This window comes from Ruegeria marisrubri (assembly GCF_001507595.1).
Lineage (GTDB): Bacteria > Pseudomonadota > Alphaproteobacteria > Rhodobacterales > Rhodobacteraceae > Ruegeria > Ruegeria marisrubri.
Genome location: NZ_LQBQ01000001.1, coordinates 670602 through 726981 on the forward strand (window position 1 = coordinate 670602; position 56380 = coordinate 726981).

The 56380-nt window shown below is 60.7% G+C and carries 57 protein-coding genes, 1 tRNA gene and 1 pseudogene (2 of these 59 only partly in view); 35 read left to right on the top strand and 24 right to left on the bottom strand.

Annotated features, from left to right (window positions below; translation table 11 throughout):
- The 5 genes from AVO45_RS03210 to AVO45_RS03230 all read right to left on the bottom strand — a co-directional run.
- Positions 1-754, bottom strand: partial view of an ATP-binding protein gene (locus AVO45_RS03210; RefSeq protein WP_068344368.1) — the 5' portion only. Its footprint begins 125 nt before the window's first position; the window shows 754 of its 879 coding nt (coding positions 1-754); its start codon is at positions 752-754; its stop codon lies beyond the left edge, outside the window.
- Entirely contained in the window at positions 751-1239 is a 489-nt protein-coding gene (locus AVO45_RS03215) for a hypothetical protein (RefSeq protein WP_068344370.1), read from the bottom strand. Before AVO45_RS03215 ends, AVO45_RS03210 begins: the two co-directional genes overlap by 4 nt.
- A 28-nt stretch (positions 1240-1267) precedes the next feature.
- A complete protein-coding gene (locus AVO45_RS03220) occupies positions 1268-1630 on the bottom strand; it encodes a hypothetical protein (RefSeq protein WP_240482048.1) in 363 nt (120 codons plus the stop codon).
- A complete protein-coding gene (locus AVO45_RS03225; RefSeq protein ID WP_068344372.1) occupies positions 1630-1836 on the bottom strand; it encodes a helix-turn-helix transcriptional regulator in 207 nt (68 codons plus the stop codon). Before AVO45_RS03225 ends, AVO45_RS03220 begins: the two co-directional genes overlap by 1 nt.
- A 211-nt stretch (positions 1837-2047) precedes the next feature.
- Entirely contained in the window at positions 2048-2731 is a 684-nt protein-coding gene (locus tag AVO45_RS03230) for a hypothetical protein (protein WP_068344373.1), read from the bottom strand.
- Positions 2732-2841: 110 nt separating this feature from the next.
- Between AVO45_RS03230 and AVO45_RS03235 the strand changes: the two genes are divergently transcribed.
- The 8 genes from AVO45_RS03235 (at position 2842) to AVO45_RS03270 (ending at position 11472) form a co-directional block, all read left to right on the top strand.
- Complete coding sequence (locus tag AVO45_RS03235; RefSeq protein ID WP_068344375.1) at positions 2842-3519, top strand: XRE family transcriptional regulator; 678 nt, start codon at positions 2842-2844, stop codon at positions 3517-3519.
- Between the two features lies 1 nt (position 3520).
- A complete protein-coding gene (locus tag AVO45_RS03240) occupies positions 3521-4252 on the top strand; it encodes a hypothetical protein (RefSeq protein WP_068344376.1) in 732 nt (243 codons plus the stop codon).
- Between the two features lie 167 nt (positions 4253-4419).
- On the top strand, positions 4420-8184 hold the full coding sequence (locus tag AVO45_RS03245) for a hypothetical protein (protein WP_068344378.1): 3765 nt from the start codon (positions 4420-4422) through the stop codon (positions 8182-8184).
- Positions 8185-8327: 143 nt separating this feature from the next.
- The gene (locus tag AVO45_RS03250; protein ID WP_068344381.1) at positions 8328-8546 is read left to right on the top strand and encodes a hypothetical protein; all 219 of its coding nucleotides are present in this window, start codon (positions 8328-8330) and stop codon (positions 8544-8546) included.
- The gene (locus AVO45_RS03255) at positions 8543-9019 is read left to right on the top strand and encodes a DUF2924 domain-containing protein (RefSeq protein ID WP_068344383.1); all 477 of its coding nucleotides are present in this window, start codon (positions 8543-8545) and stop codon (positions 9017-9019) included. Before AVO45_RS03250 ends, AVO45_RS03255 begins: the two co-directional genes overlap by 4 nt.
- Entirely contained in the window at positions 9016-10335 is a 1320-nt protein-coding gene (locus AVO45_RS03260; RefSeq protein ID WP_068344385.1) for a recombinase family protein, read from the top strand. The genes AVO45_RS03255 and AVO45_RS03260 overlap by 4 nt, the downstream gene beginning before the upstream one ends.
- Positions 10335-10718 carry a hypothetical protein gene (locus AVO45_RS03265; RefSeq protein ID WP_068344386.1) on the top strand — a complete coding sequence of 128 codons (384 nt, stop codon included), beginning with the start codon at positions 10335-10337 and terminating at the stop codon, positions 10716-10718. The genes AVO45_RS03260 and AVO45_RS03265 overlap by 1 nt, the downstream gene beginning before the upstream one ends.
- Positions 10719-10803: 85 nt before the next feature.
- Positions 10804-11472 (top strand): hypothetical protein, encoded by a 669-nt coding sequence (locus AVO45_RS03270; protein WP_157770086.1) that lies wholly within the window; start codon positions 10804-10806, stop codon positions 11470-11472.
- A 368-nt stretch (positions 11473-11840) separates the two neighbouring features.
- Here AVO45_RS03270 and AVO45_RS03275 read toward each other — a convergent pair.
- Positions 11841-11930, bottom strand: a tRNA-Ser gene (locus AVO45_RS03275).
- Between the two features lie 123 nt (positions 11931-12053).
- Here AVO45_RS03275 and AVO45_RS03280 point away from each other — a divergent pair.
- The 9 genes from AVO45_RS03280 to AVO45_RS03320 all read left to right on the top strand — a co-directional run bounded on the left by AVO45_RS03280 (position 12054) and on the right by AVO45_RS03320 (position 19540).
- Positions 12054-12896 (top strand): DUF2059 domain-containing protein, encoded by an 843-nt coding sequence (locus tag AVO45_RS03280; RefSeq protein ID WP_068344390.1) that lies wholly within the window; start codon positions 12054-12056, stop codon positions 12894-12896.
- A gap of 53 nt (positions 12897-12949) precedes the next feature.
- Positions 12950-13705, top strand: coding sequence for a DUF2059 domain-containing protein (locus tag AVO45_RS03285; RefSeq protein ID WP_157770087.1), 756 nt, complete (start codon positions 12950-12952; stop codon positions 13703-13705).
- 213 nt (positions 13706-13918) lie between these two features.
- Positions 13919-14542 (top strand): 50S ribosomal protein L21, encoded by a 624-nt coding sequence (locus tag AVO45_RS03290; protein ID WP_068344394.1) that lies wholly within the window; start codon positions 13919-13921, stop codon positions 14540-14542.
- 11 nt (positions 14543-14553) lie between these two features.
- A complete protein-coding gene (gene rpmA, locus AVO45_RS03295; protein WP_005983052.1) occupies positions 14554-14823 on the top strand; it encodes a 50S ribosomal protein L27 in 270 nt (89 codons plus the stop codon).
- Positions 14824-14916: 93 nt separating this feature from the next.
- Positions 14917-15525, top strand: coding sequence for a LysE family translocator (locus tag AVO45_RS03300; RefSeq protein ID WP_068344396.1), 609 nt, complete (start codon positions 14917-14919; stop codon positions 15523-15525).
- On the top strand, positions 15522-16058 hold the full coding sequence (locus tag AVO45_RS03305; RefSeq protein WP_068344398.1) for a GNAT family N-acetyltransferase: 537 nt from the start codon (positions 15522-15524) through the stop codon (positions 16056-16058). The genes AVO45_RS03300 and AVO45_RS03305 overlap by 4 nt, the downstream gene beginning before the upstream one ends.
- Positions 16059-16095: 37 nt before the next feature.
- On the top strand, positions 16096-17130 hold the full coding sequence (obgE, locus tag AVO45_RS03310) for a GTPase ObgE (RefSeq protein WP_068344400.1): 1035 nt from the start codon (positions 16096-16098) through the stop codon (positions 17128-17130).
- Positions 17118-18224: a glutamate 5-kinase gene (gene proB, locus AVO45_RS03315; RefSeq protein ID WP_068344402.1), complete on the top strand. Its 1107-nt coding sequence runs from the start codon at positions 17118-17120 to the stop codon at positions 18222-18224. The genes obgE and proB overlap by 13 nt, the downstream gene beginning before the upstream one ends.
- Positions 18225-18277: 53 nt before the next feature.
- Positions 18278-19540 (top strand): glutamate-5-semialdehyde dehydrogenase, encoded by a 1263-nt coding sequence (locus AVO45_RS03320; protein WP_068344403.1) that lies wholly within the window; start codon positions 18278-18280, stop codon positions 19538-19540.
- 6 nt (positions 19541-19546) lie between these two features.
- Here AVO45_RS03320 and AVO45_RS03325 read toward each other — a convergent pair whose 3' ends face one another.
- Positions 19547-20143: a histidine phosphotransferase family protein gene (locus AVO45_RS03325; RefSeq protein ID WP_082688636.1), complete on the bottom strand. Its 597-nt coding sequence runs from the start codon at positions 20141-20143 to the stop codon at positions 19547-19549.
- A 47-nt stretch (positions 20144-20190) separates the two neighbouring features.
- Between AVO45_RS03325 and AVO45_RS03330 the strand changes: the two genes are divergently transcribed.
- The 5 genes from AVO45_RS03330 to tsf all read left to right on the top strand — a co-directional run bounded on the left by AVO45_RS03330 (position 20191) and on the right by tsf (position 23989).
- Positions 20191-20373, top strand: coding sequence for a DUF3553 domain-containing protein (locus AVO45_RS03330; protein ID WP_068344407.1), 183 nt, complete (start codon positions 20191-20193; stop codon positions 20371-20373).
- A 116-nt stretch (positions 20374-20489) separates the two neighbouring features.
- On the top strand, positions 20490-21245 hold the full coding sequence (gene olsB, locus AVO45_RS03335) for an L-ornithine N(alpha)-acyltransferase (RefSeq protein ID WP_068344409.1): 756 nt from the start codon (positions 20490-20492) through the stop codon (positions 21243-21245).
- Positions 21232-22086 (top strand): lyso-ornithine lipid O-acyltransferase, encoded by an 855-nt coding sequence (gene olsA, locus AVO45_RS03340; RefSeq protein ID WP_068344411.1) that lies wholly within the window; start codon positions 21232-21234, stop codon positions 22084-22086. The genes olsB and olsA overlap by 14 nt, the downstream gene beginning before the upstream one ends.
- Positions 22087-22256: 170 nt before the next feature.
- A complete protein-coding gene (rpsB, locus tag AVO45_RS03345) occupies positions 22257-23036 on the top strand; it encodes a 30S ribosomal protein S2 (RefSeq protein WP_068344413.1) in 780 nt (259 codons plus the stop codon).
- A 77-nt stretch (positions 23037-23113) separates the two neighbouring features.
- Entirely contained in the window at positions 23114-23989 is an 876-nt protein-coding gene (gene tsf / locus AVO45_RS03350; protein ID WP_068344415.1) for a translation elongation factor Ts, read from the top strand.
- Between the two features lie 418 nt (positions 23990-24407).
- On the opposite strand, the gene AVO45_RS03355 is transcribed toward tsf, so the two are convergent.
- The 4 genes from AVO45_RS03355 to AVO45_RS03370 form a co-directional block, all read right to left on the bottom strand.
- Positions 24408-25163: a helix-turn-helix transcriptional regulator gene (locus tag AVO45_RS03355; RefSeq protein ID WP_068344416.1), complete on the bottom strand. Its 756-nt coding sequence runs from the start codon at positions 25161-25163 to the stop codon at positions 24408-24410.
- Positions 25160-25609, bottom strand: a complete 450-nt coding sequence (gene aroQ / locus AVO45_RS03360; protein ID WP_068344419.1) for a type II 3-dehydroquinate dehydratase — start codon at positions 25607-25609, stop codon at positions 25160-25162. The genes AVO45_RS03355 and aroQ overlap by 4 nt, the downstream gene beginning before the upstream one ends.
- A gap of 138 nt (positions 25610-25747) precedes the next feature.
- Complete coding sequence (locus tag AVO45_RS03365; protein ID WP_068344421.1) at positions 25748-26218, bottom strand: MaoC family dehydratase; 471 nt, start codon at positions 26216-26218, stop codon at positions 25748-25750.
- 10 nt (positions 26219-26228) lie between these two features.
- Complete coding sequence (locus AVO45_RS03370) at positions 26229-27224, bottom strand: NADPH:quinone oxidoreductase family protein (protein ID WP_068344423.1); 996 nt, start codon at positions 27222-27224, stop codon at positions 26229-26231.
- A 136-nt stretch (positions 27225-27360) separates the two neighbouring features.
- Between AVO45_RS03370 and AVO45_RS03375 the strand changes: the two genes are divergently transcribed.
- From AVO45_RS03375 to AVO45_RS03425, 11 genes are all read left to right on the top strand, one after another.
- Positions 27361-28518, top strand: a complete 1158-nt coding sequence (locus tag AVO45_RS03375; protein WP_068344425.1) for an acyl-CoA dehydrogenase family protein — start codon at positions 27361-27363, stop codon at positions 28516-28518.
- Between the two features lie 4 nt (positions 28519-28522).
- The gene (locus AVO45_RS03380; protein WP_068344700.1) at positions 28523-29638 is read left to right on the top strand and encodes an acyl-CoA dehydrogenase family protein; all 1116 of its coding nucleotides are present in this window, start codon (positions 28523-28525) and stop codon (positions 29636-29638) included.
- A 9-nt stretch (positions 29639-29647) separates the two neighbouring features.
- Positions 29648-30469: an SDR family NAD(P)-dependent oxidoreductase gene (locus AVO45_RS03385; protein ID WP_068344427.1), complete on the top strand. Its 822-nt coding sequence runs from the start codon at positions 29648-29650 to the stop codon at positions 30467-30469.
- Between the two features lie 57 nt (positions 30470-30526).
- On the top strand, positions 30527-31528 hold the full coding sequence (locus AVO45_RS03390; RefSeq protein WP_068344701.1) for an NAD(P)H-dependent flavin oxidoreductase: 1002 nt from the start codon (positions 30527-30529) through the stop codon (positions 31526-31528).
- A 3-nt stretch (positions 31529-31531) separates the two neighbouring features.
- Complete coding sequence (locus AVO45_RS03395; RefSeq protein ID WP_068344429.1) at positions 31532-32182, top strand: histidine phosphatase family protein; 651 nt, start codon at positions 31532-31534, stop codon at positions 32180-32182.
- Positions 32183-32191: 9 nt separating this feature from the next.
- Complete coding sequence (locus AVO45_RS03400; RefSeq protein ID WP_068344431.1) at positions 32192-33220, top strand: phosphotransferase; 1029 nt, start codon at positions 32192-32194, stop codon at positions 33218-33220.
- Between the two features lie 8 nt (positions 33221-33228).
- Positions 33229-34089, top strand: coding sequence for an IclR family transcriptional regulator (locus AVO45_RS03405; protein WP_082688637.1), 861 nt, complete (start codon positions 33229-33231; stop codon positions 34087-34089).
- Positions 34086-34829 carry an enoyl-CoA hydratase/isomerase family protein gene (locus tag AVO45_RS03410; protein ID WP_068344434.1) on the top strand — a complete coding sequence of 248 codons (744 nt, stop codon included), beginning with the start codon at positions 34086-34088 and terminating at the stop codon, positions 34827-34829. Before AVO45_RS03405 ends, AVO45_RS03410 begins: the two co-directional genes overlap by 4 nt.
- Positions 34830-34908: 79 nt before the next feature.
- Entirely contained in the window at positions 34909-36144 is a 1236-nt protein-coding gene (locus AVO45_RS03415) for a serine hydrolase domain-containing protein (protein ID WP_082688638.1), read from the top strand.
- 56 nt (positions 36145-36200) lie between these two features.
- Positions 36201-38102, top strand: coding sequence for an acetoacetate--CoA ligase (locus tag AVO45_RS03420; protein ID WP_240482049.1), 1902 nt, complete (start codon positions 36201-36203; stop codon positions 38100-38102).
- Entirely contained in the window at positions 38099-38965 is an 867-nt protein-coding gene (locus AVO45_RS03425) for an acyl-CoA thioesterase (RefSeq protein WP_068344438.1), read from the top strand. Before AVO45_RS03420 ends, AVO45_RS03425 begins: the two co-directional genes overlap by 4 nt.
- Here the strand turns inward: AVO45_RS03425 and AVO45_RS03430 are convergent.
- From AVO45_RS03430 to AVO45_RS03440, 3 genes are all read right to left on the bottom strand, one after another.
- Positions 38962-39732, bottom strand: coding sequence for an SDR family oxidoreductase (locus AVO45_RS03430; protein ID WP_068344440.1), 771 nt, complete (start codon positions 39730-39732; stop codon positions 38962-38964). The two genes, AVO45_RS03425 and AVO45_RS03430, sit on opposite strands and share 4 nt — an antisense overlap.
- A gap of 240 nt (positions 39733-39972) precedes the next feature.
- Entirely contained in the window at positions 39973-41742 is a 1770-nt protein-coding gene (locus AVO45_RS03435; protein ID WP_240482050.1) for a SulP family inorganic anion transporter, read from the bottom strand.
- Between the two features lie 145 nt (positions 41743-41887).
- A complete protein-coding gene (locus tag AVO45_RS03440) occupies positions 41888-43117 on the bottom strand; it encodes an acyl-CoA dehydrogenase (RefSeq protein ID WP_068344441.1) in 1230 nt (409 codons plus the stop codon).
- Positions 43118-43214: 97 nt separating this feature from the next.
- Here AVO45_RS03440 and AVO45_RS03445 point away from each other — a divergent pair, with 97 nt between their 5' ends.
- Positions 43215-44126 carry a LysR substrate-binding domain-containing protein gene (locus tag AVO45_RS03445; RefSeq protein ID WP_068344443.1) on the top strand — a complete coding sequence of 304 codons (912 nt, stop codon included), beginning with the start codon at positions 43215-43217 and terminating at the stop codon, positions 44124-44126.
- Between the two features lie 59 nt (positions 44127-44185).
- Here the strand turns inward: AVO45_RS03445 and phoU are convergent, their stop codons facing one another.
- The 6 genes from phoU to AVO45_RS03475 form a co-directional block, all read right to left on the bottom strand.
- Positions 44186-44887: a phosphate signaling complex protein PhoU gene (gene phoU, locus AVO45_RS03450; RefSeq protein WP_068344445.1), complete on the bottom strand. Its 702-nt coding sequence runs from the start codon at positions 44885-44887 to the stop codon at positions 44186-44188.
- A 15-nt stretch (positions 44888-44902) separates the two neighbouring features.
- Positions 44903-45670 (bottom strand): phosphate ABC transporter ATP-binding protein PstB, encoded by a 768-nt coding sequence (gene pstB / locus AVO45_RS03455; RefSeq protein ID WP_240482051.1) that lies wholly within the window; start codon positions 45668-45670, stop codon positions 44903-44905.
- 153 nt (positions 45671-45823) lie between these two features.
- On the bottom strand, positions 45824-46855 hold the full coding sequence (locus tag AVO45_RS03460) for a sensor histidine kinase (RefSeq protein WP_068344450.1): 1032 nt from the start codon (positions 46853-46855) through the stop codon (positions 45824-45826).
- 56 nt (positions 46856-46911) lie between these two features.
- A complete protein-coding gene (locus AVO45_RS03465) occupies positions 46912-47433 on the bottom strand; it encodes a gamma carbonic anhydrase family protein (RefSeq protein WP_068344452.1) in 522 nt (173 codons plus the stop codon).
- Positions 47430-48071 carry a guanylate kinase gene (gene gmk / locus AVO45_RS03470; protein WP_068344454.1) on the bottom strand — a complete coding sequence of 214 codons (642 nt, stop codon included), beginning with the start codon at positions 48069-48071 and terminating at the stop codon, positions 47430-47432. The genes AVO45_RS03465 and gmk overlap by 4 nt, the downstream gene beginning before the upstream one ends.
- A gap of 19 nt (positions 48072-48090) precedes the next feature.
- Positions 48091-48981, bottom strand: coding sequence for a YicC/YloC family endoribonuclease (locus AVO45_RS03475; RefSeq protein WP_068344455.1), 891 nt, complete (start codon positions 48979-48981; stop codon positions 48091-48093).
- Between the two features lie 347 nt (positions 48982-49328).
- Here AVO45_RS03475 and AVO45_RS03480 point away from each other — a divergent pair.
- Positions 49329-49889, top strand: a pseudogene (locus AVO45_RS03480) (PAS domain-containing protein); the annotation flags it as partial.
- A 22-nt stretch (positions 49890-49911) separates the two neighbouring features.
- On the opposite strand, the gene AVO45_RS03485 reads toward AVO45_RS03480, so the two are convergent.
- The 4 genes from AVO45_RS03485 to AVO45_RS03500 all read right to left on the bottom strand — a co-directional run.
- Entirely contained in the window at positions 49912-51348 is a 1437-nt protein-coding gene (locus AVO45_RS03485) for an FAD-binding oxidoreductase (RefSeq protein WP_068344457.1), read from the bottom strand.
- A gap of 118 nt (positions 51349-51466) precedes the next feature.
- The gene (locus AVO45_RS03490; protein WP_068344458.1) at positions 51467-51724 is read right to left on the bottom strand and encodes a DUF4242 domain-containing protein; all 258 of its coding nucleotides are present in this window, start codon (positions 51722-51724) and stop codon (positions 51467-51469) included.
- A gap of 27 nt (positions 51725-51751) precedes the next feature.
- The gene (locus AVO45_RS03495; RefSeq protein ID WP_068344459.1) at positions 51752-55309 is read right to left on the bottom strand and encodes an AAA family ATPase; all 3558 of its coding nucleotides are present in this window, start codon (positions 55307-55309) and stop codon (positions 51752-51754) included.
- Between the two features lie 102 nt (positions 55310-55411).
- Positions 55412-56380: the 3' portion of a class II 3-deoxy-7-phosphoheptulonate synthase gene (locus tag AVO45_RS03500; protein WP_068344461.1), read on the bottom strand. It continues 402 nt past the right edge of the window; only the last 969 of its 1371 coding nucleotides appear in the window; its start codon lies beyond the right edge, outside the window; the stop codon is at positions 55412-55414.

The following is a 56380-nucleotide window of genomic DNA, read 5'->3' on the forward strand; positions in this document are numbered from 1 at the left end:
GGGGTTCGAGCATCTCCAGTCGGCCGGAGCGGTCTTTGGCCGGATAGCCCCAAGGGTTCTGCGTCTGGCAGACGAAGACCCGCCGCAGCTCGCCCTGTTGGTCGGGCAGCGAGGTCAGCGTCAGCACCTCGTCGACGATGCCGGGCAGTTCCAGCCCGGTCTTGGAGCCCTCGATCTGCGGCACGAAGACCTTGCGATTGAAGTCGTCGAGCTTCTCGTCGAGGATGCCGACAAAGATCACGTTCTTCGCCCGCGTGTGCTGCAGATGGGTGAGCCAGGCGATCATCTCGCGCCCATGCAGCCCGTAGGCGCCGCGCACGTCCGGCTTCCCGGTCTTGTCGGAATGCGCTTCGGGCTGGCCCTTGCACCACTGAAAGCAGAGTCGGCCGGCCACGGTGATCGAGTCGACGAAGATCGTGTCGTACTTGTCGAGCGCGGAGGGATCGCCGAACTTCTTGCAGACCGCCTCGAAATGCGCCCGGCTGTAGGGCTGGTCGTCCCTGAGCGCCGGGTTGGCCCCGCCGATGAATACCGCGAAATCCCGGCATTCGGTCCAGGTGCGCGGTCGGATCGTGTCGATGGCCAGCCCCTCGACGGCGAGATCGCCCGCTTCAAGGTCGAAGAACAGCGTCGTGCTTGCCTTGAGGGTGCGCAGCAGCGTGGTCTTGCCCGCGCCGCTGGCTCCGAAGATCGCGGCCTTCACGCCGCGCATCTCGGCCAGCCGCTCATCGGCGGTGATGATGGGGAGGGTCATTGATCCGCCCCTTCCGGCTTGATCTCGACCTTCAGTGCGCCGGGCCGCACGGTGCGGGCAGGCTCGAAACCGGCGCGGATCGCCTCGGGCCAGGCGGCGTATTTGCGCTCGGGCACCTTGTAGGTGACATCGACATATTGGGCAGGATCGTCGCCCGCGGCGCGGATGCGCTCGACCATGGCGGCAAGTTGCTCCTGGTTCCAATCGACGCGTTTCGGCAAATCCGCGACCACGGTGAAATCGCCATCGGCAATGCGGACGGTGCCGGTGTCCTTGCCGCAGGCGCGGCGGGCTTCGGCGGCGCGGGAACCGTAACGAACATCCAGCGCGGCGTTGAACCGAGCAGCGACGGCGCGCATCTGGCGCGCGGCCTCGGCGATCTCGCGCTGCAGGACGGCTAGGAGTTCGACCGGCAATTGGGCGATCTCGCCGGTGGACAGGTTGAGCAACTCGTCGATGCTCGGGGTGTTCTCGGGGTATGGCATAGGTGTCTCCTTTTTGGGGGGATGGGTGTCAGGCGGCTTCGAGCAGCCGCATGGAGAGCGGCGCGCCGGGCGGGCCCGGCCTGGGGCGGGCGATGGCGATGTAGGCAAATTCGTCGGGGCCGAGCCGGGTCTGCACGAGGTGCACCAGCCCCTGGTCCGCGGCGCGCATGGCCGCGGCCGCCACCTGTTGCAGGCTGCTTTGCTGCTCGGACGAAAGCCGCGAGACGACCGAGGTCGCGTCCACCGCGAGGAAGCCACGGTGATAGACCAGCGTCTCTCCAGGCTCGGCCTGCGCGATCCAGGCGCACAGCCCGACCTCGTCGAGCCCGGGGCCATTCAGCCCGTGGATCGGCACCACCTCGGCCTCGGTGATGGGCGACAGGCGTCCCATCACGCCGCTCCCGGCGCGGTGTCGGCGGTCTGTTGCAACTGGCCCTGCTCGAAGGCGATGATGTCCTCGAGCCGGTAGACCACCCGGCCGCCGATCTTCATGTAGGCCGGGCCTTCACCGGCCCACCGCCAGCGTTCCAGCGTGCGGTGGGAAATGGTCCAGCGCCGGGCGAGTTCCTTCTGGTTGAGACAATGTGGCTTCCGCATCCTGCTTCCCCTCGTTGATGGCTTCGGGGAAGTGATGCCAAATCCCGCTAGGGGATGTCGTCAGGATCAGCGGGGGATGCGGAGGGGGATCACTTGCGCCTTGCGGCAGTGGGGTTTCCGGTCAGGTGGGGGATGGGTGATCCCCCACCATCCCCCTGCCGATCCCCCTTTGGCGCAATCCGCGGGTCGGATCGTGAGGGAAAGAGGCGACTCAGTCGAGGTTCAGGCGATAGCCGCCCTTGCGGTCCGAGCGGATCAGCTGACGCCAGTTCTTCTTCGACTTGAACACGTCCGCCATGCGCAGGCTCTTCGAGCCGGCCATGCTCAGGATCGCCTTGCCGTTCTGCCAGGGCTCGCCGGCTAGAGCGGCGGCGTGCAGCGCGCGCACCACCTCGGCCTGGATCGGTCCGAGCTTGAAGCGGTAGCCGTTGCAGCGCACGTCTTGGTAGTCGGCGGAGGCGATGAAGGTGTTCTCCTCGCCTGCTCCCGAACGGCCGGAGAATCCGGATTGTATTTCAAAGCGATCTCGTTCATCCCGTCGCAGCAGGAGATCCCCGATCATCACGAGGACCGGTTCCGCGCCGTCTTGCACAACCGCGTAGCCAGCCCGGTCGGTGCGGAACGCGCGCACATGGATCTGGCCGCAGCGAAACAGCTGAAAGACGTCCTGCGCGTGCAGATCCAGCAAGCCGTTGAAGCGGGTTTGCTCCCACGGCACCGGTAACTGCTCCCCTTCCGGCGTCTCCTCGAAATCGCCGAACTCGATCGGTACGTCGAAGACCCGCACCGACAGTGTCAGCCTTTCATTCTCGGCGAGATACACAAGGTCATCCTCGCTGATCGACCAGCGTTCCAGGACCTCGGGCAGCGTGAAATACAGCTTCTCGATATGCACGCGCGCCCTCCGAATCCCGCCCCGATTGTTTACCATTTGTTCCTATTCGCTTGACGCCGCACGATCAATCCTGTTTTATCCTATTTCATCCACAACTCGCTGGGGACAACATGACCTTGCATCACACACTGGCCGATCGGCTCAGGGCCCGCGCGCACCAGCTCGGGCTCAGTCCCGCGCATGTGGCCGAGATGGCCGGGGTCAACCGCTCCTTCGTCTACGACATCCTGCGGGGCCGTTCGACCCGTCCGAACGTCGAGCGCCTCGGCGCCGTCGCGCAGGTGCTGAAGGTGGAGCGGGACTGGCTGATCCACGGCATCGGCGATGTCGAGGGCACGCCCCCCTTCATCGAGAACCCGGACGAGGCCTTCGTCTCCATCGCCCACGCAAGCCCGCGTCCTTCCATGGGCGGCGGCGCGGTGGTGCAGGATCACGAGGACAGCGCCGGCCGCGCCTATCACTTCCGACGCTCCTGGATAAAGGGCAGCCTCGGCGCCAGCCCCTCTCAGCTGCGCATCATGCATGTGGAGGGCGACAGCATGGCGCCGACGCTCCTGAGCGGCGACACGGTGCTGGTCGACATGGCCCGCCGCACGCCCAACCCGCCCGGCATCTTCGTGCTGGACGACGGCATGGGGCTGGTCGCCAAGCGGCTCGAGCATATCCCCAACAGCGACCCGCCCGCGGTGCGCGTGATCTCCGACAATCCCGTCTACAGCCCCTATGAACGAACGGCCGACGAAATCCACATCGTCGGCCGCATTCGTTGGTTCGCGCGGGAGATTTGAGGTGGTGGCGTTTCGGGAGATCGAAGATGCCGACCCGGCACTGACGTTCTCGCCGCTGGTGCGCGGGATCGAGAAGACCTTTGTCTGGATCGGCGAGCATGGCGGCATTCCCCTGACGCCGTCCAAGGCGTTCAAGCGGGTGTTCGTGCACTGGGCGGCGGCCGAGTTCGACTGGCCCGGCCATACCGAGGCGGATCTCTTCGCCGTCAACAAGGTGCTGAACGAATGGGATTTCCCGCCACTCGAAATCCTGCACGACCTGATGATCGCGATGAAGCTCGGCCGGCACTACAAGGGCGCGTTCCGGCTGACCAAGGCCGGTCAGGCGCTGATCGGTCATCCCGGACGCATCTTCGGCACCGTCGTCCCGTTCTTCCTGTTCCGCATCAAGCAAGCAAGCCAGTCGCGCTTCGACGACGCGCCGATCCTCGGCAACTGGGACGGGTTTCTGAACGTGCTGAACGTCGAGACCGAGGACGGCGCCACCGGCGACCACCTTCGCCGCGTGCTTTTCGGCGAGCCCGAGACAGGGCCGGTCCCGCACTATGACGATGTAATGGGCCAGCTCTACATACAGGTGCTGCGCCCGCTATGCTGGGCGGGACTCCTGCAGCAGGGGCGCGGAACGGCCAGCTACCGGTTCGAGGAGGCGAGGTTCATGAAGACGGCGTTGTGGCGGGCGGCGCTGCGGCTGGAGACGGATGGGATGGTGCAAGGGGCGACGCGGCATTGAGGCACATATGGTCCAGTTCGTCTGCCCATCGGGTTACAGCGCGCTGGTGCTGCGGTTTCCACAGGGGCGACCAACATATTTCGGAGAGTTCGCGCTTTCGGCTAAGCCTGCTCAATGCTTTATACAATCTCGGCATTTCGTAGATCGTCGCAAAAGGAAGTGTTTTCATGCCAATCTTTGACATTCCGAGTAACCGCTTGGTCGATCTATCGGATGCTGATCTTCGCGAACTGATCGCTCGGTTATGCGAGGCCGAGCGCGAACGACAAGGCGGTCATCGGAATGAGGTTCGTTGGGGAGGAAGCCAGACAGCTGCCGATGGCGGTCTCGACGTAGTGGTCGAGCCTACCGGTCCGTTCATTTCGGCTGGCCCCCTCGCGCGCCGAGACGTTGGCATTCAGGTGAAAGCCGCCGACCTCACTCCCGGCGCCATCGCCACCGAGATGCGTCCCGCAGGGAAGCTACGCCCCGCGATCTCGGCAATTGCGGCTCGAGGTGGCTCCTATCTCATCGCGAGCGCCGGGGCGAACTGCTCAGAGGCCATGCTCAAACGCCGCGTCGATGCCATGCGTGAAGCTGTCGCCGACGACCCGAATGGGACAAGACTAGAGCTGGCACTCTTGGACCGTAATGCCATCAGTCGATGGGTCAGTACACATCCCTCAGTGGCTGCTTGGTTACGCAGGCGCCTAAACCTTCCTATCCTCGCGGGCTGGCAGCCGTTTGGACGCTGGTCATCGACTCCAGAAGGAGAAGTTGACGATTTGATCTGCGAGGAAGGGCTTGTTTTTCATATTGAGCGTCGCGCTCCCATCCGAAATCTGCCTGAAGCGCTCGACGAGATAAGAAAACTGGTTCGTGATGGCACCAGTGCCGTGCGCATCGCCGGCCTTTCCGGAATTGGCAAGAGTCGGATAGCCCAAGCACTCTTCGAGCCGATAGGGTCCGTTTCGGCCTTGCCAGTTTCTCATGCGGTCTACACAGACTTGGGCCATTCTCCCGATCCTACACCAACTGGAATGCTGGAAGCACTGATTGAACGCGGCGCTCCAGCAGTTCTTGTGGTGGACAATTGCCCGCCCGACACTCACCAAGCACTAGCGCGGAAATTGGCAGAGCGCCCTGGAGCCGTCCGACTGATCTCGGTCGAGTATGATGTCCGAAGTGATCGTCCGGAAGAGACAGACGTCGTTCGCGTCGAAGCCGAAGGCTCCGACATTGTCGAAGCCCTACTTCGCCGTCGGCGCAACGATCTGTCCACGGGAGATGCTCGACGGCTTGCCGAACTTGCTCAAGGTAACGCTAGGCTCGGCTTCGCACTGGCTCAGGCGATCCCCCAAACTGGTAGCCTCACCGCATTCAATGACGCGGCGCTTTTTGATCGCTTGTTCTGGCAACGCGAGGAGCGAAACGAGGAGCTGGCTCGAGCCGCTGAGGTTCTATCGTTGGTCTACTCCTTTGAAGTGGACGGAGATGAGCAGCCGGATGAACTTCTCTTCTTAGGTTCGCTTGCTGAGTTGTCGCGTAGGGCAATGCATCGGCATGCAAGCACCCTGCTCGACAGGGGACTTGCGCAAGCAAGAAACAGATGGCGGGCAGTATTGCCCCACGCGCTTGCCAACCGTCTAGCCCGACAGGCGCTGAGATCAATCCCGTTCCGGAATATCGCCGACGGCTTTGCCGATAAACCGCGCCTTAGACGTTCACTCGCTCGACGGCTCTCTTACCTTCACGATTGCGAAGAGGCTCGACGCATTGTGACCCGATGGATGGAGCCTGGCGGACCGTTGCATGGCCCCGCGCCGGATCTCCAGGTGCTCGAAGCAGTGTGCCATTTGGTTCCTGAAGATGCGCTCCACGTTGTCAATGCAATGGTCACCGCTATTGCGGCGGCGCCAGAAGAATTCCCTCACCTAGACAGCTTGACCCGCATGATCGCGCGGATTGCACATTCTGAGGTCATGTTCCCTCATGCTTGCGAAAGCCTCGTTTCGCTGGCCATTGCTTTTGACGAACAACGAGCCTCCAATGCAGATGATGTGCTGAGCAGTCTTTTTGGCCTGTACCTCTCGGGGACTCTGGCTAAGACGGAAGCCCGCGTACAGGTGGCAAGCCAGTATCTTCTCGCGAACGATGCGAACCAGAATTCGCGGGGGGTCAGCATGCTCAAGTCGGCCTTGCGAACAGGCCACTGGTCTTCTTCAATCCTCTCATTCGATGACGCTCGCCCGGACTCTTTTGGATGGGAACCGCGTGGGGCTCAGGTTGAAGACTGGTTCTCCCGGTGGTTGGACTTGGCAGCGGAAACTGCTCTGGCTGGACCGGTAGAAGTAAGAGACAGTGTTAGAAAAGCACTCTCCGACGAGATTGACGGAATCTGGCGGTGCGTTCCAACTCTTCGCTCGAAAGTCAATGCCATTGCGCGTCAGTTGCACGAAGAGACACCTTGGGTGGAGGGGTGGCATGCGCTCCGGCGAATGCGATACCTGTTAAATAAGCGTGGTTCGGAGCTTTCTGCGGAAGGCTCGGCGCTGCTGCAAGAGCTCGTCGACGATATGGCACCCACGGACCTTTCCGCCCGAGTGCGCGCGGAAACCGTACGTGGTTGGGACCTCGATTCCGAAGACGACGATCATAGGGCCGCTGAGGCTAGGCGCGCCGATCGATTGGAGCTCCTTGGACAAGAATTGGCAGCTTCCCCTGATGTGCTCCAAGCGATCGGGAGAGACCTGTTCGAGCACGAAGGCCGGCCCCTCTACTCTCTCGGCATCGGGTTGGCTCAGGGAAATCGCGAACCAAGACGGACGTGGGAGATCCTACGCGATTTGTATTTGAGCGATCCCGATAAACCGCAACAGGTTGGCTTTCTCTCGGGACTACTGCACCAGCTAGACGAGAGCAGCCCAGCAATTGCGGAATCTATCAGGGCTGAGTGTCGCGCAACGCCTGGCCTCCGACGCATCTATTCAGTCTTTCTTCCCAAAGGCGTTCTTTCCGAGGGCGAATTTGAAAACGTTGTTGAGATCGCTGGCGAAGCAGAAACCGCCGCGTGGCTGCTGCACGATATAGCTTGGCGTGAAGAGCGTGAACTGAATGACGAGCAGCGTGTTCGGCTTCTTCGATCACTGTCGGGAAGAGAGGGCGGGGCATTTCTTGTGCTGGATGCTCTCAAAATGCTGGGGTTTGTCGAAAAGAGTTCACGCGACGCTTGGCCGAAGGATCTCAACGCTACAGGGATGGATGCCGTGATCGCCATCATCACAAATGAAGAGATCAACTCGAACATCGATCATGACATGGCTGAAACACTGTCGTACTGCATGCGTGATGAGAGTTCCGCCCTTGCAGAGCGGTGTATGGATGCGATCATCGCGCGGGCAGCGCGGCGCTACGGAAGCACATATGACGTTGAGCGTACGCTTGCTGAGTTGGCACGCAAAGCGCCTAAGATCTTTCTTTCTAGACTGTTCCCGGATGGAGAGGACGGACCTTCAATCCGACTTCGTAGCGGCTTAGATCGGGACTGTCTGATCCATGTGCCAGTGAACCCACTGATCGAATGGTGCCGCGAAGATCCCACTCGCTGGTCCAAGGTTGCGCCAAACATCTCGCCATTCACACGAGGCTCTCAAGATAACGATGAAGTAAGGGAGATCTCGGCCCAGGCTTTGGGTTTCCTCAACGCCGCGCCTTGCCCAGAGGAAATCGTAGAGGCCTATCTCGGATATCTCGCGCCCACGAGCTGGTCCGGTAGCAGAGCGGATATCATGGAAAGCCGCTTGAAGAGTATCGAAACGCTAACCAACCATCCCGCGCCAGAAGTTCGTCATACCATCGCCCGTTTGGTTCCAGGGATTCGCGCGAGAATTGCTCGTATCCGCCAAGCCGAACAGGAGGAAGAGCGCGAGCGAGACCAACGATTCGAGTGGTGATCTTGAAGCTAGTATCGTCTACGCGTCGTGTCCGATCCGCTTCCTTTTGTTTCGCGTTCTTACGACAACTCCCTGTTTTAGCTTGATATCTGTTATCGCGCCCGGCCACCACGGAGCAAACCGCCTCAGGAGGTTCGCTCCCCATGCCCGACGATCTGTCCTTCGCACCGCCCGCCGAGACACTCACGACCAACCAGCGGCTCGCTGAGCTCGCCGATATCCTCGCCGGCGCCATTTCGCGCGCCAACCCGCTGACCACGAACGAGAATTCTCCGACCGACCCAGACAGTTCTCTGGACATTCTCGCCCTCAGACGCCGTCGTCGGAGGCAGTTGCGAAACCGAGTTGGAGGCGAGGAATGAGGAACTCTCGATCGAATGGAAGCACCACAGGACGGCCCGACGTCCTGGCGGAACTGATGGCCCTGCGGGCGATGAGCGTGGCGCAGTTGCGCGAGAAATGGGAGGCGCTGTTCGGCGCGCCCGCGCCGAATGGCAGCCGTGGCAATCTCGAGCTTCGGCTCGGCTACCGCATCCAGGAACTGGCCCATGGGGGGCTGCGCCGCGAGACGCGCCGCACGCTCGATGTGCTGGCCGAGGAGATCGCTGCCGGCAAGCTGGGCGGCCTGGTCTCGGACCCGCGCAAGCCCGCCCCCGGCACCAAGCTGGTGCGCGAATGGGAGGGTGAGGAGCATGTCGTCACCGTGCTGGCGGACGGGTTCGAGTGGCAGGGGCGGCGCTTCAAGTCGCTCTCGGCCGCCGTGCGCGCCATCACCGGCGTGAACTGGAACGGCTGGCGCTTCTTTGGCCTCGACCGGACGGGAGGGGTGAAATGACCGCGCGACAAACGCCCGTGCGCCGCCTGCGCTGCGCCATCTACACCCGCAAGTCCACCGAGGAAGGGCTCGACATGGAATTCAACAGCCTCGACGCGCAGCGGGAAGCCTGCGAGGCCTACATCGCCAGCCAGCGCGCCGAGGGCTGGGCCTGCCTGCGCGACCGCTACGATGACGGCGGCTTTTCCGGCGGCACACTGGACCGCCCGGCGCTCAAGCAGCTGATCGCCGATATCGAGGACGGGCTGGTGGACGTGGTCGTGGTCTACAAGATCGACCGGCTCAGCCGCGCGCTGATGGATTTCTCGAAACTGGTGGAGATCTTCGACCGCCATGGCGTCACCTTCGTCTCGGTCACGCAATCCTTCAACACCACCACCTCCATGGGCCGGCTGACGCTGAACATCCTGCTCAGCTTCGCCCAGTTCGAGCGGGAGGTGATCGGCGAGCGGATCCGCGACAAGGTCGCGGCCTCGAAGAAGAAGGGCATGTGGATGGGCGGCTTCGTCCCGCTCGGCTATGACGCCATCGACCGCAAGCTGGTGATCAACCCGGCCGAAGCCGAGAACGTCCGCACCATCTTCGAGCTTTTTGCGCGGTCGGAGACCACCGCCTCGGTGGTGCGCGAACTGGACGCGCGCGGCATCCGTTCCAAGCGCGGCCGCCCCATCGACCGCGGCTCACTCTACAAGCTGCTGCACAACCGCATCTATCGCGGGGAGATCACCCACAAGGGCGCGGTCTATCCCGGCGCGCATGAGGCGATCATCAGCCCCGAGCTGTGGGACGCCGCCCATGCCGTACTGGCCGGCAACCGAAACCAGCGCGCCGGGCGCTCCCGAAGCACCGAGCCGGCGCTGCTGCGCGGGCTGATCTTCACCGAGACCGGCGCCGCGATGACCCCGCACCACACGAAGAAGGGCAATAGGCGGTACTGCTACTACGTCTCGATGGACGTGATCCAGAAGCGGCCGACGGCCGAGTTGCGCGGGCCCCAGCGGCTCCCCGCGGCCATGGTCGAGGAAGCGGTGATCGGCGAGATCCGGCGGCTGCTGCGCACGCCGGAGGTTATCGCGCGCACCGCGCGGGCCCTGAAGAAGGAGCGGCCCGACCTCGACGAGGGCACCGTAACCGCAGCACTCACGCAGTTCGACGATCTCTGGAAGGCGCTGATCCCGGCCGAGCAGGCCCGCGTCGTCCAGCTACTCGTGGCGCGCGTGACGGTGGGCGAGGACGGGCTCGACATCGATCTGCGCCACGACGGGCTTGGCGCGCTGGCAAGTCTCATGACGCCCGCACAGGAGGACGCCGCCTGATGCCCGCGAACGACACGATCCGCGTCCACATTCCGCTCACGGTCCGCAAGCGCGGCGGGCGGCCGCGCATCCTGCCGCCAAAGGACGTCGAGACGTCGGACCCGCCGCCGGGGCAGGATCCCCGCGTGCTGCGCGCCATTGGCCGGGCGTGGGCATGGCGGAAGCGGATAGAGCGCGGCGAGGTCACCACCATCGCCGATCTCGCCGCCGAGGAAGGCCTCTCCGACCGCTATGTCAGCCGCCTCCTGCGCCTCGCGTGGCTGGCGCCGGACGTTCTCGAGCGGTTGGTCGTGCGCCGCGAACCCTGCGCGATCAGCCTCTATGACCTGTGCTTCGTGGCGTCCCTACCGTGGGACGAGCAGCCAGCGCGGGTGTTCGACTAACCAAGAATGCAGCTGTTTCGGCTGCATGCCGAGTGGCACTCCTTGAAGGCTTGACGCGCCCGGAACACCCGGCTCTTTTCGAGTTATGGGATTGTTTCGCTTTCCATTTCTCAAACGAAATCCACCACAGCAAAACAATGCTGATGATCCCTCGCGTGTGCGGGGCGCTGGTGAATTGACCCTGCGCTTGTTCGGCATCAGCCTGAGGGTCGCTTCCGTAGCAGGTCGAACGCATGCAGGAAAGATCGGCCTGATGATGTTGATGGCGTGGATTTTTCTAGGGGTGCCTGACATTGACTTGGCACTGATGCCAATTCTCCATCACCGGTCAATCATCACGCATTCCATCCTTCCCGCTTTGGTGTTTCTGATTCTAGGCCGCTCACTTGGCGCGGCGCCTATCGCTGGAGCACTGATCGGCATCAGCGTGCATCTCGCCTGCGACATGCTATCGCCGATGGTAGGGTTTGCTCAGATCTGGCTACCGCAACCGTTCCTGATCCCGCTTGGCCCGCTCAGCTATCTCTGGCTTGGTGCCAACGTTCTCGTTGGCTATGTGCTGGCCCTGCGGCTTGCGATGGCAAGTCTGCATCCTGGCATAGCGGTCCCATTCGCTGTTGCGCTGAGTGGGGTGACAGGCGCTGCCTACGGGGCGCTGAACGAGCAGAGCGCTGCGGCTGTCATGGTCTCCGTATTGTTCCCGCTCATGACGGCAGGCTGGCTCTTCCTGAGGTCCCGCACCAAGGCTGCTTAGCAGTCAACGGACCACTGAAAAGCGAAAGTCCGCGTACCACGCTTACACCGTCATTGCTTCGCGGTACTCAGCCAGCACGCCCATCGGCTACGCCTCCCGCATGTTCGGTCTCTGTCTCGGTCGATAGCGATGGAAACAGGGCGCGCAGTTTTGGCGGCGTTGCGAGTCAGGTTGTTGGAAAGGCGAGAAAAATTCCGACCGAACCGAAATCGGGGCGGTTCGCCCGACCAGAGACGAGAGACCATTCAGAGACGAAAATCACTGTGCTCCGCCGTCTCAGCGGTTCGCACCCATCCGGCAAATCCCTTTGAATACGGGAGAAAATCCGCCTCGGTCGGGCGGCCTGAACGGGTTCGAAAGGGTGATGGTGGCGGAGAGACAGGGATTCGAACCCTGGGTGGGCTTGCACCCACAACGGTTTTCGAGACCGCCCCGTTCGACCACTCCGGCACCTCTCCGCGGGGGTCTGTGAGAGGGGGATTTAGTGGTGAACGCCGGGGGGTGCAAGCAGAAATTTCCGGTTTTTCTCCATAATCGGATTTTCCGTTGCCTGAAGTCAGAAATCACCTAGGCTGGATAGCATGACGCAAGTTCTTGTTCGCTTCACTTCACTCGTCCTGGTGATCCTTGTCGCTTTGCTGTGGGGTACAGTTCCTGTCAGGGCCGCGGAGCGCGAACGAATTGAAGCTTTCCTTGCAACGACGGGTTTCGATGTTGCGCTCGACAGCATCGCCTTTGCGTCATCTTCTGCGCCGGACATGCTGGGAATCGATCCGGGTGAATTCGGGGCCGAATGGAAGCGGCTGACCGAAGAGGTCTTCGACACCGGTGAAATGCGGGAACTGGCCGTGACGATTCTCGAACAGACGCTCAGCGACGATGCGCTCACCCACGCCGTTGAATTCTATGCCTCCGCTCTCGGCCAGCGTCTGGTCGAGGCTGAGAACGCGTCGCACATGATCGAAGATGACGAGGCCAAGCAGTTGGAGGGGCAAGCCATCATCGCCGAACTGGTCAAGAAAGGGTCGGGGCGGGTCGAAAGCCTCAAGCGGATGAACCGCGCTATCGATTCTGATGGCACCGCTCTCAGGGCCCTACAGGAAATCCAGATTCGCTTCTTGCTGGCGGCAAGCGCGGCAGGCGTGATCGACCTGCAATTGGACGCAGATGAACTGCGCGCGTTGATGAAGCAAAATGAAGCTGCGCTGCGGGGCGCCCTGCAACTGTCGGCGCTTGCCGGTGCGGCCTATACCTACAAGGGCTTCTCGGACGCCGAAATCGAGGCGTATGCCGATGCGTTGGAGCAACCGTTGATGCAGGAAGTCTACGAGTTGCTGAACGCTGTTCAATACGAGATCATGGCGGACAGGTTCGAGGCGCTGGCCGTTCGGATGGCCGGATTGCAGCCAGTGCAAGATATCTGATGCTCAGGGGCCTGTTCTTGGCGGCAATGTGCCTTTTCTGGCCATGTGCGGCCATGGCCGATGAAACAGTCGACCGTCTGGCCCATGCGCTTCGTCTCGAAGAAGTTGTCGAAATTCTGAGGGAGGAGGGCCTGAGGTATGGACAGGATCTCGACCAGCAGCTTCTGGAGAATAGCGGCGGTGTTCTATTCGAGGACAGGGTTCGACAGATCTACTCTCCAGCCTTCATGTCGGAATCCCTTCGGACCGCGCTGCGGGACGGTCTGACAAAAAGCCAGCGGGAACAGGCATCACTCTTTTTTGAAAGCGAACTCGGTCAGACCATCATTGCGTTGGAGAATTCGGCCCGCCGGGCCATCTCGGACCCGGAAGTTTTGGAAATGGCCAAGGCGCGGTACGAAGAGTCCGATCGCTCATCTTCGTTCTACCTGCTGGTCGATGAGTATGTTCGTGTCAACGATCTGGTTCAGCAAAACTTTGAGGGCGGGTTGGTGGCGGATTTTCTTTTCTTCCAGGGCATGGTGGAGGGCCGGGGTGCCCTGGGCGATGAGGGGGCCATGATATCGTCCATGCTAGCCAATGAAGATGCGAGGCGAAAGGAAACGGAAGATTGGCTGTTCAGCTTTCTTATGATGGCCTACCGACCGCTGAGCGACGCGGACATGCGCGAGAGTATCGCCTTTTCGCGGACTGACGCCGGACGCTCTCTGAACGAGGCTCTGTTCGACGGCTTCGACAAAATGTATGTGCGTATGCACTACGAGCTGGGCCACGCAGTAGGGAGCGCGATGGCGGCATCGGATCTGTGACCACCCAAACCTGTTGACATTTGCTCCGATTGTCTGGATAAGCGCGCATCCCGGGCGGGCATCTGTGCCGGGTATCGTTATTGTTTGGCCCGGAAGGATGCTCCTGAGGGTCTGAAATCCGCCCACGAATGGGCGCGCTGTTCGAGGCGGCGAAAGCCGGAAACACCCGTCTGACGGGGGGCCACAGAACGCGGCAATGAAAAGGAAAGACGCATGTTTGCGGTCCTCAAGACTGGCGGCAAGCAGTACAAGGTTCAGGCGGGCGATGTGCTCCGCGTTGAAAAGCTGGCTGCTGATGCAGGTGAAAAAGTTCAATTCAACGACGTTCTGATGCTGGGTGGCGATGCCCCCGTCGTCGGTGCGCCGTTCATCGAAGGTGCAGCCGTTCAGGCCGAAGTGATCGAGCAGATCAAGGGTGACAAGGTCATCAACTTCGTCAAGCGCCGTCGTAAGCACAGCTCGAAGCGCACCAAGGGCCACCGTCAGAAACTGACCCTGGTCCGGATCACCGACATCCTCACCTCGGGTGCGGACAAGTCGGGCGTGAAGGTTGCAACCGGTTCGGCTCCGGCAGGCGAAGCTGCCAAGGCAGCCAAACCCGCCAAACCCGCCAAGAAGGCCGCATCGAAAGCCGAAGCTCCGGCTGCCGCAGCCGCTGCCGACGATCTGACCAAGATCACCGGCGTTGGCCCTGCAGCCGCCAAGAAGCTGGCCGAGGCCGGAATCGAGAGCTTTGCCGCTCTGGCCGCCTTGTCGGACGAGCAGATTGCTGCTATCGAGACGATCAAAGTGAAACCCGAATGGGTTGAACAGGCCAAAGAACTGGCCCAGGGCTAAGGAGAGAGAGAATGGCACATAAAAAAGCTGGCGGTTCCTCCCGTAACGGCCGCGACTCTGCGGGTCGTCGCCTTGGCGTCAAGCTCTACGGCGGTCAGGCCGCTGTTGCAGGCAACATCATCGTGCGTCAGCGCGGCACCAAATTCTGGCCGGGCGAAGGCGTTGGCATGGGCAAGGATCACACCATCTTTGCAACCGTCGATGGCGCCGTGAAGTTCCACAAGGGCCTGAAAAACCGCACCTTCATTTCGGTCCTGCCAGTGGCGGAGGCCGCAGAGTAAGCCGAGACCCAACAAGGTTTGATGGAAAATCAGAGGGGACCGGCAGATAATGCCGGTCCCTTTTTCGTTCTTAACGTTTGAAGTACCGTTCCAATGGCCGTTGCGACCACAAGTTTCCTGATTTTCGCCGCCAGCCAGGTCGGCACGCCGGGACCGGCCAACATGGTCCTGCTGGGAACAGGTGCGCGCTATGGGCTGCGGGCCGCCTTGCCCTTTGTCGGGGGCGTCATCCTGGGCAAGCAGTTGATCATCTGGCCGGTCGGCTTTGGCCTGATGGAACTGGCGGAACAGGTGCCAACGGTATTCGAAGCTCTGAAATATGCTTCGGCGGCCTATATTTGCTGGCTGGCCTGGAAAATCGCCAATCTTCGCCTGTCGCCTGGAAGGGCTGTCGAGAAGGCGCCGGGATTCTGGGCCGGATTGCTGGTTCATCCGCTGAACCCCAAGGCCTGGGCGATGATCGTTGCCGGTTTCACCGGTTTCGTTGCCGCCGGGACATCCAGTTTCGAGGCAACGCTCACGATCGCTCTCAGCCTGTTGATCTGCCAAGCGGTTTTGCACCCGATCTGGACTTTCGCCGGGGACAGGATCGCACACACGGTTGCAGGAAGCCGCAGTGAGAAATATCTGATGTGGACATTGGCGGCGCTGACCGTCGGGTCCGTTCTTTTTGTGTTGTTCGGAGGAGGGGCGCACATATGAAACTTGAAACAATAATAAATCAGCCGGTAATCGAAACCGAGCGGTTCGACCTTCGCCCTTTGCGCAGGTCGGACGTGGGGCTGATCGAGCACTATGCCAGCGACGAGCGTGTGGCGCGGATGACGTCTTCGATTCCGCACCCGCTGCCGCCGAGCGCGACCGAGGCCTTCGTGACCCGCTCCATGAGCGAGGATCGCGTATCGGATGTCTGGGTCATGGATGCCACCAAGGATGGCGGTCCGGAGGTGATCGGGATCATCTCGCTGAAGCGGCTCGATCGGAACCAGTCCGAGGTCGGGTTCTGGGTTGCGCCGATCTATTGGAACACCGGCGTCGCCTCGATGGCAGTCGAAGCGTTGGTCAAAGCCAACCCGCTGAACAACTCGACCATGTTCGCCAGCGTGTTCCAGGACAACCCGGCCTCGGCCCGTGTATTGACCAATTGCGGGTTTCAATATCTGGGAGATGCCGAAACCTATTCCGTAGCCCGGGATGCCAATGTAGCAACCTGGACCTATAGCCGAAAACTCTGACTTGTGGCCGGTATGGCCTTTGCAGTAGGGGGACCCCATGAAATTTCTCGATCTTGCAAAGGTCTACATCCGGTCCGGGGCCGGAGGTAACGGCTGCGTCAGCTTTCGGCGCGAAAAATACATCGAATTCGGCGGGCCCGATGGCGGGGACGGCGGCAAGGGTGGTTCAGTCTGGGCCGAGGCGGTCGATGGGCTGAATACCCTGATCGACTTCCGCTATCAGCAGCACTTCTTTGCCAAGAACGGCCAGCCCGGCAAGGGCCAGCAGCGCACCGGCAAGGATGGCGACGACATCGTGCTGCGCGTGCCGGTCGGCACCGAGATCCTTGACGAAGACCAGGAAACCGTCCTCGCCGACCTGACCGAGGTTGGCGAGCGGGTCTTGCTGGCGCGTGGCGGCAATGGCGGCTTTGGCAACCTGCATTTCAAATCTTCCACCAACCAGGCGCCGCGCCGGGCGAATCCGGGGCAGGCCGGGGTGGAACGCACGATCTGGCTGCGGCTCAAGCTGATCGCCGATGTGGGGCTGCTGGGCATGCCGAATGCCGGCAAATCCACCTTTCTGGCCGCTACGTCGAACGCCCGACCCAAGATCGCGGATTATCCGTTCACGACGCTGCACCCAAATCTGGGCGTTGTCGGCGTGGACAACGTGGAATTCGTGGTGGCCGATATCCCCGGCCTGATCGAAGGTGCCCATGAGGGACGCGGGATCGGCGACCGCTTCCTCGGCCATGTCGAGCGCTGCGCCGTGCTGCTGCATCTGGTGGACGGAACCGCCGAGTCGGTTGTCGAGGATTACCAGACCATCATCCACGAGCTCGAGGCTTATGGCGGCGACCTGGCCACGAAACCTCGGATAACGGTGCTGAACAAGATCGACGCCCTGTCCGAGGAGCAACTGGACGAAGCGCGGAGCAAACTGGAAGATGCGGTTGGCGGCCCTGTCATGACCATGTCCGGCGCCACCCACAAGGGCGTGACCGAGGTGCTGCGCGCGCTGCGCACGAAGATCGACGAAGATCGCCTGCGCCACAAGCCCGTCGAGGAGAGCGAGCCTTGGCAGCCCTGACTTCGGCACGCAGAACGGTCGTGAAAATCGGGTCCGCGCTGTTGGTGGACCGGAACACGGGCCTGTTGCGATCGGACTGGCTGTTGTCTCTGGCGCAGGACGTGGCGTGGTTGAAGGGGCAGGGGATCGACGTCATCCTGGTTTCCTCTGGGTCGATCGCACTGGGTCGCGGAGTTCTGAACCTGCCCGCAGCAACGCTGGCGTTGGAACAATCGCAGGCCGCAGCGGCGGTTGGGCAGATCCGGCTGGCCCGCGCCTATGAAGAGGCCTTGACGCCGCACGGGATCACCACGGCGCAGGTGCTCGTGACGCTGGAGGACAGCGAAGACAGACGGCGTTATCTGAACTCGCGCGCAACGCTTGAGACCTTGTTGAGCCTGGGTGTCGTTCCTATTGTTAACGAAAACGATACAGTGGCCACGGATGAGATCCGGTACGGCGACAATGATCGCCTTGCAGCGCAGATCGCGGTGACCGTGGGCGCCGACCAGTTGATCCTGCTGTCGGACGTGGACGGGTTCTATTCCGCAAACCCGAACGAAGACGCAAGCGCCCGTCGCTTCGAGGTCGTCGAACAGATCACGCCCGAGATCGAGGCCATGGCAGGTGATGCCGGATCGGGCCTGTCAAAGGGCGGCATGAAGACCAAGCTGATGGCGGCCAAGATGGCAACCGCCGCTGGCTGCGACATGGTCATCACCGAAGGTTCGCCGCTCAATCCACTGAAAACGCTGGAAAACGGCACCAACTGCACTTGGTTCACGGCAACGCTGGATCCGCAGGCCGCACGCAAACGCTGGATCGCGGCGATGAGGCCGCGCGGCGAAATCATCGTGGATGAAGGCGCGGCCAGGGCGCTGGCCAATGGCAAGAGCCTGCTGCCCGCCGGGGTCGTCGAGGTGAACGGCGATTTCGGACGCGGTGACCCGGTGGCCATTCTGGATAGGGCAGAGCACAGGCTGGGGCAGGGGCTGAGCCGCTATACCGCCCGCGAAGCCGACGCAATCAAGGGACGCAAGTCCTCGGAAATCGAAGCAACCCTTGGGTACCCAGGGCGTGCGGCGTTGATACACCGGGACGATATGGCCCTCTGACCCTGTTCTTTGCTAGAAGAACGCAAACCCGACCGATCGGAAAGGCGCTCGCGATGAAGGATCTCGACAACATTCCCGCCCTGATGGCCGAACTGGGCGCTCGCGCCAAGGAAGCTGCCAATGAACTGGCCTTTGCCGGTGCAGAACAAAAGCGCAAGGCGCTTCTGGCCGCCGCGGATGCGGTCTGGGCCAATCGTGACAAGATCATCGAGGCCAACGCCAAGGATCTGGAGTTCGGCCGGCAAAAGGGTCTGAGCCCTGCGATGATGGACCGGTTGATGCTGGACGAGTCGCGCATCCAGGGCATGGTCGATGGCCTGCGCGCCGTGGCCGAGCAACCCGACCCGGTCGGAGAGGTCATGGCCGAGTGGGACATGCCTTCGGGCCTGAACATTCAGCGGGTGCGCACGCCGCTTGGCGTGATCGGGGTGATCTATGAAAGCCGCCCGAATGTGACGGCCGACGCCGGTGCCCTGTGCCTGAAATCCGGCAATGCAGTGATCCTCAGGGGCGGGTCCGAGAGCTTCCATTCCTCGGGGGCGATCCACGCTTGTTTGGTGGAAGGGTTGAAGGCCGCCGGTCTGCCGGAGGACGCGATCCAGCAGGTGCCGACCCGTGATCGGGCCGCGGTGCAGGAACTTCTGACCATGACCGAATATGTGGACGTCATCGTGCCGCGCGGCGGCAAGGGGCTGGTCGGATTGGTGCAGCGCGAGGCGCGTGTGCCCGTCTTTGCCCATCTCGAAGGCATCGTGCATATCTATGTCGACAAAGCCGCTGATCCGGCCAAGACGATCGACGTCGTTCTGAACGCCAAGACCCGGCGCACCGGCATCTGCGGTGCCGCCGAGTGCCTGCTGGTGCATCGGGACGTAGTGGAGACGCTTGGCAAGGATGTCGTTTCGGCTCTGCTTGCTGCTGGAGTCGAGGTTCATGCCGAGGGTGGACTGGCCATCGAAGGCACCGTTGCGGCAACGGCCGAGGATTGGGGCAAAGAGTTTCTCGACAGCATCATCGCGGCCCGACCCGTGGCCGATATAGATGAGGCCATCGCGCATATCCGAACCTACGGATCTGGTCACACCGACTGCATCATGACCGAAGATCCCCACGCTGCCGCCCTTTTCTTTGAACGGCTCGACAGCGCCATCCTGATGCAGAACGCTTCGACGCAGTTCGCGGACGGTGGCGAATTCGGCATGGGCGCTGAAATTGGCATCGCGACCGGCAAGATGCATGCACGTGGGCCGGTCGGAGCGGCGCAACTCACCAGTTTCAAATACCTAGTGCGTGGGAACGGAACGACTCGCGCCTGAGCGTGCTCAGAACCGGATGGCAATTCGGGTCGAGGTGGTATCGACCCGCAAACGCCGTCCGGCGGCTGCCGCCGCTTCGGGCAAGAGTGCGAACTGCACCAGCGCGGGGGTGATGCGCGCCGGGGCGGTCTTGCTGGTCAATCCGCGCCAGAGGTCGGGGTCGATCGTCAATTTGTCGGCCGTACCGGTGACGCTCCAATGACCGTTGTCGTATTCAATCTCGACATGCCCTCCAAGAGGCATTGCCGTCTCACAGCATTGCAGCGCGAGAAACGCCAGCCTGACCTCTTGTCGCGGTTTTGCCGTGGTCGGTCGCCAATGCGCTTTTAGTCTGCCCGCCTGCCCGAGAGCGTCGAGAAGCTCGGATACTTCAGAGCTGCCCAAGGTTTGGTCTCCCGCCTCGCCATAGGCAATCCGAAAGAACCGGATACGGGCGCCGGCATTGCCGACGCTTCCTGAAATCAGCTCCAGTTCGGGCCCACGCATGGCGCCGGCCATGTCCAGCAATTCAAGCCCGTTTGAGATGGCGCCGATCGGACTGATCAAGTCGTGGCAGATCCGGGACCCGATCAACGCGGCCAGGTTGACGTTGCTTTCTCCCAAGGCTAACTCCTGTTTCATCCGTCTCTCGCCCCCTACGCGCATCTGGCATGACCGACCTGAACGCCATACTTGCACCGGGCATGTATGTCCGCCACCCCGATTTTCCCGAGTGGGGGGTAGGGCAGGTGCAGTCCAACATCGACGGCAAGGTCACGGTCAATTTTCGCGATCAGGGCAAGGTTGTCATCGACGGGACACGGATCACCCTGTTGCCCGTTTTTGATCCGTGAAACTGATTGACGAAAGGTTAATTCAATCGCGTTTTCCCGCCTGCATGTTGCCATTTCGTAAAGAGGTGCTGTATCAGACGCATCGTCTGAAACCACTCCTGACCGTTGGATCGTGAATGCCGGATCACGGGCCCTCCATTACCATCAAAATCGCCGAGACAGACGCAGAATTGCGTGCGGCGCAACGGCTCCGCTACGATGTTTTCGTTCGCGAACTGGGGGCTGGCGGTGAGATGGTCGATCACGTCGCCGGCTTGGAGCGCGACCGCTTCGATCCGTTCTTCGACCATATGCTGGCCATCGACGATTCGACCGGACAGGTCATTGGTGTCTATCGCCTTTTACCTGGCGACCGAGCCGAAGAAATAGGCCAGTTCTATTCCGAGGGCGAGTATGACCTCGGTGTTCTCAAGTCCAGTGGTCGCAAACTTCTGGAGTTGGGCAGGTCCTGCGTGCACCCCGACTATCGCGGCGGAACCGCGATGTATCACCTCTGGAACGGGCTGGCCGATTATGTTTCCGAAAACGGGATCGAGGTTTTGTTCGGTGTCGCCAGTTTTCATGGCACCGACGTGCAGGCGCTGGCGCAGCCCTTGTCGATGCTGCACCACAATCACCTGGCACCGCCCGATTTGCGCGTGCGCGCGCAGCCGGGCGTATTCCAGAACATGGACCTTGTTGCCCCCGACAAGCTGGACCGACGCGCGGCGATGGTTCAGGTCCCGGCGCTGATCAAGGCATATCTGCGACTGGGTGGATTCGTGGGCGAGGGGGCCTTCATCGACCATGCATTCAACACCACTGATGTGTGCCTGATCCTGGACACGTCCCGCATGAACGACCGGCAGAGGCGTATCTATGGCGGAGCGTGACGTGACAAACCGAGCGCTCTGGTACAGCGAGGAGGCACCCGATCCGGTCAAGCTGGGCCTGCTGGGCTGGATTTTGGTGCTAGTTCGGGGCGTTCCCCTGTTCCTGCTGGTTCTAGGTGGTCTGATCGTGTTGCTGGCCGTCCGCCTGTTCGAACGCCCGTTGTGCGGGATGCGCCGCCCGGTTACGGCCTTCATTCCGCAATTCGTGTCCCGCAATGCGTTTCGGATGCTCGGGATCGGTTTCCAGACCTCGGGAGAGTTGATGCGTCAGCACGGCGCGGTTGTGGCCAACCATTCCTCTTGGCTGGACATCTTTGCGCTCAATGCCCGCAAGCGGGTGTATTTCGTGTCCAAGGCCGAGGTGGCCAAATGGCCCGGCATCGGCTGGCTGGCCCGCGCCACCGGAACCGTGTTTATCGAACGCGACCCCAGAAAGGCGCGCGCGCAGACCAAGCTGTTCGAGGAGCGCCTGAAGGCCGGGCACAAGCTGCTGTTCTTCCCCGAAGGCACCTCGACCGATGGGCTGCGGGTTCTGCCCTTCAAAACAACGCTTTTTGCGGCGTTCTTCGCCGAGGAACTGCGCGATTTCATGTATGTTCAGCCAGTGACCGTGATCTATCACGCACCGGCTGGGCAACCGGACCGTTTCTATGGCTGGTGGGGCGACATGGATTTCGGGCCGCATCTGCTCAAGACGCTGGGCGCGCTGCGACAGGGTCGGGTCGAATTGATCTATCACGCGCCGGCCAAGGTCAGCGACTTTCCCAACCGCAAGGCCCTGGCCGCCCATTGCGAAGACGCCATCCGGCACGCGCACGCCTTGGCGCGCCCCGAAAAATAGGGGCTTTTGCCCCTTGCGTTGCCCGAGATCCTGCCGTATACGCGCGCCATTCAAACCCGCAGGCGGGGTTTTGGCCTTTTTGGGGGAGACATCCCCATCTAGACCGCCGGTTGGAGCATCCGCTTCCCTAACCCCCGCCAAGGCGTAAACCGGAAAAAGGAAAATACAGCATGGCTCTTCCCGAGTTCACCATGCGTCAGCTGCTGGAAGCTGGCGTTCACTTCGGCCACCAGACCCAACGTTGGAACCCCCGCATGGCGCCCTACATCTATGGCGCGCGCAACGGTATCCACATCATCGACCTGACCCAGACCGTTCCGCTGCTGGACCAGGCGCTGCAGGTCATCCGTGACACCGTCGCCAAGGGTGGCCGCGTTCTGTTCGTTGGCACAAAGCGTCAGGCCGCCGGCCCGATCGCCGAAGCCGCCGAGAAATCGGCCCAGTACTACATGAACCACCGCTGGCTGGGTGGCACGCTGACCAACTGGAAGACCGTTTCGCAGTCGATCCAGCGTCTGAACCAGATCGACGAAGCGATGGAATCGGGCGCCGAGGGCCTGACCAAGAAAGAGCGTCTGGGCATGGAGCGTGACCAGGCCAAGCTGCAGGCGTCGCTGGGCGGTATTCGCGAGATGGGCGGCGTTCCGGACCTTCTGTTCGTCATCGACGTCAAGAAAGAAGCCCTGGCCATCGCCGAGGCCAACAAGCTGGGCATCCCGGTCGTCGCCGTCGTCGACACCAACTGCTCGCCCGATGGTGTTGACTACATCATCCCCGGCAACGACGACGCGGCCCGCGCAATCGCTCTGTACTGCGATCTGGCCGCCCGCGCCGCGCTCGACGGCATGTCGGCACAGTTGGGTGCTGCTGGCGTCGATCTGGGCGCCTTGGAAGAAGCCCCGGCCGAGGAAGCCCTTGCCGAAGGCTCCGAGGAAGCAGCCGAGGCGTAAGCCGCCCGTCATCGAAATGACATATGGGGCGGGGTATGACCTGCCCCAAATCCTTTTGAATTGAGGAGAGCCTAAACATGGCAATCACAGCAGCACTCGTTAAGGAACTGCGCGACGCGACCGGCGCAGGCATGATGGACGCCAAGAAGGCGCTGACTGAAACCAACGGTGACATGGACGCCGCCGTTGACTGGCTGCGCACCAAGGGACTGGCGAAAGCCGCCAAGAAGTCGGGCCGCACCGCAGCCGAGGGCCTCGTCGCCGTCGTCGTGGATGGTGGCAAGGGCGTCGCTGTCGAGGTCAACGCCGAAACCGACTTTGTCGCCAAGAACGCCGAATTCCAGGAAATGGTGTCGGGCATCGCCGCTGCGGCCCTGAACGTGGATGACGTCGAAGCGCTGAAAGGTGCCAATCTGGGCGGCAAGACAGTTGCAGACGTTCTGACCGACAAGATCGCCAAGATCGGCGAAAACATGACCCTGCGCCGGATGGCCAAGATCGAAGGCGACAAGGTCGTCTCTTACGTCCACAACGCGGCGACCGCAGGCATGGGCAAGATCGGCGTTCTGGTTGCGCTGTCGGGTGGCGATGAAGCCATCGGCAAACAGGTTGCGATGCACATCGCCGCCGTGAATCCGGCCGCTCTGTCCGAGGCCGATCTGGATCCGGCCGTGGTCGAAAAGGAAAAGCAGGTTCAGATGGACATCGCCCGTGAATCCGGCAAGCCGGAGCAGGTGATCGAAAAGATGATCGAGGGCCGCATGAAGAAATTCGTGGCCGAATCGACCCTGCTGAACCAGCAGTTCGTTGTGAACCCCGACCTGACCGTCGAAGCCGCCGCCAAGGAAGCCGGCGCAACCATCACCGGTTTCATCCGCCTGGAAGTGGGTGAAGGCATCGAGGTCGAGAAGGAAGACTTTGCCGCCGAAGTGGCAAAAGCCGCTCAGGGCTGATCTCCCGTTCCCCGGTCGCAGACCGGGGGCGCTATCAATAGCAACATGAAGCCGGCTGTGATTTATCCAGCCGGCTTTGATGTTATTGAGCAGCGATACCCGATCGCAGGTTAAAAAAACTGGCATTGAGCCAGCGTTTTTCGTTTCGATGTTTGATTGGGTCGAATTGAGGGGCCCCAGTGTGATGGGGATGGTCGGGGCCCCTCAAAATTTCCAACTCACAGGCGCGAAGAATATGCGCCGTTTTGCCGGATGGAACTCAGAGCTCTGTAATTGCAGAGGTGCGTTCAAAACGTTCCTTGGCCAAAGCCACCACTCACGGAACGGTATCATAATGCGATTTTGAACAGAGATTCGGAAGTCATGATTTCCTTACCGAACGTAAAGCGTGGCCGTGTTCCCTGTCACATTTTCGTTACTACCGTTCCATCACGAACATCTGGTTGTGCAGTGACGCCTTGAGGACCGCCTGAGCCGTGGTCTCAACCGACAAGGCTTCACGGGCCAGCCTCAGGTGCTTTTCGACAGTCGCCGGGGTCAGCCCCATAAGCAACGCGATGTCCTGAGTGGTCTTGCCGTCACCGACCCATTGCAGCGCCTCGCGTTGGCGCTTGGTCAGAGAGCGGTTTGGCGCGTTGTAGGGCAGGGTCAGGATTTTCAGATGCGCCATGTTGTTCATAAGCAGAATATCCTGGCCGTGTTCCTCCCACATCGCATCGAGCTCGTCTTGCGGGGTGTCGTTTTCAGCACACAACGAGATCGCGCCCTTGGAGCGCATCGAGACAGAATTGAAACTCACCGTATAGCCGCTGGTCACGCCCATGGATTTGTTGAATTCGTACACTTTGCGCTCTTGCGAAGTCATGACGTTGCTCGCCATCATCTCGCCGATCAGCCGCCAACTGGCCGCGCCTTCGTGTTTCAGCGCCCATTTCAACATCGGGGCGTGAAAATAAAGCCCCGAGTGAAGAAATCCGTCGAGATATTCCTGGCAGTGATTTGTCAGAATGACAAAGTCTTCCGGGTCGCCCAGCGAGGTTTCCGTGCGGTACTGGGTATGGCCATATAAAAGCCGGACAAAACCGTACTTTTCCATTTGCCGGCAATGGGCGTCCCACAATTCCTCAAGCGTCTTTGTGTAACTCAGAAAATGAAGATACTCTCGCAAATTCATCCGAGTGTTTCCCCCTCCAGATAAGCAGCGATGGCGTCCAGTGCCATAATATAGCCCCGGGCCCCGAACCCGCAAATCTGTCCGATCGCGACAGGTGCGATAAAGGATTTGTGCCGAAACGCCTCTCGCGCGTGGATGTTCGAAAGATGCACCTCCACCACCGGAACCTGCGCCGAGGAGATCGCATCCATCAAGGCAACAGACGTGTGGGTGTAGGCACCGGCGTTCAACACGATCCCATCCTGCGTTCCACGGGCTTTGTGGATCGCGTCAATCAACGCGCCTTCGTGGTTGGTTTGCAGGCATGTCACCTCCAGACCGCGGGCCGCGCCGTGCCGGGTGCAGGCGTCCTCGATCATCTTCAAGGTAACGTGCCCGTAAACCTCTGGCTGCCGTGTGCCGAGAAGGTTGAGGTTCGGGCCATTCAGGACCAGAATTTTACTCATGCGTGTATTTTCCCCACTGGCTCACTCATAGCCATGAATGGGCATAGCTGTCCACCGGTCTATGACCGATTTCACACTATACGCCTTCAACTGGCGGGAATATGACCAGATCTGGCCGGAACAGGTCCGAATACCGGATCAGGGGTGAAAAACGGTCAGGCCCAGCCAGCTTGCCACCAAAGCTGGCACCTCGCTTTTCTCGATGTCGACGGTCAGATCGTGGACCCGCAGCAGCTCGGTTTCGGATCGCTTGCGCACACGACTCAGGACAAATCGCCCCCGTATCCTGGCGCCAGCGCACACCGGTGCGAGGAAACGAAGCTTGTCAAACCCATAGTTGATCCCCATAGCCTGTCCGGGCAGGGGGGCAAAACAGTCGTAGAACATCCGGCTGGCAAGGGACAGCGTCAGAAACCCGTGGGCGATTGTGCCGCCAAACGGCGTTTCGGCGGCAGCGCGGGCCGGGTCAACGTGGATCCACTGGTCGTCAAGGGTCACCTTGGCGAACTCGTCGATCATTTCCTGCGTGACAGTGATCCAGTCAGACACCCCGACTTCGGTGCCGATGTTTTTCAGATCTGCCGCAAGGGTGTCGTCCAATGCAGACATGATTGCGCCCTCAGTCCATTGTGATCACGATCTTGCCCATGGCCTTGCGCGCCTGCATCATCTCCAACGCTTCGGCGGCCTGCTCCAGCGGATAGCGCGCACTGATCCGGGGTTTGATCTTGCCCGCTTCGTAAAGCCTGAACAGATCCCTCATGTTCTGGGCGTGCCCCTTGGGATCGCGGAATACCGATGCACCCCAGAAGACACCGACAATCTCAAATCCCTTTAACAGCGGCAGGTTGAGCGGGATTTTCGGGATGCCGGCGGGGAAACCGACGACCAGATAGCGGCCCTGCCACGCCATCGCCCGCAAGGCTGGCTCGGCATAGTCACCGCCCACGGCGTCATAGACAACATCGACACCTTCGCCGCCGGCAAGTTTCTTGATCTCGGCCGACAGCGCCTTTTGCGCGTCCTTGTCCATCTCGCGGGGGTAAACGAGGGTCTCATCTGCGCCGATCTGGCGACAGAACTCGGCCTTTTCTTCACAGGACACCGCAGCGATCACCCGGGCACCAGCAGCCTTGGCAAGCTCGATCGCGGCGGCCCCGACGCCCCCCGCAGCCCCAAGGATCAACAAGGTTTCTCCAGACTGCAGGTTGGCCCGATCCTTGAGCGCGTGATGGGACGTTCCGTAGGTAAAGATGAAACAGGCCGCATCCTCGTAGGGCATGGTGTCGGGGATCTTGACTGCCATTGCCGCCTTGAGTGTCAGATGCGTTGCAAACCCCCCGTGACCTGTCAAGGCCAGCACGCGGTCGCCTGCGGCAAAACCCTCGACGCCTTCGCCGACGGCCAGAACCTCGCCCGCGATCTCGCCGCCAGGCGCGAACGGGCGGGGCGGCTTCAACTGGTACAGATCCCGGATCATCAGAGTATCGGGGAAATTCACGCCTGACGCATGAACGCGCACCAGCAGTTCCCCCTTTTTCGGTTCGGGGTCAGGCAACTCGGTCAATTCCAGAGTTTCCGGCCCTCCGGGGGCGGTGCTGAGCATCGCTTTCATTCCCTCTCTCCTCTTGCTGTGCTGAGAAATCCGCAAACTGACGTTAAGTCTTCTGCCCACTCAACCGGTTGTCAACCGCATAACGAAATGCAATTTTGCTATGCGAAATCAGTTTCTGTGCGGGAGGAGACAGGGCATGGAAGCAACGGATTTACAGGCATTTCGTGCCGACCTGCGTGCATGGCTTGAGGAAAACTGCCCTCAGGAGATGCGCGATGGCCGCAATGACGAGGCTAGCATCTGTTGGGGAGGAAAGAACTGGAACTTTGCGTCAGAGGCACAAAGGATCTGGTTGGAACGTTGCGTCACCAAGGGCTATACCGTGCCGACCTGGCCGGTTGAGTATGGTGGCGCGGGCCTGAATCGCGAACAGGAGAAGATCTTTCACGAGGAAATGCGCCGTCTGAACGCGCGTTACCCTCTGCAGAGCTTCGGCATCTGGATGCTTGGGCCTGCGCTTTTGCACTTTGGCACCCACGAGCAGAAGCTGCACTATCTGCCGCCGATCGCGCGGGGTGAAATCCGCTGGTGCCAGGGATATTCCGAACCCGGCGCCGGTTCCGACCTGGCCAGCCTGCAGACCCGGTGCGAGGACAAGGGCGATCACTGGCTGGTCAACGGGCAGAAGATCTGGACCTCCTACGCTGACAAGGCCGACTGGATATTCGCGCTGGTTCGCACCGATCGCGAAGCGCCCAAGCACAAGGGCATTTCCTTCGTCCTGATCGACATGCAGTCCGAGGGCGTTTCCACGCGGCCCATCCGGCTGATCTCTGGCGTCTCACCGTTCTGCGAGACGTTCTTCGACAACGTAAAGGTTCCCAAGGATCAGGTTGTGGGCGAGGTCAATCGCGGCTGGGACGTGGCGAAATACCTGCTGACCCACGAACGTGAAATGATCTCTGCCGCTGGCGGGACTATGGGTTCGGGCCGCGCCCTCGGGGCGGTCTTGGCCGAGAGTGAAACCGGGCTGACGGACCCGATCCTGCGGGCCGACGCCATGCGGGCAGAGATCGACGGGCTTGCCATCGGGCTGACCTTGGAACGCTACAAGGATCAGGCCGAGGCCGGGCAGGGGGCCGGGGACGCCTCTGCAATGCTGAAATACATGGGCACCGAACTCAACAAGCGAAAGCTGGAGCTGGTGATGGCTGCTGGCGGCTCGGATGCCCTGGCATGGGAGGATGGCCGCGCCCCCAACTGGCTGCGGACCAAGGCCAATTCCATCGAGGGCGGCACATCCGAGGTGATGCTGTCCATCATCGCAAAACGTGTTCTGGGCCTGCCGGGGTGACGACATGGAAAAACTTGTGAAAAGCGAAGAAGAAACCCTTCTGGCAGACGCTGCGCGAGGCTTCCTTGACGATGCAGCCCCTGTATCTCGGTTGCGCGAAATGCGCGATGCCGGGAAAACCTATGATCCGGAGCTGTGGAAATCCATGGTGGACATGGGCTGGGCCGGGATCCTGGTGCCCGAATCCGCAGGTGGCTCGGACATGGGCCATGCTGCGGCCTGTGTGCTGGCCGAGGAAATGGGCAAGACATTGGCGGCATCGCCCTTCCTCTCGACGGCGGTCATCGCAGCGACGGCCTTGCGGCAGGTGACGGATCAGCGTGCGTCCGAGGCATTGGCGCGGATTGCCTCGGGCGATGCCACCTACGCTCTGGCGGTGGATGAGAGCGCCAAGTTCGATCCGGCCAAGACCCGGATGGAGGCGCGGGCCGAGGGCAACGGATTTCGACTGTCCGGCCAGAAGAAGTTTGTCGCCGACGGGGGAAATGCCGATCGTCTGCTTGTGCTGGCGCGAACCGGCGAAGATCTGACCCTGTTCGACCTGCCCGCTGACAGGGAAGGTATCTCGCGCGACGGCAAAGAGATGATCGACAGCCGAGACTCTGCGGACATCCGGTTCAACGATGTCGCGGCCACAGGCGATGAGGTTCTGGGCCAGGTTGGCGAGGCCATGGCGGTACTCAGGCCAGCGCTGGAGGCCGGGCAGGCGGCACTGGCCGCGGAAATGACCGGACTTGCGGCGGGCGCCTTAGGCACGACGATCGAGTATCTCAAGGAGCGCAAACAATTCGGCGTGCCGATCGGAGCCTTCCAGGCCCTGCAACACCGGGCCGCGCATCTGTGGTGCGAATGCGAGGTCACCGCCTCGGCAATACTGCACGCAGGCCGTATGTTGGATAATGATCCCGAAAACGCAACGCTGGCCGTCTCGCTGGCCAAGGCACGCGCGAGCGATACCGCCCAGCGGGCGGTGCAGGAGGGCGTGCAGATGCATGGCGGCATCGGGATGACCGACGCGTTCGACATGGGGTTCTACATGAAACGCGCCCGCGTCGCCGCCGAATGGTTGGGCGACTACGGATATCATGCAAACATCGTCGCGCAGTCGCGCGGATTTTGAGGAAAGATCATGACACCGGAAGAATTGTTTTCACTTCACGGCAAGACCGCGCTCGTCACGGGCGGCGCGACCGGGATTGGGCGAATGGCCGCCGAAGCGCTGGTTCGGGCCGGGGCCCGCGTGCTGATCGCCTCGCGCAAGGGTGACGCCTGCGAGGCGGTCGCGGCCGAACTGAACGCGCTGGACGCCCCCGGATCTGCAGAAGGTTTTGCAGGCGATATCGGCAGCAAGGAAGGTATCGACGCCTTGGTAGCCGAGGTCAAGAACCGGGCGGAAAAGCTTGATATTCTGATGAATAATGCTGGCGTGACCTGGGGTGCGCCGCTTGGTCAGTTCCCCTACGAGGCTTGGGAAAAGGTGATGTCGGTCAATGTGGCCGGTGTCTTTGACCTGACGCAGAAACTGCTGCCCATGCTGATGGCTTCGGGCACGCGGGACGACCCGGCGCGGGTGGTCAATGTCGGGTCGGTGATGGGAGAGATCCCGATGGGCGACGGCGCCTACAGCTATGCTGCATCCAAGGCCGCCGTCATTCATCTGACCAAGATCATGGCCAAGGAATTGTCACCCTATGCGGTCACGGTCAACGCGCTGGCGCCTGGGCCTTTCGTATCGCGAATGACCGCTTTCGCCACGGCGGATGAGGAGAAGCGCGAGAAGGTCGGCAGCGACGTGCCTCTTAAACGGGTCGGGCGGGACGAAGACATCGCGGGTTGCATGCTCTTTCTATGTGGACGGGGCGGTTCCTATGTGACCGGCGCCGTGATCCCGGTCTCGGGCGGGATCAATGTCATGTCGGGGCACAACATCTTTGAAAAAGCCCTGCAGTAGAATGGATTACTTCGCGATATTGATACGCGCGACAGCCGAGGATTGGACATGAAGGACATGGTCTGGAAACGCGACGAAAGCCATCTGCCCGAACAATTGCGGGGCTTGCGCCTGCCGATGATCGGCTCTCCGCTGTTCATCATATCGGTGCCGGAACTGGTGATCGCTCAGTGCAAGGCAGGGATCATCGGGTCGTTCCCCGCGCTGAACGCGCGCGAAGCGGAAGGAGAGCCTCCGCTGCTCGAAGCATGGCTCAAGCAGATCACCGAGGAACTGGATCGGCACAATCAGGAAAACCCCGACAACCCGGCCGCGCCATTTGCGGTGAACCAGATCGTGCATCGTTCGAACGCGCGGCTGGAGCGGGACCTGGAAATCTGCACCCGCTGGAAGGTGCCGGTCTGGATCACCTCGCTGGGCGCAAGGGTCGAGGTCAACGAGGCCGCCCACAGCTGCGGAGGGGTGGTGCTGCATGACGTCATCAACAACACCTTTGCCCGCAAGGCCATTGAAAAGGGCGCTGACGGCCTGATCGCCGTGGCAGCTGGCGCCGGTGGTCATGCCGGGCAACAATCCCCGATGGCGTTGATCCGCGAGATCCGTCAGTGGTTCAGCGGTCCGCTGGCCCTGTCTGGTGCCATCGCCTGTGGCGAGTCACTGCTGGCGGCACGGGCCATGGGGGCCGATTTCGGCTATGTCGGCTCTCCGTTCATCGCAACGCATGAGGCGAACGCGCAGGAGGACTACAAGCGGATGATCGTCGAAAGCGGGGCCGAGGACATCGTCTATTCCTCGCTGTTCACGGGCGTTCACGGCAACTACCTGAAAAAATCCGTCGTGCGCGCGGGCATGGACCCCGATAACCTGCCGTCGGCCGATGCCTCGACGATGAACTTTGGGGACGGTTCGTCCAAGCCGAAGGCATGGAAGGAAATCTGGGGATCAGGGCAGGGGATCGGGGAGGTCACCGAGATCGTCCATGCCGCTGATCTGGTTGACCGCATCGACCGTGAATACCGCGCAGCAGGCGCCAAACTGGCCGCCGAGTTCATCGGGTAAGCCATGGCGGAGCTTCTGGTCGTCCGACATGCGCAGGCCTCTTTCGGGTCTGACAACTATGACCGGCTGAGCGACCTCGGCCGCCAGCAATCGGCGCTGGCGGGTGAGGCTCTGCGGAATATGGGTTGGGTGCCGGACCGTCTGATCACCGGTGCTCTGGAGCGTCAGAAGCAAACCCTGCAGGCGATGGGGTTTAGCGAAGCACCGGAAGTTCATGCAGGCTGGAACGAATACGACTTTCACGACCTGTTGCGCGTTCGCTTTGGCGGCACGATCCCTGATCCCGTGCAGCACGACCGGAAAACCCATTTCCGCACCCTGCGCGAAACCCTGCGCGAGTGGCAGGCCGGCGGCGTCGCTGGCGCGCGCGAGAGCTGGGACGAGTTCCGCTCTCGCGTCGAAGCGGCCCGCGCCTTTGCAACTGAAACCGATGCGAGACGGGTGCTGGTCGTCAGTTCAGGCGGGGCAATTGGACAACTGGTCGCCGCCAGCCTGAATACCCCGCCAGAGCAGATGATCGCGCTGAACCTGCAGGTCAAGAACACCTCGATGACGCGGTTCATCTTCACGACCCGCGCCTTTTTTCTGCATGAATTCAACGCCACACCGCATTTCGCGCCACCGGAACACGCGGAAATGCTGACCTACAGCTGAGGACCTGACATGAGCGACGACACGCAAATCCTCGATATCGACGCCGTTGACGCATATCTGCGTGAGCATCTGGAAGGCTATGAAGGGCCGCTGAAAGCCAGGAAGTTCGACATTGGGCAGTCGAACCCGACATTCCTGCTGACGACTCCGAAAAAGAACTATGTCCTGCGGCGCAAGCCTCCCGGGGTGCTTCTGAAATCCGCCCATGCCGTGGATCGCGAGTTTCGCGTCCAGAAGGCCCTGGAGAACACCAAGGTTCCAGTCCCGCACATGTATCTGCTGTGCGAGGACGACAGCGTGATCGGGTCGGCCTTCTACGTGATGGAACACTTGGACGGCCGCAATTTCTTTGAACCGACCATGGAAGGCGAAAGCAACGAAACCCGCACCGCAGTCATTGACGAAATGAACCGGGTTCTGGCCGAGTTGCACATGGTGGATGTCGATGCCGTCGGGCTTTCGGATTTCGGGCCGCCGGGCAACTACTTCGAGCGCCAGATCGGCCGCTGGACCAAGCAGTACAGGGCCTCGGAAACCGGCACGATCCCTCAGATGGATGCCCTGATCGAAGCCTTGCAGCAGAACATACCGGCCGATGACGGCCAACGAACGCTTGTTCACGGCGACTACCGGATCGACAACATGATGTTCGAAAAGAACGGCACCCGCTGCCTTGGGGTTCTGGACTGGGAGCTTTCTACCATCGGCCACCCCTATGCCGACCTGGCCGCCGTCATCATGCAGTGGCAGATGCCGCCGGGAAAAGAGGGGCGGGGACTGGCTGGTATAGACCGCACAGCGCTCGGCCTACCTTCGGATCAGGAGTTCATCGCCCGCTACTGCGAGCGTCGCGGGTTGCCCGGGATCGAGAATTTTGGCTTCTACCTCGCCTTCAATTTTTTCAGGATGGCAGCGATCATCCAAGGCGTTTACAAGCGCGCCTTGGACGGAAATGCCTCGAACCCCGAAAGGGCGAAAAAGCTGGGGCAATATGTTTCGGTCTTTGCGCGGCACGGGCTTGAGGCGTTGAAAGCATAGGTGAAAACATGCCGGACAAGGGCCCGGGCGCTGTTCCCGACGAAGAAAAGGACAGAAATTTCGTGACTGCGCTGGCGCGCGGACTGGAGATCCTTCGGTGCTATCGCCCCGGTGAAACCAACCTGTCCAATCTCGACCTTTCAGAGCGCACCGGCCTGCCGAAGCCGACGGTTTCCAGACTGACCCATACGCTGTGCCAGCTGGGCTACCTCGTGCAGGACCACCAAGGGGGAAGCTACCGGTTGGGGGTCGGCGTTCTGCAACTGGGGTTCGGCGTTCTGGCTGGCATGGACATCTGCGACCGGGCAAGCGATGTCTTGCGGGCTTTGAGGAGCGGCCCGAACTCCTACATAACAGTCGCCCTGGGCGAGGCGCACCGGGCCGAGGTCGTTTATGTGGCGGTTCACAGGTCTCGTGAAAACGTGGCTCTGACGATGCATGTGGGTTCGCGGCTGCCGCTGTTCTTTTCCGCCATTGGACGCGCGATCCTGGTGGGCATGTCGGATCAGGAGCGCGAAGCCGCCATTGACTACGCCAGGCAGGATTTCGGCACACCTAAGGCGCAGTTACGCGATGCAATTCAAGCCGCGAAGGCCGACTTCGAAAGCCGGGGCTACTGTGCCGGCTACGGGTTGTGGCGCAAGGATGTCAATGCGATCGCGGCGCCCGTGCGTTCTCTGGACGATGGGCGGATCTATGGCCTCAACATTGGAGGGCCGAGTTTTCACGTACCCCCCGAACAGCTGGAGCGCGACTACAGCAAGCAACTGGCCGAGGCAGCGCGTTTCCTCGGGTTGGCGCCTTGCGTATCGACGCGCGACACACGGTCTCGCTACGGTGGAACAAAGGCAGAGGAGGGGAATGCATGACCAGTATTTTGACCCGCATCAAACATGGCGACGGTGTCGTCGAGTTGAGCTTGAACCGCGCACCGGTCAATGCGCTGAGCGCTGAACTCCTGATGAGCTTTGCCCGCGAAATCAATGCGATGTCTCAGGACCCGGAAGTGAAGGCAATCGTTTTATCAAGCCCATTCAAGGTGTTCTCGGCCGGTCTTGATCTAAAAGAGGCGCAGCGGTTCAACCTTTCCCAGCAGCATGCCATCGTCGAGGGGCTGAACGTGGGGTTTCTCTCGCTGTTCGCCTGCCCGAAACCCACGATATGCGCCTTGAACGGCGCAGCGATTGCGGGCGGTTTGTTCTTTGTCCTGGCCGCTGATTTCCGTGTCGCGGCCCCGCAGGCCAAGCTTGGGTTGGCCGAAGTACGAGTGGGCGCAAGTTTCCCCGTCGGCCCGATGGAAATAGCGCGCGCCACACTGGACCCCAACACACTTCGACGCCTGATGCTGACCGGACAGCCGATGGATGCCGAGACCGCGCACCGCGTTGGTGTGATTGATGAAATCGATCCGGACGTGCTGGTGCGCGCGGTGCGAGAAGCGAAAGCGATGGCACAGATACCGCCGCGGACCTACGCCACGGTAAAGCAACAAATCCGGGGTGGCACGATTTCGCTGATAGAACAAGAAATCGCAGGCGGCGCCAACGCCCCGGTAGGCGGGTGGTTCAACGAAGAGACCAAGGCTGCGATGAAGCGCATGATCGGCTGATATGTATTCCTACGTAATTCCCTTGAAGCGCCCGTCGGTCGAAACTCGGGCAACCGCGACGCAGGGAGAGGAATAGATCATGAAGACCATCCACACGCATGGGTTTGACCGGGCACGCTTGAATCGCATTGGCGACTGGATGCAGCGCTATGTCGATGAGCGCAAATATCCGGGCAGCTCGGTCCTGGTGACGCGCGGCGGGGAAGAGGTCTATTTCAATTCCTGCGGCTTGCGCAGCCTCGAGATGAACCTTCCGTTCGAGCGCGATACGCTTGTGCGCATCTACTCGATGACCAAGCCGGTCACCTCGGTCGCGGTGATGATGCTGGCCGAGCGGGGCATGTTCCATCTCGACGCGCCGGTTTCCAGCTTCATTCCCGGTTTCGCAGAAATGCAGGCGCTGGTTCCCGGAGCCGATCGGATTGACCAGGTCGAGCCTTCGACCTCTCCCACGCTGCACCAGCTGCTTACCCATACGAGCGGGCTGAGCTACCCGTTCAACCCCGGCGTTCTGGCGCAGGCGATGGACGAGCAGGACCTGATGTTCAAGCCGAACCAGGGGGAACTGGCCGGCATGGTGGATCAGGTCGCCAAGCTGCCGCTGGCGTTTCAGCCGGGGACGCGTTGGGAATACTCCGTCGGCATCGACGTTCTCGGCCGGGTCGTGGAAGTGGTCTCGGGAAAGACGCTGGCGCAATTCTTCGCCGAGGAAATCTTTGAGCCGCTGGAGATGACCGAAACCGCGTTCTGGGTGCCGGAAGGGGCAGGGGACCGCTTTGCCTCGCTTTATACGCCTCTGGCTGGCGACGCCATGGCGCTGAACGCCTCCAAGAGCGGCGGTGAGACCCTGCGGCTGGTCGACCAGGCCGGCAGATCGCCGTTCGAAAGCGCACGCATGTTCTCGGGTGGCGGAGGTCTGGTCGGCACAATCGACGATTACCAGCGTTTCGCCGAGATGCTGCGGCGTGGCGGCGAGGCCAATGGGCACAGATTGCTCAGCCCGAACACGTTGAACTTCATGATGCGAAATCATCTGCCGGGTGACATCGCCTCGATGGGGCCACAGAGCTTTGCCGAGCAACCGATGGAAGGCATGGGCTTTGGCCTGGGCGGCGCCGTGGTGCTCGAGCCGGGCAGGGCGCGTGTGCCCGGTTCGGTCGGGGACTTCAGCTGGGGCGGCATGGCCTCGACCTTTTTCTGGCTTGACCGGGCAAAGGATCTGACGGTCGTCTTTTTCACGCAACTCTCGCCATCGAGTTCCTATCCCTCGCGATCCGAGCTCAAGGCGCTGATACACGGAGCATTGATCGAATGACGCAATCTCGGCCGATATTGTGGACACCCTCGCCGGAACGGGCGGGCAACAGCCGCATGGCCGAGTTCATTCAATGGCTCCTGGACAATCGCGGGCTGCGCTTTGACGACTATAACGATCTCTGGCGCTGGAGCGTTGAGGATCTGGAGGGGTTCTGGTCGGCGATCCGGGACTTTTTCGACATCCGCTTCAGTGCCGCTTGCGATACTGTTCTGGCGGAACGGAAAATGCCCGGCGCGGTTTGGTTTCCCGGCGCAAAGGTGAACTTTGCCCGCCAAATGCTCAGATACGCTGAACAATCTCCTGAATTCACGGCTCTGGTTATGCAATCCGAAACCTTCGGGCGCTCGGAAATGACCTGGACAGAGCTGTCTGCGCAAGTAGCCAGCGTGGCCGAAAACCTGCGCAGCATGGGGGTCGGGCAGGGTGATCGGGTCGTCGCTATCCTGCCGAATACCGAAACGGCCATCATCGCGTTTCTCGCCACGGCCAGCATCGGCGCGATATGGTCGCTGTGCGCCCCGGATATGGGTGACGTGGCCATTCTCGACCGGTTCCGCCAGATCGAGCCGAAAGTCCTTGTCGCTCAGGATGGCTATGTGCATGGCGGCAAGAAGATCGACCGTCGGGACTTGCTGGAAAAGGTCAGGAACGGTCTGCCGTCGCTTGAGCATACGGTGCTGGTTTCGGTGTTTGACGATACCCCTGAGGGAACGACCGACTGGGCCGATCTGACGGGCGACAACGCCAGCCTGCACTTCGAAGACGTTCCATTCGATCACCCGCTCTGGGTGGTTTATTCCTCGGGCACCACCGGGAACCCCAAGCCGATCGTTCATGGGCATGGCGGTATTCTGCTGGAAGGGGCCAAGCAATCCCTGCATCAGGATCTTCGCGCCGGCGACCGGTTCTGCTGGCTGACATCCTCTGGCTGGGTCATGTGGAACGCGCAGTTCGTGGCCCTGGGGCAGGGCGCTACGGTGGTGATGTTCGACGGCGCGCCGAACCATCCCGACATGCTGGAGGTCTGGCGCTGCGTGGCGCGTGAACGTGTAAACTACTTCGGTGTAGGGGCTGCCTTCATCACTTTATGCGCCAAATCCGGGATACGGCCTCGCGAAGAATTGGATCTGAGCGCGCTGGTGTCGCTGGGCACAACCGGTTCCCCGCTGACCTCGGACGGCTACGAATGGGTTTATGAGGCGGTTGACCCGGACATCTGGCTGGCGCCGATCTCTGGCGGAACCGACCTGTGCGGCGCGTTCGTCGGCGGCAATCCGATGCTGCCGGTCCGGGCCGGAGAGATGCAGTGCCGCTTTCTCGGCAACGCTGTCCGCAGCTTTGATCCGCAAGGCAATGAATTGTTTGACGAAGTTGGGGAGCTGGTCTGCGCTGAACCGCTGCCGTCCATGCCGCTGTTCTTTTGGGGCGACGAGGATGGCTCGCGCCTGCATGACAGCTATTTCGATACCTATCCCGGCATCTGGCAGCATGGGGACTGGATAGAGATCACCAGCGAGGGTGGGGCGGTCATCTATGGGCGATCGGACGCCACGATAAACCGAAAAGGGCTGAGGCTTGGGTCATCCGAGATTTATCAGGCCGTTGAAGGGCTGGACGAAGTGCTCGACAGCCTCGTGGTAGACCTCGAATATCTCGGGCGCGAAAGCTTCATGCCGCTGTTCGTTGTGACTGCCGGCGTGCCGCTGGACGATGCACTGAAGGAGAAGATCAACAGTGCAATCCGCAGCTCGGTTTCAGCCCGCTTCGTTCCGAACGAGATCATACAGATCAAGGAAGTGCCGCGCACACTTTCTGGAAAGAAGCTGGAAGTGCCGGTGAAAAAGCTGTTACTTGGCGGCGACCCTGACAAGGTGGTGAACCGTGACTCGATGGCAAACCCCGAGAGTTTCGACTTCTTCGTCGCCTATGCCCAAGAACAGGGAATGCCGAGATGACTGACGCGGAACAGACGCTGCTTGACCTTATCGACATCGAGCGTCTGGAGGTGGACCTGTTTCGAGGAACAGGCTCGGGCGGTGAAACGCCGACGCGGATCTATGGCGGGCAGGTGGTGGCACAGGCCCTGGCGGCAGCGTATCGGACCGTCGAGGATCGGCTGTGCCATTCGTTGCATGCCTATTTCATCCGTCCCGGCGACCCAAGCATTCCCGTTGTTTATCAAGTGGATCGCGCGCGAGATGGAGGTTCGTTCACGACCCGCCGCGTGGTTGCGATTCAGCATGGTAAGCAGATCCTGAACCTCTCGGCTTCGTTCCATGTTCAGGACGAAGGCTGGGACCACCAGCACCCCATGCCAAAAGTCGCGGACCCCGAGGCACACCCGACCCGTGAGGCGTTGCGCCAGAAATATCTCGACCGCGTTCCCGAGAAACACCGCAAGGAATTCCTGCGCGAAAGGCCCATCGAGGTTCGTGAGGTCGATCCGCTGGATCTCTTCGATCCGGCCCCAAGCGATGACCGCAACCACCTGTGGTTCCGCATGGGTGCAGCGGCAGGAGCGGATGCCAAGACGCAGCATATCTTGCTGGCTTACGCCTCGGACATGGCCTTGCTGAGTTCTGGGCTAAGACCCCATGGACTGAGCTGGTTCAAGAACGAGGTGAACGGGGCCAGCCTGGACCACGCCATGTGGTTTCACGAGCCCATCCGTTTCGAAAACTGGCACCTATACACGATGGACGCGCCGTGGACCGGGCACGGCCGCAGCTTCAATCGCGGCGCAATCTATACCGAAGACGGAGTTCTGGTGGCGTCGGTAGCCCAGGAAGGCCTGATGCGACGACCCAAGAAACATTAACTGTTTTCGATAAACCTCTGATTAAGCTTCTGCATACCGCCGATCCAGCGGTCGTAGTCAGCTGCTTTCAGCTTGATGTAGTCCAGAACCTCGGGATGCGGAGTTACCAGGAAACGTTTCGCGCGGATGGCCTCGACACAGGCCTCGGCGACCTGTTCCGGCTCGAGCATACCGTCGATTGAGGCGACAGAGTCCTCGTGCCCGCGCGTCATTTCGGATCTCACGGCCTGAGGACAGAGGACCGAAACCCCAATTCCCTTGTCGCCGTAGGTCAGCGCCAGCCACTCGGCAAGGCCGACCGCTGCATGTTTCGTCACACCGTAAGGCGCTGCACCAGGTTGATTGAGAAGGCCGGCCGCCGAAGCCGTGTTGAGCAAGTAACCGCCGCCACGCGCAATCATGCGAGGCACTATGTGCCGCGCGGCCCAGACATGGGACATCACGTTGATTTCCCAGATCCGCTGCCACTGTTCATCGGGCACTTCCAGGCCGCCTAGAGTGAGAATTCCAGCGTTCGAGCAGAACAGATCAATCGGACCGATCTGTTCTTCGACATTCGTGATCAGTTTCTCGATATCTGCCTCGCGGCCAACGTCGCAGCGCATTGGCACGGCGCCGATTTCGTCGGCAACGCGCTGCGCGCCAGAAAAATCTATGTCTGCACAGATGACCGATCTTGCACCTTCGCTGACGAACCGCTTGGCCAAGCCTTTGCCGATCCCGCTGGCAGCTCCAGTGACGACGATGATCTTGTCTTTCAACTCCATTTGTTTCCTAAACCCTCCAAAGCCATCAACGAACGGCACAGGCAAGCAAGGTCACACAATGCACTGAAAAACATAAAGAGTTTCAGAAATCCGTGCTCAACTGCTCAACGCCAATTGTTGACTCGAGGCTATTTGGGTTTCCTTTGAGCGCCAACAAAAAGCTTAGGTCAGCTAGGGCGAACGTCACGTCAGGCTGTCACCGGTTACCATAATACATATTATGCGTTTAGTCCTTGATGCTCAAGCTGCTGCGGCTGTATCGGACTTTAGCGCTTGAAACGCCTCGTACTGAGACAGAAACACGCTCCCCGTCAGATGATCCAGGAAATGGCTGCGCTTCAAGCGATCCATGACTGGCCCCTTCACCTCGGACAGATGCAGTTTAACACCCAGGTCTTTCAGGCGTTGGTTGGTTGCCTCAAGCGATTCCAGAGCACTCAGGTCGATCTCGTTGACGGCGGAACACATCAGGATGACGTGGCGGATTTCGTCACGCCCATGGTGCACACGAGCAAGGATCATATCTTCCATGCGACGTGCATTTGCAAAATACAAGCTTTCGTCGATACGGAGCGAGACGATCTCGGGATCGGTCAGAACCTGATGGCGGCAGATGTTGCGAAAATGCTGGGTTCCCGGCACCTGCCCCACTTCCGCCACATGGGGACGCGCCGTTTTCCAGACGAACAAGGCCAGCGAGACGCCTACACCGGTTGCAACACCGACCTCGACACCCATCGCCAATGTCAGTGCAATCGTGGCGAAAACCGCGGCGAAATCCGCCTTTGAGTAGCCCCAGGCATGTTTCAGGATCGACAAATCGACCAGCGACAAAACAGCAACGATGATGGTTGCCGCCAGCGTGGCCTTGGGCAGGAAGAACAGCAATGGCGTCAGGGCCAAGGCGGCGAACAAAAGGCCCACGGCGGTAAAGGCGCCAGCTGCAGGAGTTTCGGCACCGGCGTCATAGTTTACGACGGAACGCGCAAATCCACCTGTTACCGGGTATCCTCCGGACATCCCCGACGAAATGTTCGAGGCACCCAGTGCAATCAGTTCCTGGTTCGGGTCGATCCGCTGTTTCTTCTTGGCGGCAAGTGTTTGTGCTACCGACACGCTTTCCACATACCCGATGATTGAGATCAGGATAGCAGGCGCGATCAATTGTCCGACCAATTCAAGGTCAATCTTGGGGAGTCCGAACGGAGGAAAACCGGTAGGCACCTGCCCCACGACCGCAACGCCATACTCGGGCAAATTCAACACCCACGCCAGAAAGGTCGTTCCGATCACGGCAAAGATCGGTCCGATCCGGGCTGCGGTCGCTGCCAAATACTCGGAGACTCCGAACTTCCGAACGAGGGTCCGCGCCATTCCCTTGCGAACCCAAAACAGAAAACCCAAAGCCGCAACGCCAATTAGCACCGTCGGGAAATTGACCAGGCCGATTTGCGAGAATACCTGGGACACGATTTCCGGGAATGTGTGACCGGACACGGAAATTCCCAGAATGTGCTTCAACTGGCTGGTGGCGATCAGGATCCCCGAAGCCGAGATGAAACCGGCAATCACGGGGTGCGACAAAAGGCTTGCCAAAGCCCCCAAGCGCAAGGCTCCCATCGCCACCAGGAACAGCCCGGAAAGCAGCGCCAGGACCCCGGCAGCCGCAACATAGTCAGCGACATTCGCAAGGCCCAAGGGTGCCAGCGCCGAAGCGGTCATAAGTGAGACCACGGCCACCGGCCCAACTGCGAGCGCCCTGCTGGTGCCAAAGATTGCGTAAGCGACCAAGGGAAGAATCGAGGCATAAAGCCCGACCTCGGCAGGCAGCCCGGCGAGCAGAGCATAGGCCAGTGATTGCGGAATTAGCATGATCGTCACGATCACTGCCGCCGTCAGGTCCCCCGTCAAGTTTGCCCGGGTATAGTCCTTTCCCCAATCTAGGATCGGAAAAAACCTTTGAATCTGCTCAGTTCTGAAACGTGTTCCAAGCATTCGCGCGATCACCATCCCCTGCCCCGACGAGTCTGTCAGGCCCGGCTCTATAAACATTCCTCTTTTTGCATATAAAGGATGAAGAGGGGTAATGAAACCTCCGGCAAAGAAAAAAGCGTGCCCCATTGAGCACGCTTCATGATCAGAATTTTCGATTGCTTCAGTAGAAAGCCTGCAGCCCGGTTTGGGCCCGCCCGAGGATCAGGGCGTGAACGTCATGGGTGCCTTCATAGGTGTTCACCGTCTCAAGGTTGACCATGTGGCGAATGACCTGGAACTCCAGCGAAATTCCGTTTCCGCCGTGCATGTCGCGGGCCATGCGGGCGATGTCCAGCGCCTTGCCGCAGTTGTTGCGCTTGACGATCGAGATCATCTCGGGCGCGGCGTTGGCCTCGTCCATCAGGCGGCCTACGCGCAGCGAAGCCTGAAGACCCAAGGCAATTTCGGTCTGCATGTCGGCCAGTTTGCGCTGGAACAGCTGTGTTTGGGCCAGCGGGCGATTGAACTGCTGGCGGTCCAGGCCGTATTGCCGCGCGGCGTGCCAGCAGCATTCGGCAGCCCCCATCGCACCCCAGCTGATGCCGTAACGGGCACGGTTGAGGCAGCCGAACGGCCCCTTCAGGCCTTGCACATGCGGCAGCAGCGCGTCCTCGCCGACTTCGACGCCATCCATGACGATTTCGCCGGTGATCGACGCGCGCAGGCTCAGCTTGTTCTGGATTTTAGGCGCGCTCAGGCCCTTCATGCCTTTTTCCAGGACAAAACCCCGGATCTTGCCGTCATGGGCGTCGGACTTGGCCCAGACCACGAACACATCGGCAATGGGCGCGTTCGAGATCCACATCTTGCTGCCGGTCAGGCGATAGCCTCCGTCGATCTTTTCGGCACGGGTCTTCATGCTGGCCGGGTCGCTGCCGGCATCGGGCTCGGTCAGGCCAAAGCAGCCGATCCATTCACCGCTGGCCAGCTTGGGCAGGTATTTTTGCCGCTGCTCTTCGCTGCCATAGGCGTAGATCGGATACATCACCAGCGAGCTTTGCACCGACATCATCGAGCGATAGCCGGAATCCACCCGCTCCACCTCGCGCGCAACCAGACCATAGGCCACATAGCCGGCGCCGATGCCGCCATACTGTTCCGGAATCGTGGTGCCCAGCAGGCCCATTTCTCCCATTTCGCGGAAGATTTCGGGGTCGGTCACTTCGTTCTGGAAGGCTTCGGTGACGCGCGGCTGCAGCTTTTCCTGCGCGTAGGCACGGGCGCTGGCCGCGATCATACGTTCATCTTCGGTCAGTTGGTCGGACAGACGGAACGGATCTTCCCAGTCGAACTTGCCAAGATCGGGCGCATCCTTGGCGCGCAGGGCCGGTTTGGTCACGGGGGCATTCATGGCGCATCTCCTCGTTTCAGGTTTGCGGGCACCCTACTCTGCTCATTTCGCAAAAAACAGCGAGACTTTCGCAAGGTTTCATGACAAAACCGCATACATGGATACTCCACGCCGCTATCTGCCCTCGATTTCCTCTCTACGCGCTCTCGAAGCACTGGATCGTCTGGGGTCGGCCTCGGCGGTCGCCGAGGAGCTGTCGCTGACCCAGAGCGCGGTCAGCCGCCAGTTGCAATCGCTTGAGGCACAGTTGGGAGTCGACCTGATCCAGCGCGACCGCAAGCGGCTGTCGCTGACACCGATCGCTCGGGAATACGTCCGCGAAATCCGCGAGGCGCTGAACCAGATCGCCCAGGCCTCGCTACGCCTGCATGTGGCGCCGGTGGGCGGCACGCTGAACTTGGCGATCCTTCCGACTTTCGGGATGCGGTGGCTGATGCCGCGCCTGCCCGAATTTGCGCGGCTGCATCCAGAGATCACCATCAACATGTCAACACGCTTGCGTCCGTTCAGCTTTGCCACAGAACCCTTTGATGCTGCGATACATTTCGGAGAACCTGACTGGCCCGGAACCGATCGGTTGCTACTGAAACTGGAACGAGTTCTGCCGGTATGTGCCCCCTCTCTGCTGCCGAACGGTGCCCCCAAGTCGCCGAAAGACCTGTTGCGGCTGCCTTTGCTGCACATCCAGACACGCCCCCACGCGTGGCAGGAATGGTTCAAGCAGATGGGCGTCGAGCAATCAGAGCCCCTGCCCGGCACCGTTCACGATCAGTTCTCGACGATCAGCCAGGCTGCAATCCACGGGCTGGGCGTGGCACTGCTGCCGAATTACCTGGTCGAGCAGGATCTTGCGACGGGCAGGTTGATGGCGGCCTACCCCGATGCGGTGGAAACGGTCGGCGCCTACTACCTGGTCTGGCCAAAGTCGAAATCCGACGATCCTTCGCTGCGCGAGTTTCGCCACTGGTTGGCGGCGCAGGCGCAGCCAGAGGATGCCTTGCCGCGATAACTCTTTACTCGCTCTCGCGCCTTGGCTGCCGCTTTCGGGCCGGCCTGCTTCGCTCCGGCCTAGATCGTTTGCGATGTCTTGTCGGCCTTGGGGCGCGCCTCGGTCGGGCGCTGCCCGGTCACCAGATAGATGGCCTGCTCGGCGACGGCCGTGACGTGATCGCCCATCCGTTCGATATTCTTCGCAATGAAATGCAGGTGCATACAGGCCGAGATGCTGCGCGGGTCCTCGGCCATGTGGGTCAGAAGTTCACGGAACAGCCCGTTGTACATCTGGTCCACTTCCTCGTCGCGTTCGATCACCTCTTCGGCCTTGGCCGCGTCGCGCTGGATATAGGCATCCAGCGCATCATGCAGCATCGACCGAACCTCTCGGGCCATCCGGCGCAGGGCCACTGCGCTGCCGCTGACTTCGGCTGTCTCCACAAGAACGGTTGTCCGCTTTGCGATGTTCTTGGCGTAATCCCCGATGCGTTCGAGATTTCCCGAGACCTTCAGAACCGACAGAACCAGCCGCAAATCACTGGCGGTCGGAGCGCGCAACGCGATCAGCCGCGCGGTTTCCTCATTGATCAGGTCCTCGAGTTCATCAATCGCCTTGTCGCTCTTGCGGACCTGCTGCGCCAGTTCCTCGTCGCGCGTTTCGAGCGACTTGGCCGCATTCCTGATGGCGTCTTCGACCAGCCCGCCCATGGACATGATGTGGGCCTGAATCTCTTCCAGGTCGCGGTCGAACGCCGAAATGATGTGTTGTTCGCTCATGAGTCTTTCCTGTCCTCAGCCGATCCGGCCGGTGATGTAACTTTCGGTTCGAGGATCCGTCGGGTTGGTGAAAATCTGCCCCGTCTCCCCGTATTCCACAAGGTTTCCCAGATGGAAGAAAGCGGTTTTCTGGCTGACCCTCGCGGCCTGCTGCATCGAATGGGTCACGATGATCACCGAAAATCGCTCGCGCAGTTCGTCGATAAGTTCTTCGACCTGCGCCGTGGCGATCGGATCGAGCGCCGAACACGGCTCGTCCATCAACAGAACTTCGGGCTGGGTCGCAATGGCGCGCGCGATGCACAGGCGCTGCTGCTGGCCGCCAGACAGACCTGTGCCCGGAGCGTCCAGGCGATCCTTTACCTCGTTCCAGATCGCGCCGCGGCGCAGAGATTTCTCAACGATTTCATCCAGCTCCGCCTTGCTTTTGGCCAATCCATGAATGCGCGGCCCATAGGCCACGTTGTCATAGATCGACTTTGGAAAGGGGTTCGGTTTCTGAAACACCATGCCGACCTTGGCCCGCAATTGAACGGGGTCGACACGTTTGTCATATATGTCACCGCCATCCAGCCGGATGTCTCCTTCGACACGGCAGCTTTCGATCGTGTCGTTCATCCGGTTCAGGCACCGCAGGAAGGTGGACTTGCCACAGCCCGAAGGACCGATGAAAGCGGTTACGGTTTTGTCTTCGATCTCGACGCTCACGTCCTTTATGGCATGCGTGTCGCCGTAAAAGACCTGCACATTTTTCGCGGCGATCTTGGGCTGGCTCGGTTTCACGGCTGTCTCCAGTCGAGTTTCTCTTGTCGTCTTCACTCGCTTTTACCACCTGTTGCAGGGATGATGGCATAGAATTCGGGCTGCGGACCCCAAGTTTGGCGCGGCGAACCCGCCGGTCAATTGCGCCCTTGGGGAATGTTTCCTCAACGGCTCTTAGCGGGGCAGGATGATGGAAAATTGCGATCCCTTGCCCAACTCGCTTTCCACGCGCAGCCGACCGCGGTGCCTGTTCACGATATGCTTCACGATTGCAAGGCCCAAGCCGGTACCGCCCAACTGGCGTGAACGGTGACTGTCGGCCCTGTAGAACCGCTCGGTCAGGCGCGGCAGATGAACCGGATCGATTCCGGGGCCTTTGTCCTCGACCACCACGGTCGCCGCTGGTCCGCGCACGGCAGGGTCGCGCTCGCGCAGGCTCAACGAGACGTTCACCACCCCACCGCTTCCGCCATACTTGATCGCGTTTTCGACCAGATTGGTAAAAACCTGGCGAAGCTGGTCCGCATCCCCGGTGACGGTGACCGGTTGCCCGGGAATGTCCAGGGAAAGTTCCACGCCGGCATCATCCGCCAGAGGCTGCAGGGATTTCAGCGTCGAGCGAAGTTGCCCCGTCAGGTCAACCTTCTCCCTTGGGCGTATCCTCTCCTGATTTTCGACCCGGTTCAGCGACAGCAGATCCCCGACAAGTCTGTTCATCCGGTCGGCCTCTTCCGCCATGATCTGCAGGAACCGATCACGGGCGGCGGCGTCCTCTCGGGCCGGGCCGCGCAGGGTTTCGATGAAACCCAGCAAAGCGGTCAGCGGCGTGCGCAATTCGTGGCTGACATTGGCGACAAAATCGCGCCGCATCTGGCCCGCCTGTTCCAGATGCGTCACATCCATGAAACTCACCAGAACAGCGCCAAGCGCGCCAACATACCGGCATTCCACCTCGAATGTCGTATCCTGCGCCCCGTCATTGGACAGGTGCCGGGTCTTTACCGGCTCTCTTCTGCCCATGCACCGCTCGATCGCGTCGATGACCTGCGGCTGACGCAGAACCGCTGCGAAGTGACGGCCGGGTATATGATCGCCGAGCAGTGATCGCGCCTCGTGGTTCGCGCCGACGATCCGCTCGGACCGATCGATCATTACCGCCGGCATGGGAAAGGCCGCTATGAGGTCCGAGATTTCTTCGTTGGACATGAAAGCGTCTCAGTCTTTGGCCAGCCCGGCGGGTACAGAACCTGTTGCCGCCCCTGTTACAGCGCAGTCAGGGTTTCACGGTACTTGCGCATGTTTTCCTGGTACTGCCGCGCACTCCAGGTGATCCGCTCGGCCGCCGCATCGTCCAGAACGCGCACCACCTTGCCGGGTGCCCCCATGACCAGCGAGTTGTCGGGGATTTCCTTGTTCTCGGTGATCAGGGCACCGGCCCCGATCAGGCAGTTCCTTCCGATCCTGGCTCCGTTCAGAACGATCGCCCCCATGCCGATCAGGGTGTTGTCGCCGATCGTGCAGCCATGCAGCATCACCTTGTGACCAATGGTGCAGTTCTTGCCGATGGTCAGTGGATAGCCCGGGTCGACATGCATGACACAGTTTTCCTGCACATTGCTGCCTGCGCCCACGCGGATTTCTTCGTGATCAGCCCGGATCGTGCAGCCGAACCAGACAGAAGAGCCCTCCTCCATCACGACCTTGCCGATCAGGTTCGCGTCGGGCGCAACCCATGTGTCCGGGTGAATTTGCGGTTTGTGAGGGCCAAGAGCGTAGATGGTCATGACAGTTCCTCGAATTCGGCCTGCAGCTTGCGGACATGTTCCTGCAGCGCAGGCTGCTGGATGCGTCGCATGCGCTCGGCGCTGACAATTGTTTTCAGTTTTTCCTCGGTCTCATCCAGATCGTCGTTGATCAGAACATAGTCGTAATAGCCCCAGTGGCTGATCTCGTCCCAGCTCTTGAGCATCCGTTTGGCGATAACGTCTTCGCTGTCCTGACCACGCGTCTCCAAACGGCGGCGCAGTTCCCGGATCGAAGGGGGCAGAATGAAGATGGAAAGGGCATGTTTGCCCAGGTCAGAGTTACGGATCTGGATCTCGCCCTGCCAGTCCACGTCGAACAGGACATCCCTGCCGCTGTTGATGGTATCCCTCACCGGTCCGGCCGGCGAACCGTAGAAGTTGCCAAATACATAGGCGTGTTCCAGCATTTCGCCGTTGGCCACCTTCTGCTTGAACTCATCTTCGCTGAGAAAGAAGTATTCCCGCCCGTCCACCTCACCCGGTCTCGGGGTTCGGGTGGTGGCAGAGACGGAAAAACTCAGTTCTTCGTCCCAGGCCATGAGACGTCTGGCCAGCGTGGACTTGCCCGCACCAGAGGGAGAGGAAAGGATTATCAGTAGACCCCGGCGATCCGCCATTTCTTTTCGTTCCCGCAAATTATTCTACGTTTTGCACTTGTTCGCGCATCTGGTCGATCACCGCCTTGAGTTCCAGCCCAACCGTTGTCAGGTCGGCGTTCTGTGATTTCGAGCAGAGCGTATTGGCTTCGCGGTTGAACTCCTGCATGAGAAAATCGAGCTTGCGCCCGACCGGCCCGCCCTGTTGCAACAGCTTGCGCGCCGCGGCCACATGGGCCGTCAACCGATCGATTTCTTCTGTGATATCCGCCTTGACCGCTATCAGCGCCAATTCCTGAGCCACCCGATCCGGGTCGGCGCCATCCGTATTGTCCAGAACCCGCGCAAGGTTCGCCTTCAGAGTTTCTGCCATCTGGATCTTGCGGTTTTCGGCCAGTTCAGCGGCCTGTCCCGCCAAAGCTTCCACCAGATCGAGTTGGGCGTGGAGAACATTGGCCAATGCCTCGCCTTCAGCCTCGCGCATGTCGAGAAACGCCCGCACCAAAGGGCCGAACTCGGCTTTGAGCCTTTCAACCAAAGGTGACGAATCCTCGTCTTCCGATCCGGCGTCCATCATTCCGCGCAAGGCCAGAAGATCCGATGCCCTGGATGGGGCCAAACTTATTCCCCGGTTCAAGGCAAGCGTTTCGGTTTCCGCCAGCGCATCGAGCGCGGCCGCCAGTGCCTGGCGGTTCAACGTCAGCGCTCCGGCCTCATCCTTGCGCACAACGCGTAACGTCAGGGTCACATTGCCTCTGCTGAGCGCCTTGGACAGATTCGCACGCAGTGCCGTTTCCAGACCGTTGAGCCAGTCCGGCACGCGCAGACGCAGGTCCAGACCCTTGCCGTTCACGCTGCGCAACTCCCAGCTCCAGCTATGTGCGCCGAACTCGCCCTTGCCCGAGGCGAAACCTGTCATGGATCTGATCATTTCTGTCCTCTAGCCTATGCGAACTCCCGCCGGACCGGCCGTTGCACCTAAAGCCATCCAACGTAACAGAGCAAGTGTTTGCTGGAAAATCCGAGGGGTTAACCATCTATTAAAGATTTGCTCCAAAATTGAATTAACCCGTGTCAGTTTAAACTGACAACGCCTCTTGCGCCATTTGGCTCAATGGCAGCGAGGGCGGCTGCGGAACGCAAGGCGGCAGGGGAACGCTCGGGATGAAACATTTTTTTGGAAACGACCCAGCAAGGCAAAAGGACAATATCATCGCGATGAACCGGTCTCGAAGTGGACGCAGCTATTCGCCCATTCGCTAGGCCGAGGCTTACTGGACCGCGCTGATGAGCACCGGCGGGATACCCAAACGAGCGGATATCGACCCACGCGGACTTGAAAACATTCTTGCTTACACATTCATTCTCGAACGCATCGCCCCTGGCGTTGCAAGATTTCGGCTGGCTGGCAATCATCTGTGCAAACTGGCCGGCATGGAAGTTCGCGGCATGCCTTTGACGGCTTTCTTCACTGCCCGAGCAAGAAAAGATGTCTCCGAGGTTCTGGAGAAGGTTTTTGGAATGCCGGCGATCGGGGAATTCGAGATGGCCTTGGAAAGCCGCGTGGGGCCGCCACGCCTGCAGGCTCGCATGATCCTGTTGCCATTGTTGAGTGACTTGGGCGATGTCAGCCGGGTTCTGGGTGTGCTGGTCGCCGACGACATTCCGGTCAAAAGGCCTTGTCGGTTCACGATCAGCGCGAGCCACGTCAAGAGCTTGGAACACCTGAGCCCGGACCATCCCGAACCGCGCCAATATGCGGCGGGTTTCGCGGAACCGCAGGATGCCTTTCGGCACCATGCCCCACATCTTCGTCTGGTCACCTCACGGGACGACTGAGTTTGACTCTCGGGGCTCCGGATTACTGTGCCGCAACGTCGGAGATGGCAGGCTCTATATTGTGGTTCACTCGGAACAGGTTCTCAGGATCGTAGCGCGCCTTGATCGCAGCCAGTCTGTCTCTGTTTGCCCCGTAGGCGCCTGACAGTCTCTCTTCCTCGTCCGCCGGCATGAAATTGACATAGACGCTCCCTGTTGCAAAGGGTGCCATGTCGTCGAAGAGCTGCCGCGCCCAGGCTATGCAGGTGTCGTCCTTGGCCGAATCCTCCCACCGGGTGTGCACATTCATAATGAAGTGGGAACTGCGGTGCGGATACGCGGTGTCGGACGGGCCGATCTGAGCCATGCGTCCACCGACATGCGCGATGAAGATCTCGCAGGCCGGATCCGGAAGGCCCGAAATGGCGTTCAGCAACGTGTCGATTGCGCCATCGGGCAAGGTTTCCAGATCATGGCTTTTCCAGTAATTCCGGACACCGGGCGTCAACAGCGGGTCAAAGGCTGCCTGCCAATCCACGAAGGCATGGGGGCTGATGACGTCCGCGATCGGCTCTCCAAGGGCGCGCAGCGGCTCCATAGCCTTCTCGCCTTCGGAAATGGGGCCGGTGTAACAGGCGGCGAAAACGAGGACCTCGCGGCCATGCCATTCATCCGGCAGGAACGGCAACGGTGGTGCCTGTCGCAGCACGCTCCAAACGGTAAGCGCATCGCTTGCGGTGTCGGCGATCTTGGCAAATTCTCTCAACAACTGCGGAGCCTGTTCGATCGGATGAACGATCAGGCCGGAAAGAACCTGCGGCCCCAACGGGTGCAACTGGAACTCAAAGGACGTGACTACCCCGAAATTGCCGCCGCCGCCGCGGATCGCCCAGAACAAGTCGGCATTCTGATCATTGCTGGCCGTCACGATGGATCCATCAGCCAAAACCACATCTGCCGAGATCAAGTTGTCGATCGTCATGCCGAACTTTCGCGTGGTCCAGCCGAAGCCGCCACCAAGCGTGAGGCCCGCAATGCCGGTCGTGGAGTTCACGCCCACCGGCACCGCGAGACCATGTGCCTGGGTTTCCTTGTCCACATCGCCGAGCGTTGCTCCGGGTTCGACCCGCGCCGTCCGGGCCCTGGGATCAACATGGATCGAGTTCATGTTCGACAGGTCAAGCATCAGCGCGTCGTCGGCAACTGCATGGCCCGCTATCTGGTGCCCCCCGGAACGCACCGCCATCAATAGGTTGTTTTCCCGAGCGAAATCCACTGCCAACCTGACATCCGCAGTTCCCAGCGCCCGGATGACCAGGGCGGGCTTCCGATCGACCATGGCATTCCAGAGTGAGCGCGCTTCGTCGAATTCCGGCTCGCCGTCCCTGTGGACACTGCCACGCAGAGCACTAACCAAACTGTCAACTTCCGCTTGGGCGACTTCGGTGAGCTTTCCGCTCAACGTCTTGAATTTCCGCATCTCTCCAGCTCCTTCTGAAAAAGAAGGTTCCTTGCCGGACAGACCTCGAATTCTCCAAGTCTTTTGGGGCCGTCATATTCCTTTGGTCAGTTCCCAGCCCATACGAGCCGAGCCGGTGTCAGGCAAACACCCCCGGATCGACCCTGTCTACGGCGGTTATGACGTCAGCCGGGATATTCAGCCGTTCCGCTGCCCGTCGTAGGGCATCTTCGTCGGGCGCTTCGTAAAGGCAATACGTTTTGCGTTTGTCCGCGCTCAAAAAGGAATAGATCCACTCGATCCCTTCTTCATCATTGATCTGCTTGATGTGCAACTTGCCTTCGTCGGAAAGCTCCAGCTTTTCGGCAAAATACCGCTCGATGATAAACTTGGGCATAAAGACTCCTGTTCCGGCGTCAAAATCTCAGTTTCGCTTCCCTTCGATATTTGACGCCAGGGAAATCATACCAAGCTGGCGGGAAATTTCCAATGCTTCACCCTCCATTTGGTCAGCCGTCGCGACGTCCTCCTTGCGCCCACGCATCCGCAAAGCACGAGCAAATTCAGCCTTTGTGTGCGCAATCCAAGGCTTGGCCCTCATCGCGGAATCCAGTTCCAGCGCCCGATCAAAATGGCGCCGGGCCACGTCCAAGTCGCCCAGAAACGCCGCGACGCTGCCCAACATCCGCCCGGCGGCACCGTTGCAAACGGTGGTCACACCGGCCGTGATGGTGCAGTCCTCATAGGGAAGAAGAAGTGAGTAGATTTCCTCGGCCACCTTGGCGTCGCCAACCGCGACGGCGACCTCGGCCAAGTAGGCCAGCGTGGTGGAATACATGGCATCCAGCGGCAGATCGAAACCGGCCTCGGACATTTCCGTCAGAATACGCTGGGCCGCTTCCAGATACCCCAGTTCCGCCGCAATCAAGGCAAACCCCGGTTTCCAGGCTTGATCTTCGGGATTGTCATCAAGCAGTCTTTTCATGACTGGCGCGACCTCGTGCAAGCGGGCCTGCTCGCGCCGGATCGTGAACATCTGGACGCTGTAAACACCTTCGACTTGGGGGCCGTGCGTGGTTTTTCCGATCGCAAAGGCATCCTTGCTGAGCGCCTCGGCCCTGTCGAAGTCACCATCCAGAATCGCAAGCATTGCGCGCCCATGGCGTTCGACCCAGTGCAGTTGGGGGTGTTTTCGCTCCTTGCCTATGACCAGAAGCTCATTCAACGAGCGTTCCACTCGCTCCCGGTCACCCATCTCGGCCGAAATGAACAGGTTGATGGTAAAGTTTCGCCCGCGGTCCGTGTCGCCCAGCCGCTCGGCTACTTCCTGCATTTCGTTCAGTCTGGATCGCCATTCCTGTACCTCTTCCTTTTCCTTCGCGATCAGAGGTGCCATGAACCGCGCCATCATCACCGAGAACTTCGCCTTGTCGTCGCCCAGTTTTCCGGCCAGTTCGATGGCTTGCCGGCTGAAGACCGAGCTTTCCGTGAACTTGCCTTCGAGAATCATGCAGCGTGAAAGCTGGCTCATGATCCGGCACCGCAGGAATTCTTCCTCGGCAGGAAGAACCTTCATCGCTTCGAGGCAGAGCGCAGATGCGATTTCGATGCTGTCATTGGCCATGAGATTGGCCTCGGAATAGTAGTATGCGGCATCGGCGAAAAGCTTGAAATCAGAAATGGACCGGGCTTCCTGGGCCGACCGATACAGTATCTTCAACGCCTCCTGCAGCCGCCCGATACTTTCATAGCTACGCCCCAGCAGCGTTTGCGCTACAATCTTTTCGGTGGTCAAGCCTTCCCCAAGAGCCTTTGCCATTCGCACCGTTTCCTCGGCATGTGACACCGCCTCGGCGCTTGCTGAACGTGCCAACGACCTTTCCGTAGCAAGCCTCCAACGGTCGAATGCGGCGGCGTAATCACCTGCCTCGGTCAGGTGACGGGCGACCAGTTCGGGGCTTCGCTCGACTTCCGCCGGCCTCAGGGTCATCAAAGCCGAAGCGACTGCGGCATGCTGGGCCCGCCGGGTCGAGGACAGCATGGACTGATAGGCGGTGTCCCGGATCAGCGCGTGCCGAAAGACAAAAAGACCCCTGCGAACCCCGCTTTCAAAGACAAGACCCTGTCGCTGGAGTTCCTCGAGGCAATCGTGGGTTTCCGCGGTTGTCTGCCCGGTAGCGGCCCGCACCAGCGCCAGATCGAATTCCCGCCCTATCACCGACGCCGTTAGGGCGGCTTGTTTGGCCTTGTCCGTAACCGCGTCCAGCCTCGCCATCAGGGCGCCTTGCAGGGTTGGCGGCACCGACGAGGACGCCTCCCGCCCACTGGTGAAGATAACTCTCGCAACCTCCTCAACGAACAAGGGAACGCCATCAGTGCGTTCGAGAATGTTCTCGAGCAAATCCTCTTCAGGATGGTTTCCCGTCATCTGATTGATGAGTTTCGCCACCTGATCGCGGTCGAACCGCCGAAGGTTGATGGTGGATATGTTGGAATAGTTTTCCGACCATCCGCTGCTCCACTCGGGTCGATGCGTGACCAGCACCATGAGCGGAATATCAGAGCATGTGGCGACGAAGCGGTCGAGCAACTGCGTGGTCGACGGATCCAGCCAGTGGGCATCCTCGACCACCAACAGAACGGGCCGCACCGAGGCGCGCGCACGTATCGCATCGACAAGGACCTGCGTTGTCAGGTCTCGTTGTTCCTGCGGCGGAAGCGACGTGACATCCTTTGCCTCCGGCGCGCTTGGGGACACTAGGGCCGCATAGACCGGCAAGCTCGTCTCGACGTCGAAATTTTGCCGAGCCACGAGCAAGGACCGAACCTTTTTGACAACGGCGCCTTCGTCGTCGTCAGGTTGCAGCTTGGCATCCTGGGATATCCTGTCGATCACAGGCAGAAAGGCGCTGCGGTTGAAATAGGGCGAGCAGTTCAGGCGCACCACATCCGTGGTTCGATGTTCGACGCATTTGGCCAGAAACTCCTCAAGAAGCCGGGATTTTCCGATTCCCGCTTCCCCGACCAGAAGCATGGTCTCACCGATCCCAGAACGGGCGCGCTCCCATGTCTGCTTCAGGATGCCCAACTCGTGTTCGCGCCCGACGATGTTTTCGCCGGATTCCCCGAATATGGCACGAAACCTGCTTTCCGCGCGCTGTTCTCTAACGACGCGCACCAGGCTGATCGTCTGGTCGAACCCCTTGAGGTCGAACGCGCCAATCCCCTCAACCTCGAAAAGCTTTCCAAGCATGGAGCGCGCATTCTCTGAAGTCGTGACCATGGCGTTTTCCGGGGCGATCGCCTGAATGCGGGCTGCGAGGTTCAGGACGGGGCCGGTCACCGCGGCCTCCTCATGCGTATTGGCCCCGACGAGATCCCCAATGACGACCGGCCCGCTTGCGATCCCGACGCGAGCGGCAAGGTTCCGGCCCAATGGCGTTTCGATCTCCTTGATCCGGCGCAGCGTCTCTAGTCCGAATTTCGCCGCCCGGTGCGCATGATCTTCGTAGGCCGTAGGCCAACCGAAGAATATGAGCATCCCGTCACCGAGATACTTGGCAATGTGCCCCCCGAAACGGGTCGCCTCGCCCGCAACGGTATCCTGAAACCGCCGAAGGACTTCGCGCATTTCTTCCGGGTCAAGGCGGTTGGTCAACTCGGTGGACCCAACAAGGTCGATGAAAAGAACGCTCAGGTGCCTCTTTTCCGCTGTAGCCCCCGGTTTTTCCCGAGGCTCGGGCGCGGGCGGCTCATCACTTTCCAATACGGTGACGTCAGCCTTGCCATGGGTCGACAATTTCCGGATTTCGGCCAGAAGGATCCGGCGATGCCCCAGACTGACGCCCAACTCCTTCAGGTCGTCTTCTCCCAGATACGGCAACGCGCGGAAATCGACATCGTTCTCGCGAAAGACGTCAGTGTATTTTCCAAGTCCGAGATCGTTCAGCCAGTCACCCAGCTGATCAGCGGCGGTTCCCATCCCGAAAGAATGGCCGGTATGCGCAATTTTCTCAAGGTTTTAGGCTTTCAAGAAAAAAACGGCGGACCGCTGGCCCGCCGTTCTGATCCGGCCTTTCTATCGCTACCCGGCAGCGCGCTTGGCGCGATTGCGGCGCAGATTGGTGAGTTCCTCGGCAACCAGGAATGCCAGCTCCAGCGACTGGCTTGCATTCAGGCGCGGGTCGCATGCGGTGTGGTAGCGATCCGAGAGGTTCTCTTCTGTAACCGCCCGAACACCTCCGGTACATTCGGTGACGTCCAGACCGGTCATCTCGAAGTGCACACCGCCCGGAATGGTGCCCTCTGCCTGATGCACGCCAAAGAACTCGCGTACCTCGCGCAGAACCGCATCGAACGGGCGGGTCTTGTAGCCGGTGGCCGATTTGATCGTGTTGCCGTGCATCGGATCGCAGACCCAGGTTACCTTGGCCCCTTCCTCGTTCACAGCCTTGATCAGACGCGGCAGGTGTTCGGCCACCTTGCCCGCTCCGAAACGCGCGATCAGGGTCAGACGCCCCTCTTCGTTCTCCGGGTTCAGCTTGGACATCAGAACCTTGAGGTCTTCGGCCGTGGTCGTGGGACCGCATTTCAGACCGATCGGGTTCAGGACGCCTCGGCAGAATTCGACATGAGCGCCGTCGGGCTGACGGGTGCGGTCGCCGATCCACAGCATGTGGCCCGAGCCGGCCAGCCAGTTGCCCGAGGTCGAATCCAATCGCGTCAGTGCCTCTTCATATTCCAGCAGCAGCGCTTCGTGGCTGGTGTAGAATTCCACGGTCGAGAATTCATGCGTGGTGTCGGCGGTGATGCCGGCCGCGGCCATGAAATCGATCGTGTCCTGGATCCGATCCGCGATTTCCGAGTATTTCTGCTCGTCCTGTTCGTTGGTAAAGCCCAATGTCCAGGAGTGCACGCGACTCATGTCAGCGAAGCCGCCGGTCGAGAAAGCGCGCAGAAGGTTCAGTGTCGCCGCCGCCTGCGTGTAGGCCTGCAGCATCTTTTTCGGGTCCGGCACCCGCGCCTCGGGCGTGAAGGCCAACTCGTTGATGAT

Coding starts and splice junctions, on each gene's coding strand:
- AVO45_RS03415 (WP_082688638.1), top strand. CDS start 34,909: ATGAAGACCATCCACACGCATGGGTTTGACCGGGCACGCTTGAATCGC.
- AVO45_RS03390 (WP_068344701.1), top strand. CDS start 30,527: ATGGTCTGGAAACGCGACGAAAGCCATCTGCCCGAACAATTGCGGGGC.
- AVO45_RS03400 (WP_068344431.1), top strand. CDS start 32,192: ATGAGCGACGACACGCAAATCCTCGATATCGACGCCGTTGACGCATAT.
- aroQ (WP_068344419.1), bottom strand. CDS start 25,609: ATGAGTAAAATTCTGGTCCTGAATGGCCCGAACCTCAACCTTCTCGGC.
- AVO45_RS03395 (WP_068344429.1), top strand. CDS start 31,532: ATGGCGGAGCTTCTGGTCGTCCGACATGCGCAGGCCTCTTTCGGGTCT.
- obgE (WP_068344400.1), top strand. CDS start 16,096: ATGAAATTTCTCGATCTTGCAAAGGTCTACATCCGGTCCGGGGCCGGA.
- AVO45_RS03380 (WP_068344700.1), top strand. CDS start 28,523: ATGGAAAAACTTGTGAAAAGCGAAGAAGAAACCCTTCTGGCAGACGCT.
- AVO45_RS03425 (WP_068344438.1), top strand. CDS start 38,099: ATGACTGACGCGGAACAGACGCTGCTTGACCTTATCGACATCGAGCGT.
- tsf (WP_068344415.1), top strand. CDS start 23,114: ATGGCAATCACAGCAGCACTCGTTAAGGAACTGCGCGACGCGACCGGC.
- AVO45_RS03475 (WP_068344455.1), bottom strand. CDS start 48,981: ATGATCAGATCCATGACAGGTTTCGCCTCGGGCAAGGGCGAGTTCGGC.
- AVO45_RS03320 (WP_068344403.1), top strand. CDS start 18,278: ATGAAGGATCTCGACAACATTCCCGCCCTGATGGCCGAACTGGGCGCT.
- AVO45_RS03375 (WP_068344425.1), top strand. CDS start 27,361: ATGGAAGCAACGGATTTACAGGCATTTCGTGCCGACCTGCGTGCATGG.
- AVO45_RS03260 (WP_068344385.1), top strand. CDS start 9,016: ATGACCGCGCGACAAACGCCCGTGCGCCGCCTGCGCTGCGCCATCTAC.
- AVO45_RS03235 (WP_068344375.1), top strand. CDS start 2,842: ATGACCTTGCATCACACACTGGCCGATCGGCTCAGGGCCCGCGCGCAC.
- AVO45_RS03355 (WP_068344416.1), bottom strand. CDS start 25,163: ATGAATTTGCGAGAGTATCTTCATTTTCTGAGTTACACAAAGACGCTT.
- AVO45_RS03430 (WP_068344440.1), bottom strand. CDS start 39,732: ATGGAGTTGAAAGACAAGATCATCGTCGTCACTGGAGCTGCCAGCGGG.
- AVO45_RS03490 (WP_068344458.1), bottom strand. CDS start 51,724: ATGCCCAAGTTTATCATCGAGCGGTATTTTGCCGAAAAGCTGGAGCTT.
- AVO45_RS03445 (WP_068344443.1), top strand. CDS start 43,215: ATGGATACTCCACGCCGCTATCTGCCCTCGATTTCCTCTCTACGCGCT.
- AVO45_RS03300 (WP_068344396.1), top strand. CDS start 14,917: ATGGCCGTTGCGACCACAAGTTTCCTGATTTTCGCCGCCAGCCAGGTC.
- AVO45_RS03465 (WP_068344452.1), bottom strand. CDS start 47,433: ATGACCATCTACGCTCTTGGCCCTCACAAACCGCAAATTCACCCGGAC.
- AVO45_RS03270 (WP_157770086.1), top strand. CDS start 10,804: ATGGGATTGTTTCGCTTTCCATTTCTCAAACGAAATCCACCACAGCAA.
- AVO45_RS03330 (WP_068344407.1), top strand. CDS start 20,191: ATGACCGACCTGAACGCCATACTTGCACCGGGCATGTATGTCCGCCAC.
- AVO45_RS03305 (WP_068344398.1), top strand. CDS start 15,522: ATGAAACTTGAAACAATAATAAATCAGCCGGTAATCGAAACCGAGCGG.
- AVO45_RS03220 (WP_240482048.1), bottom strand. CDS start 1,630: ATGGGACGCCTGTCGCCCATCACCGAGGCCGAGGTGGTGCCGATCCAC.
- AVO45_RS03370 (WP_068344423.1), bottom strand. CDS start 27,224: ATGAAAGCGATGCTCAGCACCGCCCCCGGAGGGCCGGAAACTCTGGAA.
- AVO45_RS03255 (WP_068344383.1), top strand. CDS start 8,543: ATGAGGAACTCTCGATCGAATGGAAGCACCACAGGACGGCCCGACGTC.
- AVO45_RS03460 (WP_068344450.1), bottom strand. CDS start 46,855: ATGTCCAACGAAGAAATCTCGGACCTCATAGCGGCCTTTCCCATGCCG.
- olsA (WP_068344411.1), top strand. CDS start 21,232: ATGGCGGAGCGTGACGTGACAAACCGAGCGCTCTGGTACAGCGAGGAG.
- AVO45_RS03225 (WP_068344372.1), bottom strand. CDS start 1,836: ATGCGGAAGCCACATTGTCTCAACCAGAAGGAACTCGCCCGGCGCTGG.
- AVO45_RS03405 (WP_082688637.1), top strand. CDS start 33,229: ATGCCGGACAAGGGCCCGGGCGCTGTTCCCGACGAAGAAAAGGACAGA.
- rpsB (WP_068344413.1), top strand. CDS start 22,257: ATGGCTCTTCCCGAGTTCACCATGCGTCAGCTGCTGGAAGCTGGCGTT.
- AVO45_RS03485 (WP_068344457.1), bottom strand. CDS start 51,348: ATGCGGAAATTCAAGACGTTGAGCGGAAAGCTCACCGAAGTCGCCCAA.
- AVO45_RS03365 (WP_068344421.1), bottom strand. CDS start 26,218: ATGTCTGCATTGGACGACACCCTTGCGGCAGATCTGAAAAACATCGGC.
- AVO45_RS03245 (WP_068344378.1), top strand. CDS start 4,420: ATGCCAATCTTTGACATTCCGAGTAACCGCTTGGTCGATCTATCGGAT.
- AVO45_RS03290 (WP_068344394.1), top strand. CDS start 13,919: ATGTTTGCGGTCCTCAAGACTGGCGGCAAGCAGTACAAGGTTCAGGCG.
- AVO45_RS03250 (WP_068344381.1), top strand. CDS start 8,328: ATGCCCGACGATCTGTCCTTCGCACCGCCCGCCGAGACACTCACGACC.
- AVO45_RS03435 (WP_240482050.1), bottom strand. CDS start 41,742: ATGGTGATCGCGCGAATGCTTGGAACACGTTTCAGAACTGAGCAGATT.
- AVO45_RS03440 (WP_068344441.1), bottom strand. CDS start 43,117: ATGAATGCCCCCGTGACCAAACCGGCCCTGCGCGCCAAGGATGCGCCC.
- AVO45_RS03265 (WP_068344386.1), top strand. CDS start 10,335: ATGCCCGCGAACGACACGATCCGCGTCCACATTCCGCTCACGGTCCGC.
- AVO45_RS03285 (WP_157770087.1), top strand. CDS start 12,950: ATGGCCGATGAAACAGTCGACCGTCTGGCCCATGCGCTTCGTCTCGAA.
- rpmA (WP_005983052.1), top strand. CDS start 14,554: ATGGCACATAAAAAAGCTGGCGGTTCCTCCCGTAACGGCCGCGACTCT.
- gmk (WP_068344454.1), bottom strand. CDS start 48,071: ATGGCGGATCGCCGGGGTCTACTGATAATCCTTTCCTCTCCCTCTGGT.
- AVO45_RS03215 (WP_068344370.1), bottom strand. CDS start 1,239: ATGCCATACCCCGAGAACACCCCGAGCATCGACGAGTTGCTCAACCTG.
- AVO45_RS03420 (WP_240482049.1), top strand. CDS start 36,201: ATGGCCGAGTTCATTCAATGGCTCCTGGACAATCGCGGGCTGCGCTTT.
- AVO45_RS03495 (WP_068344459.1), bottom strand. CDS start 55,309: ATGGGAACCGCCGCTGATCAGCTGGGTGACTGGCTGAACGATCTCGGA.
- olsB (WP_068344409.1), top strand. CDS start 20,490: ATGCCGGATCACGGGCCCTCCATTACCATCAAAATCGCCGAGACAGAC.
- AVO45_RS03410 (WP_068344434.1), top strand. CDS start 34,086: ATGACCAGTATTTTGACCCGCATCAAACATGGCGACGGTGTCGTCGAG.
- AVO45_RS03385 (WP_068344427.1), top strand. CDS start 29,648: ATGACACCGGAAGAATTGTTTTCACTTCACGGCAAGACCGCGCTCGTC.
- phoU (WP_068344445.1), bottom strand. CDS start 44,887: ATGAGCGAACAACACATCATTTCGGCGTTCGACCGCGACCTGGAAGAG.
- AVO45_RS03280 (WP_068344390.1), top strand. CDS start 12,054: ATGACGCAAGTTCTTGTTCGCTTCACTTCACTCGTCCTGGTGATCCTT.